We start from the raw sequence: 57,671 nt of genomic DNA, 5'->3' as shown, positions 1-57,671 counted from the left end.
CAACAAGGTGGACTTTGCGGATTCCCGCAACCTCTTCACGGCGGGCGTGGCACTCATTTTCGGCGCTGGCGACTTCACGCTGACGATTGGTGATTTCACTCTTGGCGGCATTGCAACATCGACGCTTGCGGCGCTTGTCTTCTACCAGTTGCTCGGCATTGGCCGCAGCGAGAAACCGGCTGTATAAAAGCGAGGAGGAGCGGGCGTTTTTCCCGCTCCTCCGATGCCAAAACATTTCTTACTTGCTCGGCATCAATTACTATACTTCTATAGCCGTCTATGTCTGAGGCGGAAAACATCCGGATGAGACGGGTTCATGATATCAGACCTTTTCGAACATAACCGGCAATGGGCTGCGGAAAAGCGCCAGGAAGACCCTGAATATTTCAGCCGACTGTCATCGATGCAGCGCCCGGAATATCTCTGGATCGGATGTTCGGACAGCCGGGTTCCCGCCAATGTCGTCACCGGATTGCAGCCGGGTGAAGTGTTCGTGCACCGCAACGTTGCCAATCTCGTCCATCGCGCCGATCTCAACCTACTCTCAGTGCTTGAATTTGCAGTCGAGGTGCTGGAGATCAGGCACATCATCGTCTGCGGTCATTACGGGTGCGGCGGCGTTCGCGCCGCCATGGCCGGATATGGCCACGGTATCATCGATAACTGGCTCCAGCCAGTTCGCGATATTGCGCAGGCAAACGAGCCGGAGCTGAGCAGCTTTACCGACCCCGAAGAACGACTGAACAGGCTTTGCGAGCTGACCGTCGCCTCACAAGTGGAAAGTCTGTCGCGCACGCCGGTTCTGCAATCAGCTTGGAAGCAGAACAAGAATATTGTCGTCCACGGCTGGATCTATGGCCTTAAGGACGGCTTGTTGCGTGACCTCGGATGTGACTGCACGAAAAGCGTTCTGCATTTTTCATGTCAGCAGGCAGGATAATCCTCTAGCAGTTTTTCGGCCCTGACACGCATGCCCGATCCCAGTTCGAGCGAACGGCGTGCAATCTTGTCGAAACAAACCGTCGTCGTCTCGTTCACCGCGCGTAGCTCGCCATCCAGCGAACCTACCATCATCTGGCGAAAGGTGATGGACGAGCGCCCGACTTTCAGCACATGCGAACGGATTGTAAGAAGGTCCCCGGCAGGCACTTCCTGCTTGTATTCGGTTGTCGAACGCACATCCGCCCAGCCAAAGCTTTCATCGGGAATTTTCCCGGCAATATGCCCCAAGAGCTGAAAGCTCGCATCGTCGAACATCCCGGTATAGTGCCGGACATTCATATGCCCCATGACATCGCACATCCACGGATGCGCGACGCCGATAAAGGTAACGAGGCCGCTCATCGCGCCACCGAGTGATAACCGCCGAGGAAGGCTGTGAGATTATCGCCGAGCGCATCGCACAGATAACCGCCCTCCTGCACGATGACGGTCGGCAGGCGAAGCTTTGCGATTGCTTCGGCGATGCGTCCGAAACCACCTGTCGTGACCGACAATCCGCCGAACGGGTCGCCCTCAAACGGGTCGAGGCCGAGTGCGACCACAATCGCATCGGGCGCGAAGGCTTCGATGCGGCGGAAGGCCGTGTCGAGCGAGGCGAGGAATTCGGCGTCGCCCGATTTGCGCGGCAGTGGCAGATTGAGGTTGTAGCCAAGTCCCGCCCCCTCGCCGCGTTCGTCGGCATGGCCCCAGAAAAACGGATAGAAGCGCACCGGATCGGCATGGATCGAGACGGTCATTACGTCGGGGCGGGCATAGAAAATGCCCTGCGTCCCGTTACCATGATGCAGATCGACATCAAGGATCGCGACGCGCTCTGTCTTCGAACGCAGGCGCTGGGCTGCGACCGCCGAATTGTTGACGAAGCAGAAGCCGCCTGCCACATCGGCAAAGGCGTGGTGTCCCGGCGGGCGGCAGAGCGCATAGGCTGCGACCTCGCCTGCAAGCACCGCATCGGCCGCATCGACCGCACTCCACGCGCTCCAGCACACACTTTCCCATGTATGTTCGGCTATCGGGCAAGCCGTATCGGCCATGTGATAGCCAACCTGTCCCACGGCGGAAGCCGGATAACGTCCGTCACGCGCCAGCGGGTGGATGTTCGGGATTACCTCTTCCGAAGCCTCCTCAATACGCCGCCAGCGGGCATAGATGTGCTGAAGGAATTCCAGATATTCCGGCGTATGCACGGCAGCGATCGGGCCAAGGCCATGATTTTGCGGCCGGACAATTTCGCAGCCTGCAGCCTTCGCACCGACGAGCAGGCGTTCGACACGCTCCGGCTGTTCGGGGTTCGGCTGCGGCGCACCGCTGGAAAGAAAGGCTTTCGGGTCGTGACGCTTCTGCTCGACAGCATAAAAGGCTCTCATGACTACTCCCTGATTTGATTAATACGCGCCAGACGAGCAAAATCATCGCCATAGGCTCCGTGATCGCGGTCGGATTCGATCCAGACAATACCCAACCGATCATAAAATCTTTGCGCAGCGACATTGTCCCGGTCCACTGCCAACCGCAGATAGACACCGCCCCGCGCCATTGACCAGGAGGCGACGTGGCGCAAGAGCACTTCGCCTATCCCCTTGCCGCGAAAGGCCTCATCCACGTAGAGGTCCTGAACATAGACGCCGGGTTTGCCGTACCATGTCGAGAAGATCGGAAAGAACAGGGCGAGCCCTGCAAATGCTTCGTCCACTTCGGCAATCAGGCTGGTAAAAGCAGCATACGGCCCAAAACCGTAACGACGGAAATCCTCAACCGTGCTGGAGATTTTGTCCCTGGCGCCAAGTCCGGCCCCCATCGTACAGATTGCTTCGTGAATCTGTTCGACATCGGCAAGTTCGCCAAGCCGGACCACAACGTCTTTTGTGCTGTTCATCACGATCCTCGGCATTAGAACATTTCCTGTTTTACGCCTGTCTCCCGAAACCGGTTCCCACTTTCAGGAGACATGCGCTAGAACGCCACCCTGTCCCCGCCTTTCAGACCCAGATATTCACGCGCCTCGTCAGGCGTGGCAACGTCCAGCGACAGACCATCCAGAATGCTGCGGATGCGCCGCACCTGATCTGCATTGCTTTTGGCAAGCTGGCCGCGCCCGTCATAAAGACTGTCTTCCAGCCCGACGCGGACATTGCCGCCCATGGCAGCCGCTATGGTAATCATCGGAATCTGGTGCCGTCCCGCCGCCAGAACGGAGAAGGAATAATCGTCGCCAAAAAGCTTGTCGGCGATCCGCTTCATATGCATGAGATTGTCTGGATCGGCCCCAATGCCCCCCAGAATGCCAAAGACAAACTGGATGAACAGGTGACCGGAGACCAGCCCCCGGTCTCGGAAATAGGCCAGCGAATAGAGATGACCGACATCGTAGCACTCAAACTCGAAGCGCGTGCCGCAGCCCTGTCCGAGGCCGGTCAGAATGCCTTCCATATCGGCGAAAGTGTTTTTAAAAATCGAATGCCGCGTGGCTTCCAGCAGTTCCGGCTCCCATGCGTATTTCCACTCACGCGGCTTGTCGAGCACCGGGAACAGCGCGAAATTCATTGAGCCCATATTGAGCGAACACATTTCCGGCTGTGCCTTAAGCGGCGCGGCCAGCCGGTCTTCCAAAGTCATCAGCGATGAGCCGCCGGTGGAAATATTCACCACGGCAGATGTCGATTGCTTGATGCGCGGCAGAAACTGCATGAACAGGTCCGGGTTGGCGGACGGCCTGCCATCGCGCGGATCGCGGGCATGGAGATGCAGGATGGATGCGCCCGCTTCCGCCGCCGCAATGGCTTCGCTTGCTATCTCGTCCGGCGTCACCGGCAGATGCGGCGACATGGTTGGAGTATGCACAGAGCCTGTCACCGCGCAGGTGATGATCACCTTGCGGCGCGTCTTCTTCTTGTCGGTCATGATCCAGTTTCCTTACGCATTCACAGGCAGCTTGAGTTCACGCGCCAGAACCTCCAGCGTATCGCCGAGGATAGCGGTGATTTCGCCGACCTGTTCGCGGCTCACGATCATGGGCGGGCAGACAAGGAAATGATCGCCCTCGACGCCACCGCGCGTGCGACGAGAGTAGATGATCAATCCGCGCTCATAGGCGAGATCAACCATGCGCTGATGTGCGTTCAGTTCCTTCGGCAGAGGCTTCATGGTTTCAGGGTTGGAAACGAATTCCGCAGCGAGCAGCAGGCCCTTGCCGCGCACATCGCCGATGAAAGGGAAGCGCTTCGCCAGTCCTTCCAGCTCGCCCTTCAGCGCATCGCCCATGCGAGCGGCATTGCCGACCAGATCGAGACGATCAATCTCCTGAAGCACCGCCTTGCCTGCCGCGCAAGCCAGCGGATTGCCAGCATAGGTGAAGCCATGCAGGAAGCCGCCCGCATCCAGCACCGGCTGCACTATATGGGCTGGCGCCGCCATCGCGCCCAGCGGGCAATAGCCGGAGGCAAAGCCCTTGGAAAGGGCGATCAGATCGGGTTTGCAGTTCCAGTGATCTCCACCCAGAAACTTGCCGGTACGCCCGGCACCGCTCATCACCTCGTCGTGAATGAGCAGGATCCCATAACGATCGCAGATTTCGCGGATGCGTGGATAATAGCTGTCGGGCGCGACCAGCGCGCCGGTGGAAGCACCGCCGATTGGTTCCATGATGAAGGCGAGCACGCTTTCAGGACCTTCCTCCTGAATTTTCTCCTCCAGCATGTCAGCATATTTCTGCCCGCGCTGTTCCATCGAAAGATTATCACGGTCGAGATAGGCGGTCGGCGCCGGCACTTTGGGCATTTCGCGCATGATGGGCGCAAAAGGTTCGCTCAGGGCCGCATAGCCGGTGACAGCCAGCGCGCCAAGCGTGCAGCCATGATAGGACGGGAACCGCGAAATCACTTTCCAGCGCTTGCCCTGCCCGGTCGCGACCGCCCATTGGCGGGCAAGCTTGATGCAGGATTCAACCGCTTCCGAACCGCCAGAGACAAAGAAAATCTTGTCCAGGCCCTCCGGCATACGCTCGGCAGCCATACGTGCCAAATCTTCCGCCGGCTCGTTTTCAAAGTGCAGGCGATAGGCGAAGGTGACGCGATCCATCTGCTCTTTCATAGCGTCGAGCACATTGCGATTGCCATGGCCGATATTGACCACCATCGCCCCGCTCGACCCGTCGATAACCCGGCGCCCGTCCTGATCCCAGATGTAGATGCCTTCGGCACGATCCACCAGCGGCTTGCGCAGGCGAGACTGGTAGAAAAGATGTGATGCCGGACGTTCATTCTGTGCTTTTGTGTTCAGCATGGCGTTACTCTGTCAGCGCTTGAGATATTGGTTGAGAACATTGGCGGTCACACGTTCGACCATCCGGTCGCCACGTTTGAGAGCCGCGACCCACTCGCAGCTTCCGACGTGGAAGACCTCGCCCTTGCCGCGCGGGAAATTGACGATCATGCCGCAGCCGCGCTTAATGCGTTCAACAGCTTCATTGCCATTGTCGCCGATCAGCGTATCGGCCACAAATTTGGCATCGGCATCGGAGAGGAACTGGTCGTCGGCTGGAATATCAGCGCTCTCTTCCTTCAGAGACGACATGCCAAGCGCCAGAATCTGTAATCCATCGGGAGCGCCGCTGCCCTCCTCCGGTTCAGGCAGACCGCCCCGGATTACATAATCGAGCCCGTCGACTTCATATCCAAACGCATGGCCTTCCGCGCCAAGAAGATCGCCGTAATAGATTCCCGTGCCAGCAAAGGCCCAGTGTTCGGGGCGATAGACCGGGAACCCCCGAACGCCGCGTGGTGCGCAACCGCCCCAGCCGACATAAAGCCCGCGCAGCGCATTGAGACCGAAGGTTTCAGCGGCAGGCCGCCCGGTTTCCGCTGCTTCCCAGCAACCGCTGGTGCGGCGCGGATCGGCAGAACGATAAACCGGGTCTTCAGCGCGGGCGCGATATTTGTAGCAAGTCTGGCGCTTGCCATCATCCTCAAGCCGCGTCTGCCACATGAAATTGCCCGCAAAACGGGCCGCACGGCCGCCGCCATCGACATAATGATCGACAGCATCGCGCATTTCCCACGTCCAGTATTCGTCATGACCGACAAAGACCACACAATCATACCCGTCGAGAATTTCGGGTGAGAAATGCAGCTCATGCTGGCTGGCGAGATCAACCGCATAGCCTTCCCGCTCGGCCCAGCGGAAGAAAAGGCTGTCATAGCTTGCCCAGCCGGAAGAGGCATACTTCTTGGAATAGCCGTTGGCATAGGCCCATTCCATATGCGGGTAGCGAGGGGGCGCGGCGGGCGGCGTCACGATTTCCAACGGCACCCGCGGCGCATCGGACGGCAGCACAACAAAGCCGCGGCAGAACGGCCGCTCGATGCTTACCGTCGTCGCATATTGATCGCCGTTCGGCCCCGTGATGCCCTGATAATGGTTGGAACCACCCCAGGTATTATAGGCCGTCCATGTGCCTGTCGCAGCGACTTGCAGGATACGACCGGTTTTACGGCCTGCCGCTGGACGCAGAATGAAAAGGTGATGGCAATGAATCGGCTCACCGTCATTGCCATGCGCCTTCAATGTGATGCGATAAGCGCCAGAAGGCCAGTTCTCATCCGTCTTGAAGGCATACGTCGTTTCCCATCCGCAACCGACGACCGAACATTGCGCCGGTGTTTCCTGCCATTTGCAGTCAATTCCGCGTTTGGAGAAGACCGGCGTTTCTACCGCACCATCCCGCACGATTTCGATATCGAAACGCGAGGCGGTTGCGCTCACCTGCAAATGGACAGTCGCGCCCGGAAGATAGGAATAGGCGTCTGTGTAGCACCAGATTTCACCGCGCGGCCCATCCATGCCAGGATATTCGTAATAATGGCCGAGGACAGCCTCGCGCCGCTGCGCCGGGGTCAGTCCGAAATCGGGAAAACCGCTGACGTTTCTCTCGCTCATTTCAACACCTCACGCCGCAAGATATTTCTTGAGGAAAGAACGGGTACGCTCCTGCACCGGATTGCTCAGAATCTGATCTGGCGGTCCTTCTTCCACCACCACACCACCATCCATGAACAGGATGCGGTCGGCGACCTCACCGGCAAAGCGCATCTCGTGCGTGACGATGAGCATCGTCATATGTTCGGCGGCAAGCTGCTTCATGACAGCATTGACTTCGTCCACCAGCTCGGGATCGAGTGCCGAAGTGGCTTCGTCAAACAGCATCACTTTCGGCTGCATAGCGAGCGCGCGGGCAATGGCCACGCGCTGCTTCTGACCACCTGAAAGGCGTGAAGGGTAGACGTCGATCTTGTCGGCAAGCCCCACTTTCGTCAAAAGTTCCAGCGCCAGCGTGCGTGCTGTGTCCCTGTCCATGCCTTTGAGCTTGATCGGACCAAGCGTGATGTTTTCCAGCACCGTCAGATGCGGAAACAGATTGAAGTGCTGGAACACCATCCCCATCTGCTGGCGCACCGCATTGATGTGCTTTTCAAAAGCCTGTCCAGTCAGCGGCTGGTTGACCTGCACACCGTCGAGCCACACCTCCCCGCCATTCAGCGTCTCGAGATGATTGATCGAACGCAGAAGCGTGCTTTTGCCGGAACCACTGGGGCCGATAATCGCAACGATCTGACCACGAACCACTGAAAGGTCGATACCTTTCAGCACTTCCAGCGCGCCATAAGCCTTGCGGGCACCCTTCACTTCAACCATCGGTTTTGCAGATTTGGAGCTGCTCATCGCGTGACCTCCACTTTTCTTTCAATGCGCCGCAGTCCTGCTTCGAGGACGAGATTGACCACGTAATAGATGGCCGCAACTGTGATATAGAATTCAAACGGGCTGAAGGTTTCGCTGATGGCAAGCTGGGCACTGTGCACCAGCTCCGCAATGCCAATGATCGAAACCAGAGACGTATCCTTCAGAAGCACGATCATGTTGTTGCCGATTGGCGGGATCGTGTTGCGGATCGCCTGCGGAATGACGATATAGCGCAGAGCCTGACCGTGGCTGAAACCGATCGAACGGGCGCCTTCCATCTGGCCGGGATCGACAGCAACAATCCCTGCCCGGATAATATCGGCATTATAGACGGCAAAGTGCAGGCTTAGGCCGATAATGCCGGCGCCAAGCGCGGGAATATCGATACCGACCTGCACCAGCCCGAAATAGATCAGAAACAGTTGCAGCAGAAGCGGCGTTCCCATGAACAGCCACATGAAAAACCGTACCGGCCAGGCGAGGATCGCAGGCGCATAAAGCACCACCAGCGCGAACCCTATCCCAAGCACAAAACTCAAGAATGCCGAAGCAACAGTCAGAACCAGCGTCCACCACAGTCCGGTCAGAAGCAGATCCGTATAGGGAGTGACAATGCTGAAATCGAGGGCTTGCATCCAGTTCTCCCTCACTGCGCCGCGAAGCGCTTGTCGAGAAGATCGACCCCACGCGCCACGATATAGATGATGATCATATAGAGAACGGCAGCGACGCCGAATATCTCGAACGGTTTGTAGGTCGAACCGATGAAACGTTGCGCCGTATAGGTCAGTTCAACCACCGAAATGGTGGAGACCAGCGCTGACCCCTTAAGAAGGGCAATAGCGTTGACGCCGAGCGGACGGATCATCAGGCGAGCCGCCTGCGGCAGCACGACGAGCCGCATAGTCTGGCCCCGCCCGAAACCGATGGAGCGCGCCGCTTCGCTCTGCCCGCGATCCACACTCTGGATTGCGCCACGGATCGATTCCGACATGTAGGCGCCGATATTCAACCCGAGCCCGATAACGCCGGCGGCAAACGGCTCCAGATTGATGCCGATCTGCGGGCCGCCGAAATAGAGAATGAAAAGCTGGACAAGACAGGGTGTGCCACGAAAGACACTGACATAGGCGATCGCAAATCCCCGCAGAATGGGTGAGCGGGACAGACGCGCCGCCACAAGGAATGCTGCCACTGCAAGACCCAGGATAAGGGCCAGCGCCGAAATTTGCACAGTTACCCATGCCGCCTCCAGAAAAAACGGGAGGACGCGCTGCATCAACGCAAAATCCATCGGAAAACTCCGGTCAATCGGTTCTCAGCCGGCCCGGGCAATTACCGGGCCGGGATGACAGATCAGCGGATATCGCTGCCGATCCACTGCATCGAGATCTTCTCGTAGGTGCCGTCGGCCATGATCTCGTCCAGAGCCTTCTGCATTGCTGCCTTCAGCTCAGGATTGTTCTTGCGGATTGCGATGCCGATGGCGACGCTACCGCCTTCGATGTCCGGTGTATCAAGCTTACGGACCTTCTGCCCGGTTTCCTTGATCGCTACCATGACCGGGATGTTATCCACGACAATGGCGTCAACACGACCGGAATTCAGTTCGAGCATCAGTTCCGGCAAGCCCTTATAGGTGCGAATGGTCCAGCCGCCCTGCTCACGCGCCCATTTCTCATGGGTTTCGCCAAGCGTCACGCCCAGCGTCTTGCCCTTGAGATCGTCGAGCTTTTGAACGGCAGAGTCTTCCTTTACGAAAACCGCACGGCCCGCGTGATAATACGGCCCCACGAAATCTACTGCCTTTTCACGCTCCGGCGTAATCGTCATGGAGCCGACGACGGTATCGAACTTGCCCGCACGGAGACCTGCAACAATACCGTCCCACGCGGTAGTGATGAGCTGCGGCTTGAGCTGCATGCGCTCGGCAATCGCCGAACCTATGGAAGCATCAAAACCCACAACCTCATTCTTCTCGTTGACGAAATTGAACGGCGGGTACTGGCCGCTCATAGCGATTTTCAATTCGCCCGATGCCTTGATCTTTTCCAGATCGTCCGCCTGCGCGGGCGCAACCGCAAAAACTGCGGTGGCGGCGACCGCGGCAGCGGCAATGAAACCCGTGAATTTGTTAAACATGCTGTTCCCGACTTCCCTTTGTTTGTTTTTCTTGAGGCTTGTTCATGCCTCCCAATTTTTATGATTGCTTTTATGCATACATTTCGCAAATAGATAATGCGAATGGATTGCATAGATTTCATGAATGGATGAAACCATGTCGCTGCACCGCCCCGAACGCCTTGTCTGGGATCTGGACTGGAACCTGCTGCGCAGTTTCGTGGTGATCGCCGAGGTCAAAAGCATTACCCGCGCTGCCGAACGGCTCAACCTCAAACAGCCGAGTGTGAGCAATGCGCTGCGACGGCTCGAAGACCGCATCGGCCAGCGCCTGGTCGAGCGAGACGCCACCCACTTTGAACTGACCGAAGTCGGCAAACTGCTCTATGAACAGAGCATTGAGGTCTTCGGCGCGATTTCCCAACTGCCGCAACTTGTGCGCGGGGTTGGAGACGACGTAACCGGCCATGTCACGATTTCCGTCGCCAGCCATATTGTTTCGCCCATCTTTGATCGGGCACTTGCGCTCTTCCACGAACAGCATCCCCGCGCGACACTGACCATCAATGTATCCGCCAGCACCGAAGTGGCCCGGCTTGTGCGGGAGAAACGCGCTTCCTTCGGCCTTGGTCTGGTGAGCAATCGAGATCCCGCCCTCGACTACACTATGGTCTATCGCGAGTTCTTCGGCTTTTTCTGCGGTCCCCGGCACCGGATGTTCGGCCAGTCGGGGCTGACGCTCGCCGATCTGAAGGGAGAGCCATCGGTTTCGTTCCAGACGGATCATATTGCCGACGCGTTGCGCCCTGTGGCGCTGCTACGCAGCGAGGCGCGGCTTTCGCCGGATGTTGTCGGCACGTCCTCAAGCCTTGAAGAAGTACGCCGGATGATTATCACCGGCCTTGGCATCGGACCGCTTCCGCTGCATGTTGCGCGGCGCGAGATTGACGACGGTCTTCTCTGGCGTCTACCGCCTTATGATAACCCACCCGCCATTGATGTTTTCCTGATTCACAATCCAGAAGCCAATCTCAACAAGGCCGAGAAAGCCATGCTTGCCGGGCTGAAGGAACTAATTGTCTCTACCCCGATGGAAGAGCGTATTTACGGAAATTGACGAGCGGGCAAAGCCCGCTCGTCAGAGGATCATTCCGCCGCTTCTGCTGCGCATAGCGCGTCACATTCGACAGCCTCCCGCCCGCCGGACAGGCTGACCTGACCAAGCGCGACGGTTGCAACCGCGCTGAAGCTCGCGACAACAGAAACCCAGAAGCCGTTCGCGGCACCGAAATTGTCGACCACCCAGCCGGAAACGAACGCGCCAAGCGCCATTCCAATACCAATACCGGTCATGACCCACGTAATACCTTCGGTCAGCATCGTCTCCGGCACACGGCGTTCGATCAGGCCGAATGCCGTGATGAACGTTGGCGAAATCGCGATGCCGCTGAGAAACACAGCCGTTGCGAGAAGTGTGGTCGATGTTCCGGCAAAGGGTAGCGGCAGTGCAGTCAGGGCCAGCACGCTGACGGCGATCATTAGTTGGCGCTGCAAGGGGATACGAAGCGCCAATGCACCAAGCGTTATCCCGAGAAGGAACGAACCGATTGCATAGACACCGATTACAAGACTGGCTGCGCCCGGTTGACCAAGTTCGCGTGTGATCGCCACGACGCTAACTTCGGCTGTCGCAAAGGTGGAACCGACGAAGATGAGCGCCAGCGTGATGATCTGAACGGGGCGTGACCAAATTGCGGAACGTTGCGGACTGCTCTGGTCAAGCGGGCGAACCGGCGGCTCGCTGGAACGCTGCAAAAGAAAGGCAATTGTGCCAACGGTCAGGAAAGCCGTGCTGATAAGCATCCCCGCTTCGGGAAACAGTGACACCGCCAACGCCACGGAAAGGGATGCGCCTGAAATATAGACCAGTTCGTCCGCCGCCGACTCGAACGCAAACGCGGTATTCAATTCAGGACGGTTGCGAAAAATTTCTGTCCATCTTGCCCGGACCATTGCCGGGATACTTGGCATTGCGCCCGCAAAGAATGCCGAAACGAACAAAGTCCAGTTTGCCCACCCCTGGTTTGTAGCTATGATCAGAAGTGCGAAGGCGATAACCGAAACGATTGTGGTAGGCATGACGATGCGGCTTTGCCCGTAACGGTCGACAAGCCGCGATATCTGCGGCGCTATGAATGCATTCGTCAGCGCGAAGGTGGCGGAAACCGCGCCAGCCAGCCAATATTCGCCATGGGTCTGCGCCAGCATAGCCACAATGCCGACGGGTGCCATTGCGATAGGCAGACGGGCAAAGAACGCAGCCGCCGAAAAGCCGATAGCGCCTGGAGCGCTGAAAATTTCTCTATATGGATTAGCCATCAGAGTGGGTCCTTGAAAGGGGAAACTACAATACTTGCATACGGTCCGTATGTTAATTAAATAATTGATACGCTGCGTATGTCAACTAATATACGCAGCGTATGCAAATAAATGGAGCGACGATGCGTAAACCGCGAAGCGAAATGATTGCCGAAACACGAACAAAGCTGATGGCTGCGGGCCGCAAGGCTTTCGGCACCGTTGGGTATGCCGAAGCTTCAATGGATGACTTTACCGCCTCTGCCGGGCTGACGCGCGGCGCGCTCTATCATCATTTCGGTGACAAGAAAGGTCTTCTGCAGGCTGTGATCAACGAGATCGATTGCGAGATGGCCGCAAGACTGTGCACGATTTCTGCAAAGGCGCCCAACCGCTGGCAAGGTTTTGTCGACGAGAACACGGCCTATATCGAGATGGCGCTTGAACCGGAAATCCAGCGAATCATGTTTCGCGATGGACCGGCCGTGTTCGGCGACCCTTCAAGTTGGCCGAGCGCCAATGGCTGCATCCGCACGATAACCACAAGCCTCGACGCCTTGCGCGAAGAAGGTGTCATCGTGGATATAGACTCGGAAGCAGCCGCGCGTCTGATCAATGCGGCGAGCAGCAGTGCCGCGCAATGGATTGCCAACTCAGATGATCCCGAAGCCACATCGAGACAGGCGGTCAGGGCATTCCAGACGCTTCTCGAAGGCTTGTTGAAACGAGAAAACTGAGCTAGCCCGACACAATCGACGTGAAATCGGCCATGCCCGCGAAGCGGGCGGCACGGACCTTGCCATATTTGCTTTTGTCCACGACAAGATGTTTCTCGACCGCGCGCTGCATGGCCATCTGCTTGATCGGCACTTCATGAAAGTGCGAACAGGTGATGCCGTGCTGTTCATCGACGCCACCTGCGGACAGAAAAGCCTTGTTGATATTAACGCGCTTTAGCACGTCGATACCCTCGTCGCCCGAAAAGGATGCCGCTTCCGGGTGATAGAGCCCACCGAGAACGATGAGGCGTACATCGCTTCGCTGCGACAGGATTTCCGCAATATTGAGAGCATAGCATACGACGGTAATGTGCTGATTCTGCGGAATCCGGTGGGCTAGATGCGGCATGGTGGTGCCGCAATCGATGAAAACCGTATCATAGGGTTCAATCAGGGCCGCTGCTGCGGCACAAGCCTGCGCTTTCGCAGCGGCATGGCTGTCTTTTTCAAAGTCAAAGACATAATCGCCATTCGAGCCGTCCTGGGTGGGGATAATGTAACCGCCCAAACAATTCAGCATCCCGCCATCGCTGCCGATATCGCGTCGGATGGTCATTTCCGACACGCCGAGACGAGCGGCCGCATCACGCAGACGAAGCACGCCGGCTTCATCAACCAGCGCCACCAGTTCGGCAATCCGCTCTTCCTTCCGGCTGATTCTGCTCACACTGTCCCCATTCCTTGAAGTCCGCTCATCCGTTTATACGTCCGTCACATTTGAAGCAATGCGTTCATCCGATCTTGACAGGCTGAACATAAATGTGAAACGATCCAAACATAATGATCGAATTGTAACATTATAATTCGCATTGTTGGGAGGATATGACAACAGGGTTTTGCACACCTCGAACAGAATTCCATTCTTCGAGGACGTCAGACAGGCGGGAAAACAGCTTGAATTTTCGCCCGGCCGGGAAGCCGGGCATGGAGGAGAACGCCGACGCACTCACCGTTCCTGAGTTGCGTCGGCGTAGCAACAATTGTGTTTGTCCGAGCCATCAAGTTCGGGTGACCAAAGAATTCCCAGGGAGGAAATACCGGTGAAAAGATTTCTAGCATCCGTGGCGATTGCCATGTCCGTTGCCGTGCCGCACGCTTTTGCGGAAGGCGTCGTTGATACGTCGAAGATCAACAAGGAACTCATCACGACTGCCAATGACAAGAAATACACCATCGCAACCGTCGTGAAGGTAGACGGAATTGCCTGGTTCGACCGCATGCGCGACGGCGTCGACCAGTTCAAGGCCGACACCGGCAATGACGTCTGGATGGTAGGCCCAAGTCAGGCGGATGCTGCGGCACAGGTTCAGATCGTTGAAAACCTGATTGCGCAGGGTGTAGACGCTATTGCTATCGTGCCGTTCTCGGTTGAAGCAGTGGAGCCGGTCCTGAAGAAGGCGCGTGAGCGTGGTATCGTCGTTATCAGCCACGAAGCATCCAACATCCAGAATGTCGATTACGATATCGAAGCCTTCGACAACAAGGCTTACGGCGCCAATCTCATGAAAGAGCTTGGCAAGTCGATGGGCGGCAAGGGCAAGTATGTCGCGACTGTCGGCAGCCTGACCTCTAAGTCGCAGATGGAATGGATCGACGGTGCCGTCGAATACCAGAAGGCCAATTTCCCGGAAATGGCAGAGGCGACTGGCCGTCTCGAAACCTATGACGATGCCAATACCGATTACAACAAGCTCAAGGAAGCGATGACTGCCTATCCCGACATCAAGGGCATTCTTGGCGCGCCGATGCCAACCTCGGCGGGTGCCGGACGGCTGATCGCCGAAGGCGGCCTGAAGGGAAAGGTCTTCTTCGCAGGCACAGGCCTCGTCTCGGTGGCTGGCGAATATCTGAAGAACGACGACATCCAGTACATCCAGTTCTGGGACCCAGCCGTAGCTGGCTATGCCATGAACATGTTGGCCGTCGCAGCGCTTGAGAAGAAGAATGACCAGATCAAGGCCGGCCTCAATCTGGGGCTGCCGGGCTATGAAAGCCTGCTGGCACCCGACGCTGCCAAGCCGAACCTGCTCTATGGTGCAGGTTGGGTCGGTGTGACCAAGGAAAACATGGATAAGTACGACTTCTGATATCCGTGGATGTTCGATGGGAGGAGCTTCACGCCCCTCCCATCCTGCAAATCGCATTCCAGCCTTGCACGAGGCCCCCCATGAGTGAAAACCTGATTGAACTGCGCCATATCGGAAAACGCTTCGGTGGCGTCAGGGCATTGGACGACGTTTCCTTTGCCATAAAGCCCGGCGAAATCCACTGCCTCGCCGGCGAGAACGGCTCCGGCAAATCCACCATTATCAAGGTTATGTCGGGCGTTTATACGCCGGAAGACGGCGAGATACTGATCGACGGCAAATCTGTCGGCAAGCTCGATCCCGTCAAGTCGGTTCATCATGGCATTCAGGTGATCTATCAGGATTTCTCGCTATTCGGGAACCTGACTGTTGCTGAGAATCTGGCAATCAATACTTTTCTCATCGAAGGCCGCAAGGGCGTCGACTGGAAACGCCTGCGCGAACTGGCGCATAAGGCGCTTGACCGGCTTGGCGTCAGCATCGACCTCGATGCGGACGTGGACAGCCTGCCGACTTCCGGCAAGCAGATCGTGGCGATTGCGCGCGCTGTCATGGCTGACGCCCGCCTCATCATCATGGACGAGCCGACCACTGCACTGACACGACACGAAGTCGATGCGCTGTTCAAGATCGTGCGCGATATTCAGGCACAGGGCATCGCTGTGCTTTTCGTCAGCCACAAGATGCGCGAGATGCTGGAAATCAGCGAAAGACTAACCGTTTTCCGCAACGGCAAGAAGGTTGCCGAAGGCCCGATCTCCGATTTTGACGAACCATCGATCACCCGCGCCATGACTGGCCAGGACCTCACATCGGACCATTATCACTGGACGCCACGTGAAGGCGCTTCATCCAATCCGATCCTCGAAATCAAAGACCTCTCTGTTCCGGGCTCGGTCGAGAATGCCAGCCTTGCTCTCAACGCGGGCGAGATCGTCGGCATATCGGGATTGATCGGCTCCGGCCGCACGGAATTCGCGCTCGCGCTCTTCGGCATGAAGCCGGATTTCACTGGCACTGTTCGCATTGAAGGCAAGCAAGTGCACCCCAAAACCGTGCAGGAAGGCATTGCCTGCGGCGTCGCCTATGTACCGGAAGACCGCCTGACGGAAGGCCTGTTCCTGACGCAATCGATCGAACGCAACATCATCGTTACATCGATCGAGAAATTCGTGCGCGGCCTCTTCATTGATCGCAAGAAGGCTGACGCCACGACCCGCGAGATGTTTTCGGCAATGCATATCGTCGCCCCCGGCCCGCACACGCCGGTCAATCACCTGTCGGGCGGCAATGCACAGCGCGTGGTGCTGGCGCGCTGGCTTTTGACAGGGGCAAAAGTGTTGATCCTCAACGGTCCTACCGTCGGCGTCGATGTCGGCTCCAAGGCGCAGATTCACAACATCATCCGCAGGCTCGCTCGCGATGAAGGGCTCGCCGTCCTGATGATTTCCGACGATGTGCCTGAACTGGTGCAGAACTGCAATCGTGTGCTGGTGATGCATCGCGGACACTTCGTCGACGAACTATCCGGTGAAACCATGACCGAAGATGCCGTCAATGACCGGCTCAAGACGCTGAATTGAGGAACCGGCACATGAAGTTTTTTCGCAGTACCGAATTCATCATTGCCTGCGTGCTGTTCGCGGCGATGGTCATTATCGGCCTTATCAACCCGGCCTTCTGGTCGCTGGACAACATCTTCGGCCTTCTGCGCTCCAATGTCGTGATCGGCATTATGGCGCTTGGCGTTCTGCTGGTGATGATTTCCGGGGGCATCGACGTCTCCTTCACCGCTTTTGCCATCGCGGCCATGTATCTAACCGTCCGCGCCATGGTCTATCTCGGCTATGACGGCGTGTTCATTCCGTTTGTCGCGGCAACGCTGATCGGCCTGCTGCTTGGCGCATTCAACGGTTTCATCATTCATCGCTTCAAGATGATCCCGCTGATCGTGACGCTGGGCACCGGCTCCGTCGTGCGCGGGCTGGTTCTGGGCCTTGTCGGCACCAGCACCGTCAACATCAACAAGATGCCGAAGGAACTGATCGAATTCGGCAAGATGGATGTTGTTTCGCTGACCAATGCCGCGGGAACAGCCTTCAGCCTTACCGCGATGTTCCTCGTCTATCTGACGCTGGCGCTGCTGATCCATCTTATCCTCAATTATACGATGATCGGCCGCAGCGTTTATGCCTATGGGGGCTCACCGGAGGCGGCGAAGCGCGTCGGTTTCAATACCCGCCGCACCATCTTCTTCGTCTACTGCGTGGCCGGGGCGCTTGCAGGCTTTGCCGGTCTTTTGCATTCCTCCATGATCTGGCTTGCCAATCCACGCGATTTCGTTGGACTGGAGCTGGACGTGATTGCAGCCGTGGTTCTCGGCGGCGCGTCAATCTTCGGCGGACGTGGCTCGGTTCTCGGTACGCTGATGGGCGTCTTCATGCTCGTCATGGTCAAAAACTCACTCATCATCATGAAGGTGGACACCACATGGCAACGCGTCGTGGTGGGGCTCATCATCATCGCCGCCACTGCCATCACCGCATGGCGTGACCGCAAAAGCATCGCCTGAAGGGAGAACGCGACATGAAACAGTCTTTCGACATGCGCCGCATCCTTGGCGGAGACGGCAATATTCTCCAGCTCATCGTCATCACTGTGCTGGTCTTTGCGCTAATGACTTGGATGAACCCGGACAAGTTCCTGCGGTATTACAACTTTGAATCCATCAGCTACATCATGCCGGAGCTCGGAATCCTTTCCGTCGCCATGATGATTGCCATGCTGACTGGCGGTATCGATCTGTCGGTGGTGGGCATCGCCAATCTGGCGAGCATCGTGGCCGGAGTCTATTTCCACTCCTCCATGGTACAGGCGGCACAGGCTTCCGGCTCAGGCATGCTGTTCTATACCATTATCGGCATATTGCTTGCTTTGCTCGTCGGGCTGGTATCGGGGTTGGTCAACGGCCTTTTGATAGCCAAACTGCGCATCACGCCGATCCTTGCCACGCTCGGCACCGGACAGGTGTTGATGGGACTCGCTCTGGTTCTGACCGGCGGCCCAGCCATCGTCGGCTTCCCGGATGTATGGAACTGGGTCGGTAATGGCAAGATATTCGGTATTGCTTCACCATTTCTGCTGTTCGTCGCCGTGTGCATCGTCGTGGCAATTCTGCTGACACGTACGACGCTTGGCATCAATCTCATGCTGATCGGCACCAATCCGCGCGCTGCCGTTTTTGCCGGTATCCGCAAGGATCGCATGATCCTCTATTCCTACATGCTGACCGGAGTGCTGGCTTCAATAGCCGGGATTATTCTTTCCGGCCGCACGAATGCCGCCAAGTCGGATTATGGCGCATCCTATCTACTACAGGCAGTCCTCATTGCCGTTCTCGGCGGCACCAATCCGGCAGGCGGAAAGGGGCGCGTTCTGGGCATTGCCATCGCGTTGATTGCCCTGATGCTGCTTTCTTCCGGCTTCCAGATGATGCGATTTTCCAACCATCTTATCGATTTCATCTGGGGCGCTTTCCTCATTCTTGTCATCGCGATCAACGCATCGCGCAATCAGGGCAGGTGATCCGCTATGCAAGAAATCGAGTTTCATCTTCGTCGCCAGGATTTTGTCCAACAGCCGCATGTGATCGCCAATACCTATGGCCTCAGCGTCACCGCCTTTCGCTATCCAAGCGGCATTGAGGCGCTGCTGGTCGAGAACGAACGCGGCAACATCATCGTGCTGCCCTTCATGGGCCAGATGATCTGGGGCGCGGAATTCGACGGCGTGGACCTCACCATGGGCAACAGCTTCTCCATGCCGCGCCCGGCAACCACCATCGTCGAGACCTATGGCTGCTTTGCATTCCACAGCGGCATCCTGCGCAATGGCTGTCCTTCGCCTCAGGACAATCATCTTCTGCATGGCGAAATGGCCTGTGCGAAAATGGACAAGGCCGGTCTTCTCTTCGGCCATGACGAGCGCGGTGCCTTTGTCGAAATCACCGGCGAATATGAATATGTGATGGGCTTCGGCGCGCATTATCTGGCACGGCCAAGCGTGCGGCTTCATGCCGACGAAACGCTGTTCGACATCACCATGGACGTGGAGAACCTTTCATCCGCCCCGATGGAGTTGATGTATATGTGCCACGTCAATTTCGCCTATGCGGAAGGTGCGCGGATCGTGCAGCCGGTGCCCTATACGCCGGATCACGTGCAGGTGCGGACAGCCGTTCCCGGCCACGTTACGCCTAATGATGATTACCTGTCGCTGATCGACGAGCTGGCCACGGATCCAGCCGCAATGGAAGTACTGGATGAACCGGAGCGTTACGACCCCGAACAGGTCTTTTATATTCGCGGCCTGCCGAAAGACACGGATGGCAAGACGCATCTGATGATGCAACTTCCAGAGGGCGACGGATTTGGCATTTCGTACCCGACCGACATCTTCCCCAAGACCGTGCGCTGGATTCTCGCGAACGGGGACGCTCAAGTTGCAGCCTTTGCCCTGCCCTCGACCTGCGAACCGGAAGGTTATCTGGCGGAAAAAGCCAAGAACAATGTTCAGGTACTGGCATCGGGCGAGCGCGCCGTTTTCCTCGTGCGCGTCGGCTATCTCGATCAGCCATCTGCCGAGCAATTCGAAACAAAAATCCGTTCACTCCAGACCGCCTGAATTTAGAGGACGCACCCAATGACGAAGAAAATCGGAGTGGTCGGCTCCAACATGGTGGACCTCATCACCTATGTGAACCGCATGCCCGGCCCCGGCGAAACGCTGGAGGCCCCCACATTTGAAATCGGCTGTGGCGGGAAGGGCGCCAATCAGGCCGTGGCTGCCGCGCGCCTTGGCGCAGATGTGATGATGGTCACGCGTGTGGGCGACGATATTTTCGCCGACAGCACAATCAGCAATCTGAACCAGTTTGGCGTAGATACGCGCCACGTGCGCAAAGTTCCCGGCAGGTCGAGCGGCGTTGCACCGATCTTCGTCGAGCCATCCGGCGAAAACTCGATCCTGATCGTCAAGGGCGCCAATGCCGATCTGCTGCCTGCGGAAGTCGACAAGGCCGCGGATGACCTGAAAGCCTGTGGTCTCATTCTGATGCAGATGGAAGTTCCGGTCGAGACCGTCTACCATACCATCGCCTTTGCCGCCGAAAACGGCATTGAAACCATTTTGAATCCCGCGCCTGCCGCCGCAGATCTCGATCCCGATCTGATCCGGCAGGTGACTTTTCTCGTACCGAACGAGAGCGAGTTGGCAATCCTCTCCGGCTTGTCGACCGGCACGGACGATGAAATCGTCGCCGCTGCACGTTCGCTCATCGCGCGCGGCATCCGCACTGTCATCGTCACGCTTGGCGGACGCGGCGCGCGCATGATTACGGCAAGCGAAATCGTCAATATCCCACCGGTCAAGGTCACACCCAAAGATACGACCGGCGCGGGCGACGCCTTTATCGGCTCCTTTGCCCGCTTTTACGCCGAAACCGGCGATGTGGAAGCCTCGCTTCACAAGGCGGCTCTTTATGCCGCCCATTCCATCACCAGACCCGGTACGCAGAAAGCCTATGCCAGCCAGGAAGAATTCCAAACGTTCTGCCGCGATCACGCCCCTTCCATTGAGCGTGCCTGATCGCCCGCGAGCGTAACCGAACCGATGAACGGACAATGAAATGACCGATGCTCTCCCCCGCAACAACGGAACACCGCTCAAGCCGGAATGGTTTGAGGACGTGTCCGTCAATCGCAGCGCTTCCGAGCGTCGCGCCGCGACAATCAGCGCCCGCCGTTCTGTTAAAAAGGAATATCAGGCGGCTTGGCTCATCCGCGCCATCCAGTGCATAGACCTGACGACGCTTGCAGGCGACGATACGGCAGGCCGTGTACGCAGGCTCTGTGCCAAGGCGCGCCGCCCGGTACGTGAGGATATTCTTGAAGCACTCGGCCTTGCAGATGCAGGCATCACTACCGGCGCGGTCTGTGTTTATCCGACCATGGTGTCTCATGCCGTGAAGGCGCTCGACGGCTCCGGGATTCCGGTTGCCTCGGTGGCGACGGGCTTTCCCGCCGGTCTGACGCCGCTGCCGCTCCGGCTCGCTGAAATCACCTATGCCGTCGAACAGGGTGCGCATGAAATCGACATCGTGATTACGCGCGAGCATGTGCTGACGCAGGACTGGTCGGCCCTTTACGACGAGATTGCCGCCATGCGTGAAGCCTGTGGAGATGCGCATATGAAAGCGATCCTCGCCACCGGCGATCTCAATACGCTGACTAATGTTTATCGCGCCTCGATGGTAGCGATGCAGGCGGGTTCCGATTTCATCAAGACCTCAACGGGCAAGGAGGACGTCAATGCCACCTTGCCAGTGAGCCTGACCATGGTTCGGGCGCTGCGCGATTATGGTGAACTTTCCGGTCAGAGCGTCGGCTTCAAACCGGCAGGCGGCCTCAAGACCGCCAAAGACGCGCTCGCCTGGCTCACCCTGATGAAGGAAGAACTTGGGCTTCGCTGGCTGGAACCCGATCTGTTCCGCATCGGCGCATCGTCGATGCTTGGCGATATCGAACGGCAATTGGAGCACTTCGTGACCGGACGCTACTCCGCCGCCAACCGTCACGCTGCTGCATAAGGATTTCCAGAATGCGACCCATCAAGGACATTCTCAAGACCATGGAATACGGACCTTCCCCCGAAGCAAACGGCGATGTGAACCTGTGGCTGGAACAGCATGGCCGCTCTTTCGGTCACTATATCAACGGTGCATTTGTCAAACCGGAAGGCCGCAAGGCAATTGCCGTAGCCAATCCGGCCAGTGGCGACAAGCTCGCAGAAATCATCTGCGGCAATGCAGATGATGTCGATCAGGCGGTGAAAGCCGCCCGCGCTGCTTTTGGCAAATGGTCCAAACTTTCAGGCTACGAGCGCGCCAAATATCTCTATGCTATCGCCCGCCATATCCAGAAGCGTGAGCGCTTCTTGGCCGTGCTGGAAACCATGGACAACGGCAAGCCGATCCGCGAAACCCGCGACATCGACATTCCGCTCGCCGCCCGTCACTTCTATCATCATGCGGGCTGGGCCGAGATGGTGGAAGACGCATTCAAAGGCTTTTCGCCCGTTGGTGTCTGCGGTCAGGTCATTCCGTGGAATTTCCCGCTTCTCATGCTGGCATGGAAGATCGCACCAGCTTTGGCTGCCGGTAACACAGTTGTTTTAAAACCTGCCGACTTGACGCCGCTGTCCGCCATCGCCTTTGCTGAAATCTGCCATGAAGTTGGCCTGCCCGCCGGTGTCGTCAACATCGTGCAGGGTGATGGAACAACCGGCGCGGAAATCTGCGCTCATAACGGCGTGGACAAGGTGGCATTTACTGGGTCGACCCAGGTTGGCCGCGTCATTCGTGAGCAGATTGCCGGATCAGGCAAGAAACTCTCGCTGGAACTGGGCGGAAAATCGCCCTTCATCGTCTTTGAAGATGCCGATCTTGATGCCGCGGTTGAAGGCGTGGTCGATGCCATCTGGTTCAATCAGGGCGAAGTTTGTTGCGCCGGTTCACGCCTGCTCGTGCAGGAAGGCATTGCCGACCGATTCTATGCCAAACTCAGAAAGCGGTTAGAAACACTGCGCGTCGGCGATCCGCTCGACAAATCCACCGACGTTGGTGCCATCGTTTCATCCGCTCAGGTGAAACGAATTTCCGATCTTATCCAGAAGGGCATCGAGGAAGGCGGCGAACTCTGGCAGATGCCGAACCCGCTGCCCACAAAGGGCAATTATATCGCCCCCGGCTTCTTTACCGATGTGGATCAGGCCTCAACCATCTGTCAGGTGGAAATTTTTGGGCCGATTGCGGCAGCGACAACCTTCCGCACTCCGAATGAAGCTGTCTCGCTCGCTAACAATACGCGGTACGGGCTGGCTGCTTCGATCTGGTCCGAGAATATCAATGTCGCACTCGATCTTGCAGCGCGGGTGAAGGCTGGCGTCGTCTGGATCAACTGCACCAATATGCTTGATGCGGGCGCAGGGTTCGGTGGCTACCGCGAAAGCGGATTCGGTCGCGAAGGCGCACGCGAAGGCATGTATGAATATCTTGTTTCCGATTGGGAAAAGGCCCTCCCCTCGACCAAGCTTGCGGAAGCCTTCGTGCCATCAGCTTCACCGTCCGGTGACGATAAGATCATCGTCGACTGTATCGACCGCACGATGAAAAACTATATCGGCGGCAAGCAGGCACGCCCGGATGGCGGCTACAGCTATTCGGTCAAGGGCAAAGGCGGCGCGGTCATCGGCCAGGCTGGCATCGGCAACCGAAAAGACATCCGCAACGCTGTCGAAGCGGCCAACAAGGCCGGGAGCTGGGGCGCGGCCACGGCGCATAACCGGGCTCAGGTGCTCTACTATCTTGGCGAAAACCTTGATGCACGCCGCGCTGAATTCGTGGTGCGGCTGATCGAAAGCACGGGGCTAACCGAGAAGAAAGCGGCAGAGGAATTTGACGCTGCACTGCGCCGGATTTTTTATTACGCCGCACAAGCCGACAAGTTCGACGGAGCGGTTCATTCCACCAAGTCGCGCCATGTGACACTCGCCATGAACGAGCCATGGGGCGTGATGGGCATTGTCTGCCCCGACGAAGCGCCGCTTCTCTCACTCGTCTCTCTCGTCTTGCCTGCCATTGCCATGGGCAACCGAACGGTGGTCGTGCCCTCAAGCCGTCATCCTCTTATCGCAGGTGATTTCTATCAAGTGCTCGACACATCCGATGTACCGGGGGGCGTGGTCAACATTGTCACCGGCGAACGTGACCTTCTGACGAAGACATTGGCTGAGCATGATGACGTTGCGGCGGTCTGGTATTTCGGTTCACGCGAAGGCAGTGCCATGGTTGAAAAGGCATCAGCCGGAAACATAAAGGCCACATGGGTCAGCAATGGCCGCCTGCCCAACTGGCTCAACGGAACCGAAGGGCAGGGGCGGGATTATCTGCGCCGTGCAATCCAAGTGAAAAACATCTGGGTGCCTTACGGGGCATAGGCTAACGATCAAGCCCGCTTCGGCGGGTTTTTTCTTGAGCGGCTTTCACCTTCACTGAGGTACCCACAGAATAGTGTCGGGATTAATCCCCATAAGCAGTGCCTGTGCGACTGCTCGGGCCTTTAGTTCTTCGCTTGCCTCCGGCTCACGTGAAAGCACCCAGAAATAGCTTCGCGTCGATCCGACGATGATCGACCACTGGTAATTATCTTCGTCGATATCAACGATATTATAGCCACCGTAGAAAGGTCCGAAGAAGGAAACTTTCAACGCACCTTCGTCAGGCGACCGAACAAAACGGGCGGTTCCCGTAGCTTGGGTCCAGCGCCCGTTCCATGGATCGAAACCGCGATTGACCACTTTGACGGTTTGATCGGAATTCAATGAATATTCCGCCGTTGTCCGGGTTAAACCGCGCTCGAAACGGTTCTCAAGGCGCCCGACCTCGTACCATTTACCGAGATAGCGCGTGAGATCGAAGGGCTTTACCGGCACGATGCCCTGTGGGATTTGCGGCGAGCTTGCCCGCGTCAATGCGTATCCTATCGCCAATCCCGTCAGACCAAGAGCGAGTTTTCCAAATCTCATTGTCTTCCCTTCCTTTGTCGGATGCACAGACAAACCGATGTGATGGCGATTGGTTCCGAACTGCGAATAATACAGGCTTCCGCGGCGTCATCCCACTGTCATGCAATCGGAATAGAAGCTCCCAATCTTTTTGGATTGTGGGAAAATGTTGCATTCCTCGAATATTAAAGCGGATATCGCCGTTCAAGCCGAAGGGCTGAATCTGGCCTATGGCACGGCCACCATACTGAAGAATATCGATCTTTCACTGCCGAAAGGACAAACGCTCGCTTTGCTCGGGCCGTCAGGTTGCGGCAAAACAACCCTGCTCCGCCTCGTGGCCGGTCTACTCGCCCCGACGAAGGGTTCAATCACGATCAACGGCGTCACCGTTGCCGATGCTTCGGCGGGATTGTTCATTCCGCCTGAAAAGCGTCATCTTGGCATGGTATTTCAAGATTATGCGCTCTGGCCGCATATGACTGTTTTCGGCAACGTATCCTTTCCACTCGAAATGAGGGGGCTGGGGCGCATTGAGCGGGAAAAGCGCGTTGTCTCGGCACTCGATCGCGTCGGCCTTTCTGGTTTTGGCGAGCGCGCCGTCAGCGACATGTCGGGCGGTCAGCAGCAGCGCGTCGCCATTGCCCGCGCTATTGTTGCAGAGCCGGGATTGGTATTGTTCGACGAACCGCTTTCCAATCTCGACCGCGAACTGCGCGAAAACATGGTCACCGAGATCGGGCAGCTTGTCACCAATCTCGGCCTGACCGCGATCTATGTCACCCATGACCAGAGCGAGGCTTTCTCGCTTGCCGATCAGGTGGCTGTCATGCGCGCTGGTGTGATCGAACAGCTCTCCGCTCCTGAATCTCTTGTCGCGGAACCGACGACACCGGCGGTCGCAGATTTCCTGCGACTTGGCTGCGTCGTACCCGTAGAGCAACGCGACAATGCCTACAGGATTGCGCGCACAGAAATCCACATCGCCCACGCTTCTGCCGCCGAACAGGCGACGCATGTGTTGTTGCCGTCGCGCTCGGTTCGCAGTGTTCCCATCCATGGGGATGCCATTCCGGCAACGGTGCTGCGCTCGCAGTTTCGCGGCGACGGCCATCTAACCACGGTGCGTATCGGTTCACAGCAGGATGGGCACGAACTGACCTATCTCGACAGTATCCGCCTTTCCCCCGGCGTTGCAGTCGGCATCTCGGTCGATGCCAGCCAGCTACGCTGGTTCTCACAATAAAACCATTCCATCAGGCAATATCTCAGGAGGCAAACATGAAGAAAACCATTCTTGGCGCAGGGCTTGCGCTTGTCACCGCTTTGCTGGCCAGCACGGCTGCCTATGCAGACATCACGGTTTATTCGGCAGGTCCAGGCAGCCTGATCGAAAAACTTGCCACCGGCTTCACCGCCAAGACCGGCGCGAAAGTCAACGTCTTTCAGGCAACGACCGGTAAGGTGATGGCCCGTATCGAAGCGGAAGCCGCCAATCCGGTTGTCGATGTTCTGATCTCTGCATCATGGGATACGGCAACTGACTTCGCCAAGCGTGACTGGCTGGTCGCCTATACCAGCCCGAACGCCGAAAACGTGCCGGATTTCCTGAAGAATGAAACAGCGGTCGCGCAAGGCGTCTCTGCCCTCGGCATCGCCTGGAACCCTGCCAGCAAAACGCCGAAGCCAGCCGAATGGGCAGATCTCGCCAAGCCTGAATATAAGGACCTCGTCAATCTGCCGGACCCGGCACAGTCGGGCGCGACCTTCGAGCTCGTTGCGGCCCTACAGGCTCAGCAGGGCTGGGACCTGTTCCGAAACCTGCACGAGAATGGCGCAACTGTCGCCGGTGCCAATGCAGAAGCTCTGAACCCTGTTCTTCAAGGCGCCAAGGCCGCCGTGTTCGGCGCCGTCGATTACATTTCGTTGGCGGGCAAGGCCAAGGGCGAATCCATCGACGTCATTTTCCCGGCATCCGGCACGGTGATCGCGCCGCGCCCTGCCATGATCCTCAAATGGTCGAAGAACCAGGACGAGGCCAAGCAGTTCATCGACTATATGCTGTCCGATGAAGGTCAGAAAATGGTCGCCGATACTTACCTGATGCCATCGCGCAGCGACATCCCGGCCAATCGCCCGCTTATCAGCGATCTGAAAATTCTGCCGATTGACGCCAAGGAAGCCTATGGCAAGCGCAACGAGACGCTGAAGGAGTTCGGCGCCGCTTTCACCGCCAGCAACTGATAGCTGAGGGACAGACAAACATGAAAACAGGCAGTGCGGCGGCTGGCAATCCGCTCGGATTTGTTGCGGTCGCCGGACTGGTATTCATCGTCGCGGTGCCGTTCGTCTTCATCGTCCTTCAGGCAATCTTTCCGCAACTTGGGAGAGGCTCGCTGGCCGAGCCTTTCCTGCATCTCTCGGCCCTGTTTGAAGACCCAAAGCTTTTGCGCATGAGCGGCAATACTGTTCTGCTCGGACTTCTGGTGGTGGTGCTTTCCGTCCTCATCGCCGTACCGCTTGCAGTGTTCCGGGCGCTCTACAGGGTGCCGTTCGCGGTGGTGTGGGACGTGCTAATGCTCGTGCCCTTCATGATCCCGCCCTATATCGCCACGCTCGGCTGGATCATGACCCTGCAACCACGGGGCTATCTTGAACAACTCGCCGGGTTCAATCTGTCTCCGTTCCTGTTCTCAGTCGCCGGCATGAGCTTCGTGATGGCACTGAACACATTTCCACTTGTCTATTTTGCGGTCTCGCGCACAATTGAAGCGGTTGGCGTTCGCTATTCCGATGTCGGACGGGTGTTCGGGGCTTCCCCCTGGCGCTCCTTCTTCCGTATTACTCTGCCGCTGGCAACGCCGGGCCTCGCGGCAAGCCTTCTACTGGTTTTTGCCGCCGCCATAGAGGAATATGGCACACCAGCAGCACTTGGACGTCGCTCGGGCTTTGAAGTTCTGGTGACGGAAATTGACTTGCGCATTTCCGACTGGCCCATCGATCTTGCGGGTGCTGCCGTCTTTTCGCTGGCGCTCGTCTGTCTTTCGCTGGCAGCCTTTCTGCTTCAGCGGTGGATATTGACGCGCCGCTCCTATGTGACGACCGGTGGCAAACCGCAGGCAAAAGATAAACGTCCGCTCGGAGCGCTTGCAATTCCCGTGGTGTTTCTGTTCGCCGTCGTCGCCTTTGCTGCGACCGGCCTTCCCCTGCTGGCCATTCTGGCAACCGCTCTTTCAAAAACCGTATCTGGCGGGCTGGCGCCATCGAACCTCGGCTTTTACAATTTTGCCGCCATTGTCGAGAACAGCGCAGGCGGCATGCGCGCACTCATCAACAGTCTGTCGCTCGGTGTTGCAAGTGCCCTTCTGACAGGACTGCTCGGCGCAGTTGCCGCCTATGCCGTGGTGAAGATGCGCTTTCGCGGGCGCTTCTGGCTCGACATATTGACCGTCCTGCCCAATGCCTTGCCCGGCGTCGTCGTAGCGGTCGGTCTCATTCTGGCATGGAACCAACCCGCGCTATCCGTCTCGCCCTACAATACGCCGCTGATCCTGCTGCTCGCCTATTGCTGCATTCTTCTACCGCAGCCGATCCGCTATGCATCGGCAGCCTTCCACCAAATCGGCGACAATCTGGAAGCTGCGGCACGTGTTTGCGGCGCAAACAGCTTCACCGCTTTCCGCCGCATCATGTTGCCACTAATCGCTCCAAGCCTCGTAACGGCCATGCTGTTAGTCTTTGCAGTGGCCACGCGTGAACTCGTCGCATCAATACTGGTCGCACCAGTTGGAATGCAGACAATCTCAATTTTCATCTGGCGTCAGTTCGAACAAGGCTCGGTCGGCCTCGGCATGGCCATGGCATTCATCGCCATTCTCATCACCACGCTTTTACCCTTGGTTCTCATGGGGTTGTTGAAGCGCTCCGGCCTCGTTAGAATTTGATCTCCGCTCCCGATCGGGAAATGTGCAAGAGATGAACAAACTGAATGCAGTTCGATAAGCGCAGTGATCGCCGGTAGAATGTCGCCGACATGGCGGCGGCGGGACGTTCAGCAACTCGGCGGTACAAGCTCGAATATACTTACCGACGCTGCAATCTGGAAAGTTGGCGACGGCTGACCACCGGCCATTGGCTTAAGCCAAAAACGGCCCGTTCCTACCTGCCTTATACAGCCACCAGCGGAGTATCCTCGTCAAACATCTCCGAGAGGCTGCGCAGCGGGTCCTCTTTGGAACGCTTCCGTATCTCAAGAAGATTGTTCAGCCCTTTGGCAATGCGCCTCGCATAACCCAGATCATTGAGAAGTGAACTAAGCTGCATGCCGCTGATCTTGCCTGCACGGTTCAGGGCGAAGAGGCGGGTACTGAAATCCAGTTCGAAAATTCCGATGCGATCCGCAAATTCCTTCTGGCGCACTTCCCAATTTCCGCTGGCCGCATCGGCACGCGTGAGCAGCCGAACATCGTGCAATACCTTGATGAGATAGTGACGCAACTCCACATAACCCTCGCGGACGGGTGAATCGTCCTGACGGAGATAGAAGCCCAAATTTTTCTGCAAATGCTTGGCGTCCTTGACAATCTCTACGAGCTGAAGCGCAACCATCTGGCAGGTCATCCAGAAGGCCCGCCGCTCCTTGTCTTCCGGTAGCTCCACCTTTCCGATAAAGCTCAGAATATCACCATAGACGCCCTTTATATAACGGCGATAGAGAAAATCGGCATCCGCATAGTCATCGTCTGGACGCGCACGCATGACAGCGTCATCGTGCTTGGCGCGGTTGATTTCGCTGACCGGCAAATAAAGCGCATTGCAGATGACTTCAATGCTGAGACGCCCCAGATGTTGCAGTTCGCGCACTACCGCAGCTCCAGCCGTGTCCAACGAACTGAGCGCCGACTTGTCCAGATAACGCGCTTGAAGTGGCTGTGCGTCAAGCGCGGGTCGTTCAGGATGCGGGATGAGAACACGGGGTTCGGAACTGACTGGTAAGACACGTTCCAGAAATCGGGCGAATGGTTGAAGCATCGGCCAAAACAGCAGAACACCAAGTATGTTGAACTGGCTATTGAAGAAGGCAAGCATGATGAGCTGATTGTCACCCAGCCCAACAGCCGCCGTCAGAAAGATTGCCAAACGAACAAAGATGTCCATGACCAGCAATGCGAGTATCGCCGTCACAACATTGAAGATGACATGGGCAAGAGCCAGGCGCTGCCCGCTGCGATTGCCGCCCAATGCCCCGGCAATGCCAGTCGTCACACTGCTGCCTACATTGGCGCCAATGGCAATTGCAGCCGCCTGCCAGAGGCCCACCTGACCAAGACCAAGTGCAGTCAGAGCCAGCATGAGCGTGGCATGAGTCGACTGCAAAAGCAGGGTCAGCACAAGCCCTACGGCAGCAAATATCAGCCGACCCAGCCAGCCATCGACATTGTACTGCGCCAGATTCAGGTTCCCGGTCACGACCGAGAAGCCTTCCTTGATCTGCTCGATGCCAAGAAAGATGAAAGCGATGCCGAGCAGTATCCGCCCGAACGCCTTCATTTTCGGACCGAGGAAACTCGCCAGCACACCAAAGACCAACAAGGGCAAGGCAAAAGCCGACAGGCTGAAATTCTGCCCCGCCAGCGCAAGCAGCCATATTCCGGTGGCCGATCCCAAATTTGCACCGAAGATGATCGCGATACCAGCAGGGAGCACAATCAATCCGGTGGTGATGAAGGCAATCGTCATCAAGGAGACCAGCGTGCTCGACTGCATCGTGGTCGCGCCGACCAGACCCACGAGAAGGCTCTTCCAGGAAGTCGACGTGCCGCGTGCCAGCATCCGCTCCAGTGCGCTGCCAGCAAGGTTGCGCAACCCTTCTTCCAGGCACTGCATTCCGAAGAGAAACAGTGCCAGTCCAGCGCAGAGCGTGAGCCAATGTTCGTTGCGCCAGAAACTGTAACCCAAAGCAAAAAAGACAAGCAGCCCCGCAAGCCGGACAGCCTGCTGTCCAAGCCCCGAACCCGAAGAAGCACCCTTTTCCATGCGTACCATTGTCACTGCTGGTCCGTTTCCCAAGCTGCCAGGCCAGATCGCCAATCCTGCAATCGGATTCGCGTTCCCATCACCTTTGCCAGAATTAGTTTAGCAACAGGTTGATAGAGCAGTGGCACACGCACGTGACGGCCTGAGCGCAAACGGTCCTGACTGCTTTCGTGGACAACCTACCGCATCTGAAGCGAGCGGATTTTGCGCGCGCTTGCCTGTAAAAGCTTGAAAGCCTCAAAACGCCCGTCATGCCATTTGGCGCGTTCGGCACCCGGCTTATTCACCTCTCCAAGCTCCGACATTGCTTGCATCGCGGAAGCCAGATCAGGATAGGCACCCGCAGCAACTGCACCCAGCATTGCTGAACCAAGCAATACAGGTTCCGGCGACGTGGAGGCTGCGATGACAAGGCCTGTCGTGTCGGCAAGCACCTGTCGCACCAGATGCGAACGCGCAGCTCCACCAGAAACCACGATGGTATCGGTCACGATCCCCTTTGCTTTCTGCGCCTCGACAATCTGCCGCGCACCATAGCCGAGGCCGCATAGCCCGGCGAGATAAAGTGCCGTCAGGCTATCGATTCCCGCATCGAGATCCAGCCCGGCAATGATCGCTCGCGCATCGGGATCAGCAAATGGTGCACGATTGCCAAGAAACTCCGGCACGACATGAATGTCGCCGATGATCGCAGCCGCTTGTTCAGCGCCGCCCCTCGCCTCGATTTCGGCAGCAAGACAGTCCGCCAGCCCCTTGCCTTGGGCCGTCGCCTGCATTTGAGCTTCCGCCGCGAAAGGATGCATGTGGATGAGATGATCGATAGCCGCACCCGCTGCCGATTGCCCGCCCTCGTTGAGCCACAGGCCTGGAACCATCGCCGAATAATACGGTCCCCAGACACCGTCCACGAAAACTGGCTGTTCAGTGGTTGTCATTGTGCAGGCCGACGTGCCGAACACATAGGCCATGCGCGACAGTATCCGGCCTTCCTCTCCGCGCGCACCAACCGTTCCAATCCCGCCGGCATGAGCGTCGATCAGACCGGCGGCAACCGCTGTACCAGGCACGAGACCAAGCTCTGCCGCGGCTTGATCGCTCAAGCCGCCAAGCTTCTCGCCACCAGCGCGAACGTCGGTTCCGATGCGGATGAAATTTTCATCCGCCAGTTCATCAAGCCCCACTTCACGGAAATAGGTTTCATCCCAGCGCTTTTCATGACTGAGATAGGTCCACTTGCAGGTGACCGTGCAGGCCGATCGGGCCAGACTGCCGCAAGATTTCCATGTAAGAAAATCGGTAAGATCGAAAAACTGCCATGCCGTAGCGAAGGTTTCCGGCTTGTTTTCCTTGAGCCAGAGCAGCTTCGGCGTTTCCATCTCTGGAGAAATTGCGCCGCCAACATAATCGAGAACCTTGGCCTTGGTGGCATTGATGCGCTCAGCTTGACCGACTGCACGATGATCCATCCACACGATTATATCGCGCGCTGGATCGCCGGATGGACCAACGGCAAGCGGCTTGCCGCCCTCGCCCAGCACCACGAGCGAGCATGTCGCGTCATAGCCGATACCGGCAATATCAGCCGGATCGACACCGGCAATTTCGACAGCTTCGCGCACACTTTCGCAAACAGCCTGCCAGATATTGGCGCTCGACTGTTCGACAATGCTGCCCGCCTCACGCCAGATAGCGATATCGCGCTTGGCCGAAGCAAGCATGGTACCGCTGGCGTCGAAAAGACCGGCGCGAGCGCTGCCGGTGCCGACATCGACGCCTAGAAAATAACTGGTCATGGTCACTCCCATTTAAAGATCGAGACTCTGAGGAAGAATGACCAGATCACGAATCGTGATGTTGCGCGGGCGCGTCAGCATGAACATCACCGATTCCGCGACTTCCTTCGGTTCCATCAGACTGCCATTAGCCAGCGCTTCATCCAGCTTTGCCTTCGGCCAGTCGCTAATAAGTGCGGTAACCACCGGACCCGGCAGAACGCCACCAACGCGGATACCGTGCGGGGCGACCTGACGGCGAACCGTATGCACGAAAGCCTGAACAGCGTGCTTCGAGGCCGTATAGATCGGCTCCCAGATCACCGGCACCACGCCGGCGACAGAGCTCGTCATGATGATGTCACCCGTCTTGCGTTCCATCATATGCGGCAGCACGGCATGAATGGTGCGGAACGCTGCGTTGATATTAAGGTTCAACATGCGGTCCCATGCATCCGGGTCGCCTTCCCACAGCGGACCACCGATATAGGCACCGGCATTGGCGTGAAAAACGTCGAGTTTGCCCGTCTCTGCGAGAATCTGCGGCATCATTGTGGCGACCGAAGCCGGATTGAGCAGATCAATGACCAGCGGTCTGGCTTTATCGCCAAGCTCTGCGCATTTTTCGTTTAGCGCCTTCTCGTCACGGTCGACAAGAAACACCGTCATACCCGCTTCGATCATGTGCTTTGCACATTCGAAGCCTATGCCAGAAGCCGCACCTGTGACGGCGCCGATTTTTCCGTTGAGATCCTGAGCCATTTTCAGTCCTTGTAGGTTTAGGCGCGACCGTGCGACTGGCGCGAGCGGCGGGCAAGGGAATCGACAATCACTGCAATCGCGAGCACAGCGCCTGTGATCATGTAACGAAGCGACGATGATAAATCGAGCAAGGTCAGACCGCTGGCAATCGATTGGATGACGATAATACCGAGCAGAGCCGACCAGGCGCTGCCGCGTCCGCCGAAAAGACTGGTGCCGCCGATGACTGCTGCCGCAATGGCATTGAGATTGACATCGCCGGTGCCAGCCTGCTGGCTGGAAGACGCGAGGCGGGCCGCAGCCAGAATGCCACCCGCAGCGGCCAGAACCGAACAGGTCATGAAGGCCGACATATAGATGAACTTCACATTGATACCAGCCCGGCGCGCGGCTTCGCGATTGCCGCCGACGGCCTGCATCGCACGGCCCCATTTCGTGCGGGTGAGCGCATAATTCAACGCAACTACCAGCGCAACGAACAGGCCAAACATCCAAGGCACGCCGCGCGACTGGTTGAGATAAAGCACCGCACCGCCGATAATGATCGTGATAACGATGGCTTTAAGCGCGATCCCGGCTGACGACGGCGCCGACAGTCCGGCCTCACGGCGACGCTGTGCGGAGCGGAACCCAGTGAAAAAGATGGCAAGTCCCGCAACCAACACAAGCGAATAAGACAGCGGACGCGGCATGACCAGAAGCTGGCCAAAGCTCACGAGCCAAGAGCCGTACGGTAGATTGATCGAGCCTGTGTTGCCGAGCAGATAAAGCTGAAGACCAAGCGCTGCCAGCAAACCGGCGAGCGTGGACACAAAGCTCGGCATGCTAAAACGGTTATAGAGAAATGCATAAAGCAAGCCGATCAAAGCCCCGGTGCAAAGCGCCGCAAGCATAGCAAAACCAACAGGCCAGCCATGATTGACCCAAAGCACGCCGACGATGGCTGACGCAAGTCCGCTAACCGAACCCACCGAAAGGTCGATTTCACCCAGCATCAGAATGCAGACGATACCGAGCGAAATCACGCCAATGGTCGAGCAGTCGAACAACAGGTTTACGAGATTGTTGCTCGATAGAAAAACCGGGTTCAACGTCTGGAAAACGGTCCAGATGATGACGAGACCGACGATGACCGGCAGCGATCCAAGATCGCCTGAACGAACACGGTCAAAGAAATTGCGCAGGGCGCCTGAAACGCCCTCATCATGGCGCACACGGGTGTCCTGACGGTCGAGAGGAGTATTTCCAGTTGCCTGATTCATTGTGCTTCTCCCCGATCATCGGCCTGACCGGCTTCATGCTGCGCCTGACGCCGTTCGGCACGGCGCGAAACGGAATTGCTGCTCGCGCCGGTAATGGCCGCGACCAGTTCCTCATTGGAGGAATCGGGGTAGAAGACACCGTTGTTTCGGCCAAGCCTCAGCACGACGATGCGGTCTGCAACCGCGCGAACATCTTCCATGTTGTGGCTGATCATCAAGACACCGAGCCCACGATCGCGGACGCGCTCGATGAGATCCAGCACTTCCGCCGTCTGCGCGACACCAAGCGCTGCGGTCGGTTCATCAAGCATGATGAGCTTTGGGTCGAGCAGCAGCGAGCGCGAAATCGCGACTGTCTGCCGCTGACCACCGGAAAGGGACGCGACCGGCTCACGCACGCTCGGGATACGGGCAGAAAGCTCGTTCAAAAGCTTCCATGCCTTTATTTCCATCGACACCTCGTCAAGACGATAAGGGCTCATCTCACGGCCGAGGAAAATATTGGCAACGACATCAAGATTCTCGCACAGCGCCAAGTCTTGAAAGACCGTCGCAATGCCAAGGTCGAGCGCCACACCTGGCGACGAAAGCACGACTTTCTCGCCATTGAATTCGATAGTACCGGATGTTGGTTGGTGAACGCCTGCCAGTGTCTTGATGAGGGTTGACTTTCCCGCACCGTTATCGCCCACAAGCGCGACGACTTCGCCCGGAAAGACTTCCAGATCGATATCGGTCAGCGCTGAAACGGCACCGAAGTTCTTGGATATGCCGCTCAGACGCAGCACTGGTTGCCGCGACGACGCGGTTGGTTTGTTTTCCTGGGACATGGTTCGCTTTCCCGGCATATCGCGCGATATGCCATTATCGCATGGAATCGCCCGACCGGAATTCCTGTCGGGCGTATCGTTGCTTACTTGGTGATCCCGAGCTTCTTGCAGCCTTCGGCATAACGGTCGACGCAAAGCGTTTCAGCGGAAACGATGTTCTTATCGATGATTTCAGCCTTAAGGTTTTCGGCCGTCACGACCACCGGAACGAAAAGCTTCGACGGCGTGTTGTAAAGCGTGGCTTCAGCCTTCGGGGTTTCACCGTTCAGGAGCTGGCCTGCAACACGTGCTGCTTCTGCGGCAACGATTTCAGACGGCTTGTTGATCGTGTTGTACTGATCGCCGGAAATAATGAGCTGCAGGGCTGCAATCGTCGCATCATTGCCGGTCACCGGCGGAAGCGGATCAATGCCAGCGGCCTTCATCGCAGCAATCGCACCGCCTGCGGTGCCGTCATTGGCAGCCACGACACCGACGATCTGATCGCCAAAGCGGGTAATCTGACCACTCGCCCACTGCTGAGCCTTGCTCGGTGCCCATTCTGGTGTGTCATATTCTGCAAGCGTCTTGTAACCGCTGTCCTTCAGACCGGCATGAATACCGTTCTTGATGAGGCCTGCTGCAGCATCGGTCGGCGAACCGTTGATCTGCAAAACGCCGCCCTTGTCGCCCGGCACACCCTTGTCCTTCAGGTGTTTGACCAGCGATTCCGCAATCGACTTGCCGATGGCTTCATTGTCGAACGACACGTAAAAATCAGACTGCGCATCGGGGATCGGACGGTCATAAGCGATGACCTTGATATCCTGCGACTGGGCAAGCTTGACCAGCGAGGCTGCCGCTGCCGTATCGACCGCGTCGAGCACGATCACCTTAGCACCTTGCGATATGACCGAGTTGAATTGCTGCTGCTGTTTGCTCGCATCGCCATCGGCATTGAGATAAAGCACCTTGCAGCTTTCGCAAATTTTCTTCATCTCCGCCGCGAAGCCCGGATAATCGCGCTCCTCATAGCGCGTCGATGCCTGGTCCGGCATCAGAAAGCCGACCACTGCATCCTTCACTTCCGCCTGAGCATTGCCAGCGAAAGACGATAGCACCACCGCAGCAAAAGCTGCCTTACCAAATATATTTTTCATGTCTCACTCCCATCGGGTTTTCAATTTTGTACTTTACGCGATCTTTCAGACGAACTTACTCGCTACTACACCCCATGTGTTCTCCCTACAGCGACCCTCAGCCCCTCAAACTCAGGTATTCCAACGCCACCTTGCTTTGCGGCGTACCAATCAAATCGAACTATGCTGACGGGGCTTTTTACGCACAAAGGGAAGCCTTTTCTGGCTTTGGCATGTGCGCGCCGCTCCTCTCGGCATACAATTATGGTGCACCATCGATAGTGCAGCATAACCATCGCTCACCACCCTGCATCTGGTCAAGAGGAAAATGACAGAGGAATAGATCGGATTACACCTTCCCCTACTTGCAGCAAACACTATCGCACCACTAATATCGGGACCCAACCAAGACAAAAAAGCAGGCTTGATGAGCATCTCCCGGAAAGCAACCATTTACGACATATCCGAACGCGCTGGTGTATCCGCATCGACCGTTGCTTCGGTTATGAATGGCTCATGGGAGAATCGAAGAATTACTAAAGCAACTGCAGACAGAATTCGAGTAATAGCGGTTGAACTCGGCTATACCACCAACCTTCAGGCACGTGGGCTGCGCATATCCAATTCCGGCATGATCGGCATGATCTTGCCTATGCTGGACAACCGATACTTCAGCTCCATGGCCGCATCGTTTGAAACGGTTGCGCGCTCACGGAATCTTATCCCCGTTGTAGCCAGCACATTACGCGATCCGCAGCAGGAACGCAGCACTGTGGAAACATTAATTGCCCACAATGTCGACGCCTTGTTGATCGCGGGCGCAACAGATCCAGACAGTGTCGCCGAACTCTGCGAAAGGGCTCATCTGAAACACATAAACGTGGACCTTCCCGGAAAGCATGGCGCATCCGTAATCAGTGACAACTATGACGGTGCACGCGTTCTGACGCATCAGATTGCCAGCCGCAGGTCTCATCGAACAGACAACGGCTTCTACTTCATCGGTGGCGTGGATAGTGACCACAACACGCGCGAACGTGTGCGCGGGTATAAGGATGAGCTGGCTGCGCTGGACATACCCGTTCACTCCGGCGCCATCATCACGAATGGTTATGGTCCTAATGCCGCCGCGATGACGATCCGTGAGATTTACGGCAGGTTGAACAGGTTGCCGGAGGCACTTTTCGTGAATTCGACGAGCCCTTTTGAAGGCGTGGTCAGCTTTCTCAAGACATTGCCAGTCGACGAGGTTAGGGAGTGCTCCATCGGTTGTTTCGACTGGGACCCGTTCATCGAAGTTCTTCACTTCCCAGTTGTAATGATCCGGCAGAATGTTCAAGCAATGATCGAACGCGCATTTGAACTTCTGGATGAGCCAACTCAAACAAAAGATTTGCGCGAAATGATACCGACAGAGCTCATTGTTCCCCGAGATATTTGAACTTCAGTATCGATTGTTTGCTCCCATTCGCAGCCTGACGGGTTTGCAACTATAGCGCTCAGCCACCAGCACACGTTTTCGAAAATCAAACAGTGCCAAATACCATTTCTCAATCGGCGAAGGTAAAACCCTTACCCCGAATTGCGTGCAAAGGCAGCACAATCCCTGCTTTCTTGGCCCGTCGTCTCAGCCGGCTCACAATAGTGTCCAAATGAGCATAGTTGAACTCATAGATATCTTCTCCGAGTGCATCGACCAGCGCATGCCGTTCAACTATAGCGCCACGCTCAGACAACAAACGGCTCAAGATCCGTTGTTCGGATGTCGTCAGCCGGAGACGTTGCCCCCGACCATCGGTGATGACCCAGCCGCTTTCCACGAGCGCCCATTGTGGGGAAGGAGACGATGACACTAAAGTGGACCGCTCCAGACGATTATAGAGCGCCATCACCGTCGCAGCGAGTTCTCGAACATCGACTGGTTTGACGAGATATGCATCTGCGCCCGACTCAAGACCATGAATACGATCATCGATGGAACCGCGAGCTGTCACCATAATAATGCCAACGGATTGCGATGCTCTCAAATGCGCTGCTGCGGACAGCCCGTCTTCTCCCTTCAGTCCGACGTCGAGAATAACAATGTCTGATGGCTTGGCTGCGTATGCTCTGTAAAGAGATATAGCAGATTCAAACCCGAGACTATTCAAGCCCAGATTGGTAAGCCCAAAGACCATTTCCTCGCGGAAGTCGTCGTCATCATCAACCAGATATACGAGAGGGATACTGCCGCCGCCGCCTTCACGTTTTCCATCGAAATTGAGACGATTTCGTAAGATATCTGACATTGTCGATCTCAAGCGTTTATGGCGTTACCGGTATCGGCTAAATTTCGGATATACAGATATACACGGGCAAGCAGAAGGGTTGATGTACTTGCTCCTTGATCGCGCGTTGTTTCCGGCCTTACCTCATACAGCAATGAAGCCTTCGGCGCATTATCCAGACGTCTCAGTTTTGTAGCCCGGCGGTCTCATTTGGCGTATTTGGACACCGTCGCTTCCAAATCTCAACAAATGTGCTCGAAGTTCCGGAACCAGCGGCTCAGCCAACCGCTCGCGTCGCGCCTCACCCGGCATCAAACCGAAACGTGCACGGAAACACCGCGAGAAATGGCCCGCGCTTGAGAAGCCATGTTCAAATGCGATCCTGGCAATAGATCTCGGAACTATATCTGTGCGCGTTATCTCAAGAAAAGCCGCGTCGAGCCGGCGATTTCTGATCACACCCGCAGTGCCGCCGTCTTCAGCAAACGCACGGTAAAGGTGTGCACGAGAGACATTGAAACGACGAAGTATCAAATCCAGACTAAGGTCGGGATTATTGAGATTCTGGTCGACGAAATCCAAAACTCGCTGACGTAAAGCGATGCTTAAGGGTCGAAGTTCGTCATCTTCGACTGGGCGGAGACCTCGCAAGGCTGCGGCCAGGATGGTAACCAGCGATTCCTGTATTGCAACAATTTGATCATTTGACAGATGCTCCCTCAGGCCATTCAATCCCTCAAGGTAAGCGGTGATCAACTTCGTCATCGGAAGATGTGCTTGCAATACCAGACCATGCAGGTTTACATGCCCTGTCGCCTTAGCCAGTATTCCACGCGGTATAAGGGCAGACAGTGTGCCCCCTGCACTCACATCACTCTGAAGAACTTGGGTTAGATCAAGGACGCAGATATCCCCGGGTCGGGCCGTCAGATTATTGTTAGCGAAGTCACCCCGAACTTCGCCTCCCGTTACAACAGCCACGAGGAATTGATCCAGACCACTCCATGCGATTATGCGTCGGTCGCGATTATATCGTTGGGCGTTGAATGTCACAGACGCAAAAGTGAAACCGGCAATTTCGCGAGACCTTATCGTGCCCTCCAGTTGGCCACCTGCGCTTCCTGGGATCGGTGTCGTTTCATAAAAGGGTCGGGAAGCCTCTCGCCAAAAGTCATTTCTCTGACAAGCCTCGACCCAGTCGGTCGAAACAACAATGTCCTGATCGGATTTGGCCTCACAGCAATTTTTCTTAATCGACATTTGCCGCCTTATCCTTCGAACCAAATGCGGGTCGAGGTGTGTGCGTTGTTATGATGCGTGTTTTAGTCTGCCGGATGCTCCGCACCAAGCTCGATCCCGGATCGACTCAGGCACAGCTTCCCGGCCGATACAAGGGCGAGACGATAGCGCCATATTATATCAGTAATGTCTAATGTTATTTCTGTTAATATTAATTTTCAACATTTTACAAAACAGCCTATTGATACGCTATAAGTATATTAATCAATGCTTTCTTATCGAATGCAAAACCGTGATCCTTTTGCTCATAAAATTTCTTACGTCCGGAGGGTAATGATGTCTAAATGGACAATAGCTGCGATGGTTTTATCTAGCACAACGTTCACAACGCCCGTCGTCTTCGAGGCGAAAGCTCAAACGACAGTAGAATGCCGATCCAGAGATTATAAATACGATGAATGTTATGCTGGCCCCTTGTCTAAACCTCAACTTATTCATCAGACATCAAGTGCGTCTTGCATATTGAACCGAACCTGGGGGTATAATCCGAAGAGCCGCTATATTTGGGTTGCTCAAGGCTGTTCTGGTGTATTTGCCGATGTTGGCGGTTATCATCACGGTCGTGGCGACGGATTTGATCCAGGCGCACGCCAGTATGATCATCGAGGCCATGACGTCGGCGGGATTGTGGCAGGTGCGGTGCTCGGTGCGATTGTTGATGGCATGTTAACCGAGCACAAGAATAAGCGTCGTCACACGACGAGTAACCACCGTTATACAGACGACTATAATGGTTGTCATGGTATTGGATGCAGTATTGATCGGCCCGAGAGTTCTGAGATCGATATGACGCCCCAATTCGACAGAAATGGGGAGCCAAACTACGACACCCACGGCAACTACATCGGATGTCATGGGGTCGGTTGCCTGGTTGACAATCCAGAATAGCACTCTTCTAGAGACAATAGACTGACAAGAGTTAGAACCCATATAAGTATTACAATTAATCCGGCGAGATTTAATAGGAATAGGCTCAGTTCCAGCGACTTCAATAAATAATTCAAGTGGGGATTGGATGGAAATCATCAGAATAAGGTACTTACTGCTCGCGTTTATACCCCTGGCAATCGCCGGTTGCGTTACAGCAGAGGAAGTAGATCAGGATACTTGCTCCTCCTTCGGGTTCCGACCTGGAACCGATGCTTTTGCAAACTGCATGATGGAACAAAGCGCACGACATGAAGAGGAAGAACAACGCGCTCAAGATCGGATTTATGCACAAGAACAGCGCGACCGTGAGCGCAAAAGGGAGCGTCGCCGCCGCGAAGAAAGACAGATCGATACAAGGTCCCAGTTTGATAAGGACGGCAATCCGAACTTTGACACACAGGGGAGTTACATCGGTTGCCATGGGATTGGGTGCGAGGTCGATAATCCGGATACTTCGTCTGGCGATGATAATTAAGAATGTGAACGGTATCGCGGCTTATGCCTGAAAGCAGTTTGACCCGCAAAAAGGCCAAGCCCAGACAGCAACTGGTGCCAAATCTATCGCCGATGACATTGGGGGTATCTGTGTCATGGCTAGCTTTAGTTGCTTGCCTTGGCTGGTGGATTTCCCACCTCGCACTCGCAGCCGAAACCAGGAATTTGGCTGCTAGTGCCGAGTATGAAGCCCAGACAACGGCGCGGATTGTCGACCGGCTGTTCACGGAAATGAACAGCGTTGCAAACATGGTTGCGAAGCAGAGCCGGGTAATCGAGCTTGCCTCTCGCTATCGGGTTGATCCTCCTGGTTTTTCAGAATTAACGCGGGAGGAACGGGCGAACATTCTTACGAGTGATCCAATGGTTCGCATGGTCGGCGACTTCATGACCCGGCTATCCGAAGATCTCAGCTATGCTCGTATCTATATGAACAACTTGTCACACGATACGCTGATATCCAGTCAATGGTCGGATTCCTTCAACATAGTGGGGCAGATTTATACCGGCCGGGCATATCTCATTGACGCCTTGCGCGACGGTAGCGGGCAATTATTCGGTATCGCTCGTTTAAACCGGATGCCATCCTACTTTGTTACCAGCCGGATCGAAGACATCAACGATCAGCCTTTGGGTTCGGTTACGGTGCGTTTCGACGCTCCGGTAATGGCACATTATCTGACAGGCCGACACATCGCATTGATCGTGAACCGCCAAGGACGAGTCACAACCGCCTCGTCTGAAACGTTCATGCTACGAAATGTGGCGGCGGTTCTGCCGCCGGAAACTCTGCAGCCTTCGAACAGTGACGAGGGCCCGGGAGAGGCGATGGCCGTACGTCAAGTTGCGCAAGCAGAAGAGGGCGACCAATGGATCATCGATGGCCACCCCTATCTGATACGGCGTCAGCCATTGACCAATGCGCGATACCAGTTGCTTACGCTCGCATCACTTGATCACTTGCCCTCCATGTGCCGGCAACATTTTGTAATCGCCGGAATCGTCGCGACCTTAGGCCTTGTGCTGATTATTCTTGCTGGCCGTGTGGCTGAGCATCGTACTGAACGTCGTCAGCGAGAAGAACAGGATCGCATTCTGGCCATCTCGCAGGCAGCGGAACGCGAACTGACAATCAAAGTTCGAGAGAGGACGGCAGAACTTGCCGAGAGCAATGCATCGCTGAAAGCTGAGGTGGAACGCCGCCGACTGCTCGAAACGAAGCTCAAACAGTCCCTTGATTCCGTTAATGAAGCTCTCGCACAACAACAGGACTTCGTAGCTGTGGTGTCGCACGAATTCCGGGGTCCATTGGCCGTAATTGCCGCTGCTGCGGATAATTTGCTAGTCTCGTTGGCCAATGGCTCTGACAGCATCAAATTGCGCATCGGCAAAATAAGCCGCACTGTTAAAAGAATGGCGCTGCTAATCGAAAACGTGCTGGCTGGTGGTCGGATTGATGCCGGACAATCGCAATCCGAGCACACGGAAGTCTTCGACCTTAACGAGATTATGCGAACAACCCGAATGGGGCTTGATGACATTGCCGCGGATCGTATTGATTTTGTTCACAACCACGAAATACCAGTTAAGGGTGACCGCATTCTTATAGAGATTGTGCTGCACAATCTGATCCAGAACGCGCTGAAATACTCGCACGCGACGACCCCCGTGAAAGTGCAGTTGTCGTCTGATGCAAGCACGGCTCTTATTTGTGTGACTGACCAGGGCAAAGGGGTCGCACCGGATGAGCGCGAACTCATATTCATGAAATACTTCAGATCGTCTACCCAAAGTACAACGGGCTTTGGCTTGGGACTATACATATCGCGCGAAATCGCCCGACAGAATGGGGGGGACGTCACACTGACGGCCAGCGACGCCAGAGGCTCGACGTTCTGCCTTTCGCTACCCATTCACGCAGAAACCGGGGCCAATACCATCCTGTTAGCGGATAAAGACAGTTCATCCGGCTGACTTCTTAAACTGTATGTATGGAATGACCGAGTAGTTGCTCCGAATGTCGGACGCTCTGCAGGCACTAATCGATCAAGCTTGGCAAATTGTGCAATCCGGGTTCGCTGAGACGGATGAAGTGACGTCGGCTCCGACGCGATACCTGAGAGCTGTCTGCGTCCGGATACAGTCAGTCCGTCAATGCTACTATCAGAAAAACAGCAAGGCAATGACAGGAAGTGACAGTTTCTGCAATTGCCTTGTGAGGTTATGCTGTTAAAAATATCAGTCACAAACATCCCATAGGTGAGGGGGATTTTGCAGAGCTCAGTATTTTCGCGCTACAACCATGCAGTTGCTTCTTAATAGTAATTTCGGGCCAATAAACCGAATTACTCATAAACCTCATAGAGTATGCATATCCAGTAATCTATTTATTCTTATTTCATAAGAAATATTATAGAGCGAAATAGAAATACTTTGAATTGGATCAGATTCGGAAGGGGGTCTCTTTGAGAACAAGGCAACAAAAGAGCGAAAATAAACTTTACAAAGAAATAACCTTCTTTCGTGGAGGTCGCATCGGCAAGTACAAAGGGGTCGCTGGTGGAATAGCGCCCTGTGACGCAGAATTGATTCTGTCGCTAGCTGGCGTTTCGGTGGTTTCTGCTGCGGCATTTACATCACTGTTCGTCTGGTCTTCACCATCATTGGCAGGTGACTGCGCCCCGTCTGGCGCCGAAACCTGGAGCTGCTCCAGCGCTGCTTCGAGCACGGGCAGCGATCCGTCGGTGTATATTTCGTCTGCCACGCCGGTGACGATTATCACAGAGCCTGGATTCGGGATGTCAACCGCGGGGGGCGCGATCAGAGTCGACGCAATCGGCGGGATAACGCTGACCGACGGAAATGCTTCATCCATCACGTCCTCTGGTGGGCAGGGTATTTTGGCAATCAATGATGGAACCGGCTCGGTTGCAATCACATCAAATGGGGCCTTAAGCGGTACTGAGGGAGTTTACGTCACCAATTACGGCACTGGGTTCACTACAGTCATATCTTCCGGCACTGTGACGGGAATATCCGGTGACGCTATCTACGCCAACAACGAGGGGAACGCGACAGACTTGATTGTCAGTCAGACTGGCGGGACAATCTCTGGCGCGGACAACGGAATTCACACGGTCCATGGTAGCGTGGGAGCGACCGTAATCGCTGTCGCCGGTGACGTGAGTGGAGCACTTGACAACGGTATATGGGCGCTAAATTCAGCCAGCGCCACAGACATTACCATCACACAGGGGGCAGATAGCACAATCACCGGCTATACGCATGGCATTCGCGCCGATAATTGGGGCACCGGCGCTGTGACGATCACGACAGCCGGAATTGTAAACCAGACCCAGACCGGCGCGACAAATAACGACACCTACGGTATTTACGCCTACAATGATGTGTCGGCGACGGACATTAGCCTTATCCAAAGGGAAGGGTCGGTCTCCGGCAATTGGTTTGGCATGTACGCCAATAACCGGGGTACCGGAACAACGACGATCGTCAGTTCCGGAGACGTCACGGCAACCGTACGAGCTGGCCTTTATGCCTTTAACGCCAGCACGGCGAAGGATATGGTTGTCCAGCAGATGTCGGGATCGGTCAAAGGTGGTACCTATGGTGTTTTCGCAGACAATGCGGGTACAGGCTCGACTATAGTTACGTTGTCCGGCGACGTGACTGCTTCCGGTGACTACGGGGTCTATGCACGGAACAGCGGCACCGATCTGACTGTAAAACAGACTGCGGGTTCCATTGCGGGCAAAACCGGTATCCTCGCCTGGAACAGGGGTACGGGTGTGTCATTGGTCAACGTCGTTGGCAACGTGAGTGGTGGGGCCAGCGCGGGCATCCAGACAATTGCAGCGAGCGGTGCAACTATCGACATTGCAGCTTCGGCAGCCCTGACCGCAACATCCGGGATCGCCATTCGGGATGGTGGTGTTGCTGGTAATCCAACCGCATCGGATACGGTCGGGGGCAATGTCACCGTTAACAGCGCCGGTACTGTAACCGGCGATGCGATCCTGGGCCTCGGCAATGATATCTTCAATCTGGCTGGCGGGACCTATACCGGTAATATTTACGGCGACGACAGGGACGACGCCCAGAGCAATGATGGTGTTGCCAACCATGAAGGCAATGACACGTTCAACTGGACGGGCGGCAAGCTGGCTGGAGGTTTCTACGGTCAGGACGGTTCCGACACGGCAACGGTAAGTGCATCGACCTATGATGGCTCGCAAGTGCTCAACGGCGGCGATGACACTTCCGTTGCCGATGGAATGATTGATACGCTGACACTCAAGGGTGTTTCGGCGACCACCAATGGCGGCAAGATTACCAATTGGGAAATTGTAACTCTGGATCAAGCTCATCTGTCGATTGATGACGGTGCGTGGCATGTCGGCGAACCCGATGAGGGAACAACCGGTGTTAATCTCACGAACGGATCCACGCTCGACGGAATGGCATCACTTGACTTCAACGGCAATATGACGATCGATCCTACGTCGACCTTCATTGGAACGGGCGACGGAACCGGGATTTATTCGTTCAGCGGAGACGTGGCCAATGCCGGAACAATCACGACGGTCGATGATGCAGTCGGCGATGTCGTGATCATCGGTGGAAATTATAATGGCAATGGCGGACAGATGTTGTTCGACGTTGTTCTTGGCGACGACAGTTCAAGAACGGATATGGTTGTCATTAATGGCGACACCTCCGGCACGACGAATGTGGGCATCAACAATGTCGGAGGAACGGGCGCGCAGACCAATGAAGGTATCCGGATCATTGAGGTGAACGGTGCTTCGAATGGTTCGTTCTCGCTGCTCGGCGAATACTCGATTGGCGGCAAACAGGCTGTCGTTGCAGGCGCTTATGCGTATCAGCTTTATCAGGGCGGCACTTCAACACCGTCTGATGGCAACTGGTATCTACGTTCACAGCTTATGCCGACTGATCCTGAAACACCGCTTTATCAGGCTGGTGTTCCATCCTACGAGGCCTACCCACAGGCTTTGATTGGCCTAAACGGTTTGCCGACTTTGCAGCAGCGCGTTGGCAATCGTTTCTGGGCAGGTAACGGCAACAAGGTTATTGCGCAGGGCGCTGATCCGGTCGGCACACCTTACGCCGCCCCGGAAGAAACCGGCGTTGCAATCGAAGGCAATGGCGTATGGGGTCGCATTGAAGGCGCGCATAACAGCGTCGAACCGCGTTTCTCAACCTCGGCTACCGATTACGACCAGAATGTCTTCAAACTTCAGGCCGGCATTGATGGACTGCTAAGTGAAACGGAAAGCGGCAAGCTGATAGGTGGAGTAACAATCCATTACGCCCATGGCAAAACCGACATAAATTCTGTTTACGGCGATGGTGAGATTCGTACTAACGGTTATGGTTTTGGCGGTACACTGACGTGGTATGGCGAGAACGGTTTCTATCTCGACAGTCAGGGACAGGTGACGTGGTACAGGAGCGATCTGAATTCCCTTCTTGCCGACATGAGCCTGACCGATGGCAATGACGGTTTCGGCTATGCCCTCTCACTGGAAGGTGGCAAGCGGATTGCCATAGGTCCTGAGTGGTCCCTGACGCCACAAGCACAACTGGTCTATTCCAACGTCGATTTTGACGCATTTACCGATGTTTTCGGTTCTCGTGTCAGCATTGATCGCGGCGAGAGCCTGCAGGGCCGTCTCGGCCTTACACTTGATCATGAAAACTCGTGGCAAAATGACAATGGTATGCTCAACCGTACACACGTCTACGGTATTGGCAATCTCTACTACGAGTTTCTTGAAGGAACGAAGGTCGATGTTGACAGTGTGAGTTTTGCCAGCCGCAATGATCGTATTTGGGGTGGGCTTGGCGTTGGCGGAACCTACAACTGGGACGATGACAAGTATTCGATCTATAGCGAAGGTCTTGTCACAACCAGTCTCAATAACTTCGGCGACAGCTATTCCGTCAAGGGAACGGTGGGCTTTCGGATGAAGTGGTGAATACAATCACCGAGGGCTGATGTTGGCGCCCGAACGCATTCAACATCAGCACGCGTGAAAGGCCGCTGTCAGTCCGCCCCCTATAAACTGACAGCGGTCTTTCAAATTATTCAGTGCGGCAAGATGGCGTTAGCCCATTGGTTGTCATCCAGCAGAAGCTCAAAGGAATCACGTTTATGGTCGATCATTCCATCAAAGGTAAAACCGTCCTTATAGCGGGCGGTGCCAAGAATCTCGGTGGCCTGATTGCCCGTGATCTCGCCGCTCACGGTGCCAAGGCAATCGCCATTCACTATAACAGCGCTGCAAGTAAGTCGGATGCAGATACCACCGTTGCAGCAGTGAAGGCATTGGGCGCTCAAGCCGTTGCGTTTCAGGCAAACCTCATTACAGCAGGTGCGACCGAGAAGTTGTTTGCCGATACCATTGCAGCCATTGGCAAGCCTGACATTGCCATTAACACTGTCGGCAAAGTTCTAAAAAAGCCAATGGCAGAGATTTCGGAAGCCGAGTACGACGAGATGTCTGCAGTGAACGCCAAGGCCGCATTTTTCTTCATCAAGGAAGCCGGTAAACAACTCAATGACAATGGCAAAATCTGTACGCTCGTTACATCCTTGCTTGGCGCTTACACACCATTCTATTCTAGCTATGCTGGCACAAAGGCACCTGTCGAACACTTCACGCGCGCAGCTTCAAAGGAATTCGGCGAGCGTGGCATCTCAGTAACCGCTATCGGCCCAGGTCCGATGGACACGCCATTCTTTTACCCTGCTGAAGGCGCAGATGCAGTAGCTTATCATAAGACAGCGGCTGCATTGTCGGGTTTCTCGAAAACGGGACTTACGGATATTGAGGACATAGTCCCTTGGATTCGCCTCCTGATCTCGGAGGGATGGTGGATGACCGGCCAGACTATTCTCGTGAATGGCGGCTATACGACCAAGTAATAATAGTAATTAAGATCGTTGCCGCTCGGACAATTCTAATAGATGTTCGATAGGAACGGGTGGGGATTCGAACATGAGACGACTAAGGACAGCGGCTTTCTTAATACTTGCTACAATGCATTCAACGGATGCATATGCCGATCTGAAAACGGCAGATCGCAAGCTGAATGATCTCTATAGCCAAGTCATAAATTCTCTGCCTGCCTCGAACCAAATGCAGCTCAAGGAGAGTCAGCGCAATTGGATCAAGTATCGCGATAGTGAGTGTCGATATCAGCAAATAAACTACGCGATCATGGCTTCTGAAGCAGATTGCAAGGAAGTTCTAACTCGCCAAAGGGCTGACCTCCTCAACCAGCAACTAGGCTGGTTGAGAAAAATTGCGGACAATGCCGAGGCCGATTCCGCGACAGAATGTAGGCAAGAGATCGGTGTGAAAGCAGCAAACGTTCTTGTCAATCAATGCAAAGAGATTTCACCTGCAACGCACCCGCCGTGTAATGCGAGCAATTCGTGCGACATGATCAGGGATGAAATCAAGCGGGGGTGCACCATGGTTGCTGATAAGAAGCCACCTTATTGCCAGTAGAAATGTTCTTCAATCCGTCGGCGAGGAAGCCTACACTTGCGGAGTTTCGGACAAGGGGAAACAGGTTCAGCATGAGACGAACCAGCGCACAATTGCCCTCAGCTTTGTCGAACTAAAAAAGTGCAGGCGGTTCTGCTCATCACCGGCCGGGAAAAGCGGCCGCAGCGAATGCGCTTCTAAAAAGTGGAATCATAAACGGGCTTATTATCGATGGAGACGCCGCGCTCGCGCTTAACGATATTTCTTAGTCAATGGTTCTTAAAGTGCCCACCGCTTTGATTGCAGAAGCCACCAATTCATATCGGCGTCACTGGTCTTTCAGAGCTTCTCCGGGGACCGGGGAAAAACTTATTGACCCGCCGCTGCAGGGCTCGGAATTTTTCACCGCGCGATTTCACCATATGTTCCTCAAGCGGAGGAATACCCGATACGTGAACCAAGAGCCAATACATCTGGATTGGAGCAAGCAGCGAAAGCCAACTCAGCCAAAACTCGTTGATTGCCAGCAGAGGCCATGCACACCAAAACATCCATTCAAAGAAATAGTTCGGATGCCTTGAGTAAGCCCAAAGTCCGGTTTCGCAAACTTCAGTTTTCGCTTCTGGCGTCTTGCGAAACCGCTCCAGCTGCACATCGGACAACGCTTCACCTGCAAGAGCTATCACGATAATTACAGTCGCGATCATATCAAAGAAATAGGGAAAGCCGGGGCGACTGACGGCCGCAAGATATACTGCCAGCACCAGTACGAAGGCTGCTACTGCCTGTGTCTGTAAAAACCAGAAAAGGCGCAAGGAAGCACTTTCCCTCCATTCCTTCATGAGCTTTGCATAACGCGGATCTTCGCCATGCCTGATGCTTCTCCAAGCGATGTGAAAGCCAAGCCGCAGCGACCACATCAGAATGAGGATCAGTATCGCTGACCGCCGATGCCATGTCGCATCTGCCAACAGCACTGCCAAGATTGAACCACCCCCCACCGAAAACGACCAGATGGCGTCGATCCAACCGCTTTTGCCAGTCTTTCGTTCTATCAGCCAAGCAAGCGCCATGATGGCCGATAGACAGAAGGCAACAATCAAAAGCAGACTGAGTTGCATGGCGGACCTTTGGCTGATGTTACGTTTCTACAGCTCTTACGTTCGCTTTTACCTTTTGGTTTCGTAACCTAACCGAAAAACCAAAAAAATTTTAAAGCCTGCTGATCCAACGCCACTCTCACAACGTAAAACGATCAAAAGCAGCATAAGCTCAGCACAGTGAGGGTCTATGAATATCAACAACCGTCCGGCCAGTTCAAAGCCTCTCAGGGTCGCGATTATAGGCAGCGGGATTTCCGGGTTGTCTGCTGCGTGGCTGCTTTCGCAACGACATGATGTGACCGTTTTTGAAGCATCAAACCGCATCGGCGGCCATAGCAATACAGTCGAGTTTGAGAGTATCCACGGACCGGTCGCGGTTGATACCGGGTTCATTGTCTATAATGAAGTGACCTACCCCAACCTGACGGCATTGTTTCGCACACTTGAAGTCCCGACTGTCGCGTCGAACATGTCGTTTGCCGTTTCGGTCGGAAGTGGCGCCTATGAATATTCAGGCGGAACCGGCTTGGGTCTGCTTGCCCAGCGCTCCAATCTGGTCAGTCTGCGCTTTTGGTCGATGATCCGCGATCTTCTGCGGTTTTATCGTAATGCTCCCAAGGATCTGAGCATTATGGGCGGTATTTCGCTGGATGATTATCTTTCACGCAATGGCTACGGTCGAGCCTTCCGTGAGGATCATCTTTACCCAATGGCGGCCGCAATATGGTCCACTCCCGCTTTGGAAGTGGGGCGTTATCCAGCTGCAAGCTTCGTTCGCTTCTGCTGCAATCATGGTCTTCTTGCGCTTCGGGACAGGCCTGTCTGGCGTACAGTAACAGGTGGTAGTCGGGAGTATGTAAAGCGTATCACCAAGCCTTATGCAGACCGGATCAAGCTTTCGACGCCCGTCAAATCCGTGCGCCGCCTGGAACATTCGGTCGAGTTGATTGATGGGAACGGCGCTTCCCATGTCTTCGACGAAGTTGTGATCGCCACTCATGCCGATCAAGCCTTGCGGATGTTGTCCGATCCACGCTCGGATGAAAGTCGCATTCTCGGAGCGTTTCAATATTCGCGAAATGAAGCGGTTTTGCATAGCGATGCGTCGCTCATGCCAAAACGTCGAGCGGCATGGTCGAGCTGGAACTATCTTACCAATGCGGAAACTGGCTCGACGCAGCCATCTATTACCTACTGGATGAACCGGCTGCAACCGTTGGGTCCTGGGCCAGAAGTTTTTGTTACGCTCAATCCCTGCCGCGCGCCACGCGGAGAACTTGTGATCCGACGCGAAATCTATGAGCATCCGATCTTCGATCTAGAAACGGATCGCGCACAGAATGAAATCTGGTCATTGCAGGGGCAGAACCGGACATGGTTTTGCGGTGCCTATTTCGGCTCTGGCTTCCATGAGGACGGGCTTCAAGCAGGTCTTGCAGTGGCGGAAGATCTGGGTGGGCTGCGCCGCCCATGGCGGGTCGAGCAGGAAAGTGCGCGCATCGTTCGCCATGCTTTGCCTGTTCGGGAAAGGGCGCTGGCATGACCGAAAGCTTCCGGTCAGCACTGTTCCCCGGCTATGTGACGCATGCTCGTCTGCGGCCGAAGGCTCACAAGCTGGCATATAAGATCTATTCGCTGCTGCTTGATCTCGACGAGTTGGAAGCACTTGATCATCAATTGAAGCTGTTTTCGCTCGACTGTTTCAACCTGTTTTCTTTCTACAGAAAAGACAGAGGAGATGGATCGGCCGCACCACTGCGCGAGCAAGTGGAACGCGCTATGCGTGCAGCAGGAACAGAACCGGATGGTGGTGCCATCCGCTTGTTGACCATGCCAAGGATTGCTGGCTGGGCTTTCAATCCGCTCAGCGTTTTCTTTTGCTATAATCGTAGTGAGGAGCTTGTAGCCATCCTCTGGGAGGTTGATAACACCTTTCGCCAACGCCACGGCTATATGATCCTTGTCGAAGCCCATTCGAGCGAACGTATTGTGCAAATCTGTGACAAAGCGTTCTACGTCTCGCCATTTCTGGATATGAGACTGCGATACGAGTTTGAGGTCACGCCACCGACAGACAAGCTCTCCATACGCATCAATTGCTTTGACGACGAGGGCCTGCTGCTAACAGCTCGTCATCTTGCGCGGCGGGTCGAACTGAGCGACGCCGCATTGTTGCGTGCCTTCCTTGCAATACCGTTTCTTACATTGAAAGTGGTTGGCGGGATCCACTGGGAAGCCCTGAGAATCTGGTTGAAGGGCATTGGCTTGCACCAACGCCCGCAGCCACCACAAGATCCGATCACACATATACGCCGAGAGCCGTCTCGGCAAAGGAGTAAGGCTGTATGAGTCATATCAATGAGACCTCTCCGCTTCCTGCCTCCAACTCGCGCAGCCATTCCGGTTTAAGCCCTTCGGGGCGTCTTTTGCGTCGATTAATCCATCAGGTGCATCATGGGCGACTGATACTAGTCCTACCGTCGGGACAAGTAATGTCTGCTCAAGGCAGCCTCGCCGGACCCGATGCGAAAATAATAATCAAGAGCTGGCGCTGCCTGCGTCGCCTGCTGACAGGCGGCGATATTGGCTTTGCGCAAGCCTATATTGAAGGCGAATGGACGTCACCCGATCTAACCGCGGTCATCCGCTTTGCGGCACGCAATCGAAACACACTACTCTCGACTTTACGCGGTTCATTCTGGATGCGGACGCTGCACCGTATCGCACATCTTTTCAATGCAAACACGCGTCGTGGCAGCCGGCGCAACATCGAAGCCCACTATGATCTCGGCAATGATTTTTATCGCCGCTGGCTCGATCCTTCGATGCTTTATTCATCCGCGATATGGAATGAGGAAACGCAAAGCCTGGAAAGCGCGCAACGGTATAAATTGCAGCGTATAGCGGACAAACTCGCACTTGAGGGCGGCGAAAAAGTTCTTGAGATCGGTTGCGGCTGGGGCGCTCTGGCAACGTTTCTGGCGACGCATCATGGAGCTCAAGTAACCGGTATCACCCTGTCACCGTCACAGCTTGCATGGGCAAAGCAAACCGTAGCGCAAGCAGACCGGAAGCATGATGTTGATCTTCGGTTGCAGGATTACCGTGATGTAGAAGGACAGTTTGATAGGATTGTCTCTATAGAGATGTTCGAGGCCGTTGGTGAAGCCTATTGGCCGGAATATTTCGCAACTATGAAGCGTTGTTTAACGCCGGGTGGCCGCGCTGTTCTACAGATCATTTCAATTGAACATCTGCGTTATGAAAATTATCGCCGCAAGGCTGACTTCATCCAGAAATTTATCTTTCCGGGCGGCTTTCTGCCTTCCGATAAAGTGCTTGAGCGCAATCTGTTGAAGTCTGGACTTGTTGTAAAAGACATCGAACACTTTGGCCATTCCTATGCTCGGACTCTTGCCGAATGGCGTCATCGTTTCATCTCCAATTGGCCCGAAATCGAGAAGCTTGGTTTTGACACCAGGTTTCGGAGGCTTTGGGAGTATTACCTTTGCTATTGCGAAGGTGGTTTCGAGGAAGGTGCTATCAATGTCGGCCTCTATACTATTGAGCATGCGTAAATCCAGTCCACGAATAGGGAATGCGCCGATGAAATGGATACTGACGGTCAGCGTAATGACAATGTTGCTTCCATTTGCTGCGCAAGCGGGCGAAATCAACGGTAACTGGGCGCGCGGGGATGGCAAAGCACGGGTACAAATTGTCGGATGTGGCAAGGACATCTGCGCCACCAACACTTGGATCAAGCCCGGAACACCAAGAGAAAAAGCCGGAGATCAGTTGGTTATGAGCATTAATGAGACTGCGAGCGGGCAATATGCAGGCACAGCTTTCGATCCGCAACGCAACCTAACCTACAAAATCAAAGTGAAAATTAACGGTGACAACATGACCTCCAACGGATGTGTTCTGGCTGGCCTCCTGTGTCGGAGTGTAGGCTGGACGCGCATAAAATAAGAAAGTTGGTTGAGATGAAGGACTATCTTATTGCCTATATGGCAACAGCGGTTGCGTTTCTGGCTATCGACTCCATCTGGCTCTCCAATATGGCCAATATTATCTATCGGCCTGTTATGGGCGATATGATGATGTCTGGATTTCGGCCGGCGCCTGCTGTTGTTTTCTATGTGATTTTTGTCTTCGGGCTGGTCTTCTTTGCGGTCAGGCCGGGACTTCTGGCAAGTAGCGGTACAGTCACCCTTCTTCATGGTGCGTTGTTGGGGTTCATCGCCTATGCCACTTATGACCTGACCAATCAGGCCACCTTGAAAAACTGGTCTTGGTCGCTGACTATAGCAGACATGATTTGGGGTACCGTTCTCTCTGCCACATCTGCTTACATCGGCTATTGGGTAACTTCACGGGTCAGTGGATAAACTGGAGCAGGTATATGCAAAAGCTTGGTCTTCTGACCGTCTTTGTTTTGGTGATTATCGTCGTCGGAATGGGAATCGGTATCGGCTTTCCGCCGGGTGACTGGTATGCATCGCTTGAGAAGCCTTGGTTTACTCCGCCCAATGGTGCATTTGGTCCTATCTGGACAGTACTCTATGTTTTCATTGCCTTTGCGGGCTGGCGTACATGGTTAAGCGATAGCGGTTGGCAGCGTCGCGGACCATGGATTGCCCAAATGGTGTTGAACTTCATATGGTCGCCGATTTTCTTCGGGGCACATATGACCGGGCTGGGGCTTGTCGTGATCATCGGCGTCTGGTTCTGCGCGCTTTTGTTTATAATTCGTGCTTGGCAGCCAGATCGTATATCGGCACTGCTATTTGTGCCGTACTTGATATGGTTATCGCTTGCGACGGCCTTGAATGCGGCAATCGTCGTTTTGAACTAACAAGAAAGGCATATTTACAGGCTTTTCTCTAGATGCCAATCAATGGCTGCACGAACCGCATAAACAAGCTCTGGAATTTGAGCGGAGCGTCGGTCACGGCAAGGCAGATGCAATCGCCATCCGGTGAAGCAATCGGCTGGTGCACGAGATCAGCATCCGCTTCCTCAATATCCCCGCGTGCAAATATCCCGGTTCCGTCATGGAAACTGCCGCTCAGAACCAATGTCAGTTCGCGCCCTCCATGCCCATGCTCTGGCACAGGTTTCCCTGCCGGAATTCGCAATAGGCGAACCTGTGTTTCGCTATCACGTGTTTCAATTGGCACTTGATAGGCACCCCGGCCAAGTGTTTTCCACTTCAGATCTGGCAAGTCGCCGCCAACATAGGACCGCAGCGGTTCCGGTATTATAGCAGGCAGTTTTATTTCGGCGCTTGGCGCCGGATTTGCCATTGATTGCGTTGTTTTCTGGAGCCTGTCTTTGAAACTGTCCCATGTGCCTGGTTCGAGTTTCTGCGGCTCAACTGTTTCAAGCAGCTGCCCGCCAATCTGTTCAAACTGTTTAAGCCTTGAGCGGCAGGCAGGGCAAAGCGCAAGATGGGTCGCAACAGCAATGCTCCAGCCTTCTGACAGCACGCCTGTAGCGTAGCTTGAGAGGAGTTCGTCGCTCAGATGATGTTTGATATCCATCAGTGCACCCCCGAATTATCGAGCGCTGCGCGCAATTTGGTGAATGCCAATCGCAGACGGGATTTAACCGTGCCAAGCGGCAGATTCAGCTTCTTGGCTATAGCGCTATGCGGATGTTCGTCGAAATAGGCGAGTTCCAGCAAAATGTATTGCTCTTTGGGTAGAGTTGCCATGGCAGCACGTAACTCCTTGGCGGATTGCTGGTTAGCGACTTTCAAGTCCGCTGGTTGATCCTCATCAGGCATGAAGACCGGATCTGTCGGATCAACTTCTGGCCGACGGTCGCGTCGCAGCGCGTCAATGCGCTGGTTACGGGCGATAGTGAAAATCCAGGTCGACACTGCTCCTTTGGAAGAATCAAACTGGTCAGCCTTGTTCCAGACCGTAATCATCGTTTCTTGCATCAGCTCTTCCGCTGTTTGCGTATCTGCAGATAGTTTCGCCATATAGGCCTTCACCCGAGGCGCATAATGTCTGAAAATTGCCTCGAATGCGTCCACGTCGCGCCGCGAACCAACCGCCTGCATCAATTCCTCCATTGATGGCTCACTTTCATAGGCGGCCGGTTCGTCCATTCGTGCTGAACCCCATACGCTCAGGTTTGAAGAAGCCAAAAGCTATACCGAGCCTTCATATGCCATGTTGCGAAAGGAAACTAATTATTCTTGCTATATAATACGTAGGCAGATTTAATTTGGATCACATAAATTTCAAACAGAACGCATCCTCACCAGCTTTCGATATCATTTCAACCCACTTGCCAAGGAACTTTCATCAGTTATGGGTTAGCTTATCGGGACAACATCAACCTGAAGCGTCTCACTCTAGCATTGGAAGGTACGAACCAGCCGCTTGGGTTCACAGGACCGAAGCACATCGTAGATACGCCGGAGAGTATGTTGGCTAAAGCTAATTTCTTCTGAGGCCAATCCGGCTGTTAATCCACTCTGGCTTCTCAACAAGCCTCGAGCATTTAAGGTCTGCTAATATGATGTCTTGCACTTCTTGCGGCATGTCTGTAGCCCGTGGATGCCCGCTCTCGCGACCGACATGCATCAAGAGTTGTTCGCAGAACGCCAGTATTTCTCCATCCGCATTGAGCAATTTCATGAAAACATGCAACCGCTTGTGATCGGCATCGACCAAGACCAGCTCTACCTGCAATATTTCATCTACATGACATTCTTTCAGATATCCAATGCGACTATCAAGCGTATAGAGCGTGGCCGCGTTGGCCTGCCGATAAGCAGCATCGATTCCTATCCTGTCCATATAGGCGGTTGCAGCATCGGAAAAAACGATGCCGTAAGCGTAGTCTCCCATATGACCGTTATAGTCGATCCATTCGCTTGAAACACGAGTGCGATAGATAGGTAAGGCCTTTGTCATGGCTATCTCCTCCGCTCAAACCAGGCGTAAAATTCACCCACGATCCCTTTTCGGAATAGGAGGACGCATGCCATGAAGATGATTCCGGTGACGATTGTCACGGGGAAGTCTGACGTTGCGAGATAGTTTTGCAGTGCGACGACGAAGGCTGCGCCGACGATGGGTCCGATGAGCGTTCCGATGCCCCCGAGCAACGCCATCAGGATCACTTCGCCTGACATTTGCCAGCCCACATCCGTCAATGTTGCAAACTGGAAGACGAGTGCCTTCATGCCGCCTGCAAGTCCAGCAAGTGCTGCCGACATCACAAAGGCTGCGAGTTTGTAGTGATTGACGGAATAGCCCAGTGAAACGGCACGGCTTTCATTCTCACGCACAGATTTAAGAATCATGCCGAAGGGCGAATTGATGATGCGCCAGATGGCAAAGACTCCAAGCATGAACAGTGCAAGCACCAGATAATACATGTTCATCGGCTGGTTGAGATCAATGATACCAAAGAGATAGCCACGTGGTACGCCCTGCAACCCGTCTTCGCCATGGGTGAAGGCCGCCTGCAGGCAGAAGAAGAAGAACATCTGTGCCAGCGCCAGTGTGATCATGGTTGAGTAGATG

54 protein-coding genes (1 of these 54 cut by a window edge) are annotated in these 57,671 nt (G+C 55.3%); 28 read left to right on the top strand and 26 right to left on the bottom strand.

The window, feature by feature from the left end:
• Together FJQ48_RS20265 and can are read left to right on the top strand one after the other, a co-directional pair.
• Positions 1–187: the final stretch of a solute carrier family 23 protein gene (locus FJQ48_RS20265; RefSeq protein ID WP_139976708.1), read on the top strand. Its footprint begins 1,103 nt before the window's first position; the window shows 187 of its 1,290 coding nt (coding positions 1,104–1,290); its start codon lies off the left edge, out of view; its stop codon occupies positions 185–187.
• Between the two features lie 129 nt (positions 188–316).
• A complete protein-coding gene (gene can, locus FJQ48_RS20260; protein ID WP_139976707.1) occupies positions 317–940 on the top strand; it encodes a carbonate dehydratase in 624 nt (207 codons plus the stop codon).
• Here the strand turns inward: can and FJQ48_RS20255 are convergent.
• From FJQ48_RS20255 to FJQ48_RS20210, 10 genes are all read right to left on the bottom strand, one after another.
• The gene (locus tag FJQ48_RS20255; protein WP_139976706.1) at positions 925–1,344 is read right to left on the bottom strand and encodes an acyl-CoA thioesterase; all 420 of its coding nucleotides are present in this window, start codon (positions 1,342–1,344) and stop codon (positions 925–927) included. The genes can and FJQ48_RS20255 overlap by 16 nt on opposite strands.
• A complete protein-coding gene (locus FJQ48_RS20250; protein ID WP_139976705.1) occupies positions 1,341–2,369 on the bottom strand; it encodes a histone deacetylase family protein in 1,029 nt (342 codons plus the stop codon). Before FJQ48_RS20250 ends, FJQ48_RS20255 begins: the two co-directional genes overlap by 4 nt.
• A 2-nt stretch (positions 2,370–2,371) precedes the next feature.
• Positions 2,372–2,893, bottom strand: coding sequence for a GNAT family N-acetyltransferase (locus FJQ48_RS20245; RefSeq protein WP_139976704.1), 522 nt, complete (start codon positions 2,891–2,893; stop codon positions 2,372–2,374).
• Between the two features lie 62 nt (positions 2,894–2,955).
• Positions 2,956–3,903, bottom strand: a complete 948-nt coding sequence (locus tag FJQ48_RS20240) for a 3-keto-5-aminohexanoate cleavage protein (protein ID WP_139976703.1) — start codon at positions 3,901–3,903, stop codon at positions 2,956–2,958.
• Between the two features lie 12 nt (positions 3,904–3,915).
• Complete coding sequence (locus FJQ48_RS20235) at positions 3,916–5,283, bottom strand: aspartate aminotransferase family protein (RefSeq protein WP_139976702.1); 1,368 nt, start codon at positions 5,281–5,283, stop codon at positions 3,916–3,918.
• A 12-nt stretch (positions 5,284–5,295) separates the two neighbouring features.
• A complete protein-coding gene (locus FJQ48_RS20230) occupies positions 5,296–6,936 on the bottom strand; it encodes a N,N-dimethylformamidase beta subunit family domain-containing protein (RefSeq protein WP_139976701.1) in 1,641 nt (546 codons plus the stop codon).
• Between the two features lie 9 nt (positions 6,937–6,945).
• On the bottom strand, positions 6,946–7,719 hold the full coding sequence (locus tag FJQ48_RS20225; protein WP_139976700.1) for an amino acid ABC transporter ATP-binding protein: 774 nt from the start codon (positions 7,717–7,719) through the stop codon (positions 6,946–6,948).
• Positions 7,716–8,375 carry an amino acid ABC transporter permease gene (locus FJQ48_RS20220; RefSeq protein ID WP_139976699.1) on the bottom strand — a complete coding sequence of 220 codons (660 nt, stop codon included), beginning with the start codon at positions 8,373–8,375 and terminating at the stop codon, positions 7,716–7,718. Before FJQ48_RS20220 ends, FJQ48_RS20225 begins: the two co-directional genes overlap by 4 nt.
• Before the next feature lie 11 nt (positions 8,376–8,386).
• Positions 8,387–9,034: an amino acid ABC transporter permease gene (locus tag FJQ48_RS20215; protein WP_139976698.1), complete on the bottom strand. Its 648-nt coding sequence runs from the start codon at positions 9,032–9,034 to the stop codon at positions 8,387–8,389.
• Positions 9,035–9,096: 62 nt separating this feature from the next.
• Positions 9,097–9,882, bottom strand: coding sequence for an ABC transporter substrate-binding protein (locus FJQ48_RS20210; RefSeq protein WP_139976697.1), 786 nt, complete (start codon positions 9,880–9,882; stop codon positions 9,097–9,099).
• Positions 9,883–10,018: 136 nt separating this feature from the next.
• On the opposite strand from FJQ48_RS20210, the gene FJQ48_RS20205 reads away from it, so the two are divergent.
• Positions 10,019–10,978 (top strand): LysR family transcriptional regulator, encoded by a 960-nt coding sequence (locus FJQ48_RS20205; RefSeq protein ID WP_139976696.1) that lies wholly within the window; start codon positions 10,019–10,021, stop codon positions 10,976–10,978.
• Positions 10,979–11,007: 29 nt separating this feature from the next.
• Here the strand turns inward: FJQ48_RS20205 and FJQ48_RS20200 are convergent, their stop codons facing one another.
• Positions 11,008–12,240, bottom strand: a complete 1,233-nt coding sequence (locus tag FJQ48_RS20200) for an MFS transporter (protein ID WP_139976695.1) — start codon at positions 12,238–12,240, stop codon at positions 11,008–11,010.
• Positions 12,241–12,362: 122 nt separating this feature from the next.
• Here FJQ48_RS20200 and FJQ48_RS20195 point away from each other — a divergent pair, with 122 nt between their 5' ends.
• Complete coding sequence (locus FJQ48_RS20195) at positions 12,363–12,956, top strand: TetR/AcrR family transcriptional regulator (protein WP_139976694.1); 594 nt, start codon at positions 12,363–12,365, stop codon at positions 12,954–12,956.
• Position 12,957: 1 nt separating this feature from the next.
• Here the strand turns inward: FJQ48_RS20195 and FJQ48_RS20190 are convergent, their stop codons facing one another.
• Positions 12,958–13,665, bottom strand: coding sequence for a DeoR/GlpR family DNA-binding transcription regulator (locus FJQ48_RS20190; protein ID WP_139976693.1), 708 nt, complete (start codon positions 13,663–13,665; stop codon positions 12,958–12,960).
• Positions 13,666–14,038: 373 nt separating this feature from the next.
• On the opposite strand from FJQ48_RS20190, the gene FJQ48_RS20185 reads away from it, so the two are divergent.
• From FJQ48_RS20185 to FJQ48_RS20150, 8 genes are all read left to right on the top strand, one after another.
• Positions 14,039–15,085 (top strand): autoinducer 2 ABC transporter substrate-binding protein, encoded by a 1,047-nt coding sequence (locus FJQ48_RS20185; protein WP_180350266.1) that lies wholly within the window; start codon positions 14,039–14,041, stop codon positions 15,083–15,085.
• An 80-nt stretch (positions 15,086–15,165) separates the two neighbouring features.
• A complete protein-coding gene (locus tag FJQ48_RS20180) occupies positions 15,166–16,668 on the top strand; it encodes a sugar ABC transporter ATP-binding protein (RefSeq protein ID WP_139976692.1) in 1,503 nt (500 codons plus the stop codon).
• Positions 16,669–16,679: 11 nt separating this feature from the next.
• Entirely contained in the window at positions 16,680–17,657 is a 978-nt protein-coding gene (locus FJQ48_RS20175; RefSeq protein WP_139976691.1) for an ABC transporter permease, read from the top strand.
• A gap of 14 nt (positions 17,658–17,671) precedes the next feature.
• Positions 17,672–18,670, top strand: a complete 999-nt coding sequence (locus tag FJQ48_RS20170) for an ABC transporter permease (protein WP_139976690.1) — start codon at positions 17,672–17,674, stop codon at positions 18,668–18,670.
• Between the two features lie 6 nt (positions 18,671–18,676).
• Positions 18,677–19,768: an aldose 1-epimerase family protein gene (locus tag FJQ48_RS20165; RefSeq protein ID WP_139976689.1), complete on the top strand. Its 1,092-nt coding sequence runs from the start codon at positions 18,677–18,679 to the stop codon at positions 19,766–19,768.
• Between the two features lie 18 nt (positions 19,769–19,786).
• On the top strand, positions 19,787–20,731 hold the full coding sequence (gene rbsK / locus FJQ48_RS20160; RefSeq protein WP_139976688.1) for a ribokinase: 945 nt from the start codon (positions 19,787–19,789) through the stop codon (positions 20,729–20,731).
• A gap of 40 nt (positions 20,732–20,771) precedes the next feature.
• The gene (deoC, locus tag FJQ48_RS20155; RefSeq protein ID WP_139976687.1) at positions 20,772–21,731 is read left to right on the top strand and encodes a deoxyribose-phosphate aldolase; all 960 of its coding nucleotides are present in this window, start codon (positions 20,772–20,774) and stop codon (positions 21,729–21,731) included.
• Between the two features lie 11 nt (positions 21,732–21,742).
• A complete protein-coding gene (locus tag FJQ48_RS20150; protein ID WP_180350265.1) occupies positions 21,743–24,139 on the top strand; it encodes an aldehyde dehydrogenase family protein in 2,397 nt (798 codons plus the stop codon).
• A 51-nt stretch (positions 24,140–24,190) separates the two neighbouring features.
• Here the strand turns inward: FJQ48_RS20150 and FJQ48_RS20145 are convergent, their stop codons facing one another.
• Complete coding sequence (locus FJQ48_RS20145) at positions 24,191–24,727, bottom strand: lipocalin family protein (RefSeq protein ID WP_139976686.1); 537 nt, start codon at positions 24,725–24,727, stop codon at positions 24,191–24,193.
• Positions 24,728–24,872: 145 nt separating this feature from the next.
• Between FJQ48_RS20145 and FJQ48_RS20140 the strand changes: the two genes are divergently transcribed.
• Genes FJQ48_RS20140 through FJQ48_RS20130 form a run of 3 tightly spaced genes read left to right on the top strand, consistent with a single transcriptional unit; the run spans position 24,873 to position 28,650 of the window.
• The gene (locus FJQ48_RS20140) at positions 24,873–25,952 is read left to right on the top strand and encodes an ABC transporter ATP-binding protein (RefSeq protein ID WP_139976685.1); all 1,080 of its coding nucleotides are present in this window, start codon (positions 24,873–24,875) and stop codon (positions 25,950–25,952) included.
• 35 nt (positions 25,953–25,987) lie between these two features.
• Positions 25,988–26,950 (top strand): ABC transporter substrate-binding protein, encoded by a 963-nt coding sequence (locus FJQ48_RS20135; protein ID WP_139976684.1) that lies wholly within the window; start codon positions 25,988–25,990, stop codon positions 26,948–26,950.
• Between the two features lie 20 nt (positions 26,951–26,970).
• Positions 26,971–28,650 (top strand): iron ABC transporter permease, encoded by a 1,680-nt coding sequence (locus FJQ48_RS20130; RefSeq protein ID WP_139976683.1) that lies wholly within the window; start codon positions 26,971–26,973, stop codon positions 28,648–28,650.
• A 223-nt stretch (positions 28,651–28,873) separates the two neighbouring features.
• On the opposite strand, the gene FJQ48_RS20125 is transcribed toward FJQ48_RS20130, so the two are convergent.
• From FJQ48_RS20125 to FJQ48_RS20100, 6 genes are all read right to left on the bottom strand, one after another.
• Positions 28,874–30,751: a Na/Pi symporter gene (locus FJQ48_RS20125; RefSeq protein ID WP_210236270.1), complete on the bottom strand. Its 1,878-nt coding sequence runs from the start codon at positions 30,749–30,751 to the stop codon at positions 28,874–28,876.
• Positions 30,752–30,921: 170 nt separating this feature from the next.
• Positions 30,922–32,535 carry an FGGY-family carbohydrate kinase gene (locus tag FJQ48_RS20120; RefSeq protein WP_139976682.1) on the bottom strand — a complete coding sequence of 538 codons (1,614 nt, stop codon included), beginning with the start codon at positions 32,533–32,535 and terminating at the stop codon, positions 30,922–30,924.
• Positions 32,536–32,547: 12 nt separating this feature from the next.
• Positions 32,548–33,276, bottom strand: coding sequence for an SDR family oxidoreductase (locus FJQ48_RS20115; protein WP_139976681.1), 729 nt, complete (start codon positions 33,274–33,276; stop codon positions 32,548–32,550).
• Positions 33,277–33,293: 17 nt separating this feature from the next.
• On the bottom strand, positions 33,294–34,538 hold the full coding sequence (locus tag FJQ48_RS20110; protein ID WP_139976680.1) for a sugar ABC transporter permease: 1,245 nt from the start codon (positions 34,536–34,538) through the stop codon (positions 33,294–33,296).
• The gene (locus FJQ48_RS20105; RefSeq protein ID WP_139976679.1) at positions 34,535–35,368 is read right to left on the bottom strand and encodes an ATP-binding cassette domain-containing protein; all 834 of its coding nucleotides are present in this window, start codon (positions 35,366–35,368) and stop codon (positions 34,535–34,537) included. The genes FJQ48_RS20110 and FJQ48_RS20105 overlap by 4 nt, the downstream gene beginning before the upstream one ends.
• Before the next feature lie 83 nt (positions 35,369–35,451).
• Positions 35,452–36,507 carry a sugar ABC transporter substrate-binding protein gene (locus FJQ48_RS20100; protein WP_139976678.1) on the bottom strand — a complete coding sequence of 352 codons (1,056 nt, stop codon included), beginning with the start codon at positions 36,505–36,507 and terminating at the stop codon, positions 35,452–35,454.
• A 406-nt stretch (positions 36,508–36,913) separates the two neighbouring features.
• Here FJQ48_RS20100 and FJQ48_RS20095 point away from each other — a divergent pair, with 406 nt between their 5' ends.
• A complete protein-coding gene (locus FJQ48_RS20095; RefSeq protein ID WP_139976677.1) occupies positions 36,914–37,927 on the top strand; it encodes a LacI family DNA-binding transcriptional regulator in 1,014 nt (337 codons plus the stop codon).
• 109 nt (positions 37,928–38,036) lie between these two features.
• On the opposite strand, the gene FJQ48_RS20090 is transcribed toward FJQ48_RS20095, so the two are convergent.
• Complete coding sequence (locus FJQ48_RS20090; protein WP_139976676.1) at positions 38,037–38,774, bottom strand: response regulator transcription factor; 738 nt, start codon at positions 38,772–38,774, stop codon at positions 38,037–38,039.
• A 150-nt stretch (positions 38,775–38,924) separates the two neighbouring features.
• Positions 38,925–40,013: a helix-turn-helix domain-containing protein gene (locus FJQ48_RS20085; protein ID WP_139976675.1), complete on the bottom strand. Its 1,089-nt coding sequence runs from the start codon at positions 40,011–40,013 to the stop codon at positions 38,925–38,927.
• 315 nt (positions 40,014–40,328) lie between these two features.
• Here FJQ48_RS20085 and FJQ48_RS20080 point away from each other — a divergent pair, with 315 nt between their 5' ends.
• The 6 genes from FJQ48_RS20080 (at position 40,329) to FJQ48_RS20055 (ending at position 49,036) form a co-directional block, all read left to right on the top strand.
• Complete coding sequence (locus FJQ48_RS20080) at positions 40,329–40,940, top strand: DUF3011 domain-containing protein (protein WP_247870425.1); 612 nt, start codon at positions 40,329–40,331, stop codon at positions 40,938–40,940.
• Positions 40,941–41,067: 127 nt separating this feature from the next.
• Positions 41,068–41,457 carry a hypothetical protein gene (locus tag FJQ48_RS20075; protein WP_139976674.1) on the top strand — a complete coding sequence of 130 codons (390 nt, stop codon included), beginning with the start codon at positions 41,068–41,070 and terminating at the stop codon, positions 41,455–41,457.
• 38 nt (positions 41,458–41,495) lie between these two features.
• The gene (locus FJQ48_RS20070) at positions 41,496–43,451 is read left to right on the top strand and encodes an ATP-binding protein (protein WP_247870424.1); all 1,956 of its coding nucleotides are present in this window, start codon (positions 41,496–41,498) and stop codon (positions 43,449–43,451) included.
• An 824-nt stretch (positions 43,452–44,275) separates the two neighbouring features.
• Entirely contained in the window at positions 44,276–47,497 is a 3,222-nt protein-coding gene (locus FJQ48_RS20065; RefSeq protein WP_247870423.1) for an autotransporter outer membrane beta-barrel domain-containing protein, read from the top strand.
• Between the two features lie 176 nt (positions 47,498–47,673).
• Positions 47,674–48,447, top strand: coding sequence for an SDR family oxidoreductase (locus FJQ48_RS20060; RefSeq protein WP_139976672.1), 774 nt, complete (start codon positions 47,674–47,676; stop codon positions 48,445–48,447).
• 73 nt (positions 48,448–48,520) lie between these two features.
• Positions 48,521–49,036, top strand: coding sequence for a lysozyme inhibitor LprI family protein (locus tag FJQ48_RS20055; RefSeq protein ID WP_139976671.1), 516 nt, complete (start codon positions 48,521–48,523; stop codon positions 49,034–49,036).
• Between the two features lie 296 nt (positions 49,037–49,332).
• Here FJQ48_RS20055 and FJQ48_RS20045 read toward each other — a convergent pair whose 3' ends face one another.
• Positions 49,333–50,136: a DUF1295 domain-containing protein gene (locus FJQ48_RS20045; RefSeq protein WP_139976670.1), complete on the bottom strand. Its 804-nt coding sequence runs from the start codon at positions 50,134–50,136 to the stop codon at positions 49,333–49,335.
• A 169-nt stretch (positions 50,137–50,305) separates the two neighbouring features.
• Between FJQ48_RS20045 and FJQ48_RS20040 the strand changes: the two genes are divergently transcribed.
• The 6 genes from FJQ48_RS20040 to FJQ48_RS20015 are packed head-to-tail and all read left to right on the top strand — an operon-like array spanning position 50,306 to position 54,979.
• The gene (locus FJQ48_RS20040) at positions 50,306–51,661 is read left to right on the top strand and encodes an NAD(P)/FAD-dependent oxidoreductase (protein ID WP_139976669.1); all 1,356 of its coding nucleotides are present in this window, start codon (positions 50,306–50,308) and stop codon (positions 51,659–51,661) included.
• Complete coding sequence (locus tag FJQ48_RS20035; RefSeq protein ID WP_139976668.1) at positions 51,658–52,467, top strand: DUF1365 family protein; 810 nt, start codon at positions 51,658–51,660, stop codon at positions 52,465–52,467. The genes FJQ48_RS20040 and FJQ48_RS20035 overlap by 4 nt, the downstream gene beginning before the upstream one ends.
• Complete coding sequence (locus FJQ48_RS20030; protein ID WP_139976667.1) at positions 52,464–53,696, top strand: cyclopropane-fatty-acyl-phospholipid synthase family protein; 1,233 nt, start codon at positions 52,464–52,466, stop codon at positions 53,694–53,696. The genes FJQ48_RS20035 and FJQ48_RS20030 overlap by 4 nt, the downstream gene beginning before the upstream one ends.
• 28 nt (positions 53,697–53,724) lie before the next feature.
• Positions 53,725–54,093, top strand: a complete 369-nt coding sequence (locus tag FJQ48_RS20025) for a DUF2147 domain-containing protein (RefSeq protein WP_139976666.1) — start codon at positions 53,725–53,727, stop codon at positions 54,091–54,093.
• A 14-nt stretch (positions 54,094–54,107) separates the two neighbouring features.
• Positions 54,108–54,512, top strand: coding sequence for a DUF2177 family protein (locus tag FJQ48_RS20020; protein WP_139976665.1), 405 nt, complete (start codon positions 54,108–54,110; stop codon positions 54,510–54,512).
• Between the two features lie 14 nt (positions 54,513–54,526).
• Complete coding sequence (locus FJQ48_RS20015) at positions 54,527–54,979, top strand: TspO/MBR family protein (protein WP_139976664.1); 453 nt, start codon at positions 54,527–54,529, stop codon at positions 54,977–54,979.
• Positions 54,980–55,007: 28 nt separating this feature from the next.
• Here FJQ48_RS20015 and FJQ48_RS20010 read toward each other — a convergent pair whose 3' ends face one another.
• The 4 genes from FJQ48_RS20010 to FJQ48_RS19995 all read right to left on the bottom strand — a co-directional run.
• On the bottom strand, positions 55,008–55,667 hold the full coding sequence (locus tag FJQ48_RS20010) for a ChrR family anti-sigma-E factor (protein WP_139976663.1): 660 nt from the start codon (positions 55,665–55,667) through the stop codon (positions 55,008–55,010).
• The gene (locus FJQ48_RS20005) at positions 55,667–56,206 is read right to left on the bottom strand and encodes a sigma-70 family RNA polymerase sigma factor (protein ID WP_139976780.1); all 540 of its coding nucleotides are present in this window, start codon (positions 56,204–56,206) and stop codon (positions 55,667–55,669) included. The genes FJQ48_RS20010 and FJQ48_RS20005 overlap by 1 nt, the downstream gene beginning before the upstream one ends.
• Before the next feature lie 370 nt (positions 56,207–56,576).
• Positions 56,577–57,056 (bottom strand): thioesterase family protein, encoded by a 480-nt coding sequence (locus tag FJQ48_RS20000; RefSeq protein WP_139976662.1) that lies wholly within the window; start codon positions 57,054–57,056, stop codon positions 56,577–56,579.
• Between the two features lie 2 nt (positions 57,057–57,058).
• Positions 57,059–57,671, bottom strand: a 613-nt coding sequence (locus FJQ48_RS19995) for a branched-chain amino acid ABC transporter permease (protein ID WP_139976779.1), incomplete at its 5' end; no start/stop codon positions are given.

It is taken from the genome of Ochrobactrum sp. CGA5, from assembly GCF_006345815.1.
Taxonomy (GTDB): domain Bacteria; phylum Pseudomonadota; class Alphaproteobacteria; order Rhizobiales; family Rhizobiaceae; genus Brucella.
The sequence above is the reverse complement of the archived record's forward strand: the minus strand, read 5'-3'. Positions and strand labels throughout refer to the sequence as shown.

Excerpts from the sequence above, each read along its gene's own strand:
- can (WP_139976707.1), top strand. The coding sequence starts at position 317 with ATGATATCAGACCTTTTCGAACATAACCGGCAATGGGCTGCGGAAAAG.
- FJQ48_RS20255 (WP_139976706.1), bottom strand. The coding sequence starts at position 1,344 with ATGAGCGGCCTCGTTACCTTTATCGGCGTCGCGCATCCGTGGATGTGC.
- FJQ48_RS20250 (WP_139976705.1), bottom strand. The coding sequence starts at position 2,369 with ATGAGAGCCTTTTATGCTGTCGAGCAGAAGCGTCACGACCCGAAAGCC.
- FJQ48_RS20245 (WP_139976704.1), bottom strand. The coding sequence starts at position 2,893 with ATGCCGAGGATCGTGATGAACAGCACAAAAGACGTTGTGGTCCGGCTT.
- FJQ48_RS20240 (WP_139976703.1), bottom strand. The coding sequence starts at position 3,903 with ATGACCGACAAGAAGAAGACGCGCCGCAAGGTGATCATCACCTGCGCG.
- FJQ48_RS20235 (WP_139976702.1), bottom strand. The coding sequence starts at position 5,283 with ATGCTGAACACAAAAGCACAGAATGAACGTCCGGCATCACATCTTTTC.
- FJQ48_RS20230 (WP_139976701.1), bottom strand. The coding sequence starts at position 6,936 with ATGAGCGAGAGAAACGTCAGCGGTTTTCCCGATTTCGGACTGACCCCG.
- FJQ48_RS20225 (WP_139976700.1), bottom strand. The coding sequence starts at position 7,719 with ATGAGCAGCTCCAAATCTGCAAAACCGATGGTTGAAGTGAAGGGTGCC.
- FJQ48_RS20220 (WP_139976699.1), bottom strand. The coding sequence starts at position 8,375 with ATGCAAGCCCTCGATTTCAGCATTGTCACTCCCTATACGGATCTGCTT.
- FJQ48_RS20215 (WP_139976698.1), bottom strand. The coding sequence starts at position 9,034 with ATGGATTTTGCGTTGATGCAGCGCGTCCTCCCGTTTTTTCTGGAGGCG.
- FJQ48_RS20210 (WP_139976697.1), bottom strand. The coding sequence starts at position 9,882 with ATGTTTAACAAATTCACGGGTTTCATTGCCGCTGCCGCGGTCGCCGCC.
- FJQ48_RS20205 (WP_139976696.1), top strand. The coding sequence starts at position 10,019 with ATGTCGCTGCACCGCCCCGAACGCCTTGTCTGGGATCTGGACTGGAAC.
- FJQ48_RS20200 (WP_139976695.1), bottom strand. The coding sequence starts at position 12,240 with ATGGCTAATCCATATAGAGAAATTTTCAGCGCTCCAGGCGCTATCGGC.
- FJQ48_RS20195 (WP_139976694.1), top strand. The coding sequence starts at position 12,363 with ATGCGTAAACCGCGAAGCGAAATGATTGCCGAAACACGAACAAAGCTG.
- FJQ48_RS20180 (WP_139976692.1), top strand. The coding sequence starts at position 15,166 with ATGAGTGAAAACCTGATTGAACTGCGCCATATCGGAAAACGCTTCGGT.
- FJQ48_RS20175 (WP_139976691.1), top strand. The coding sequence starts at position 16,680 with ATGAAGTTTTTTCGCAGTACCGAATTCATCATTGCCTGCGTGCTGTTC.
- FJQ48_RS20170 (WP_139976690.1), top strand. The coding sequence starts at position 17,672 with ATGAAACAGTCTTTCGACATGCGCCGCATCCTTGGCGGAGACGGCAAT.
- FJQ48_RS20165 (WP_139976689.1), top strand. The coding sequence starts at position 18,677 with ATGCAAGAAATCGAGTTTCATCTTCGTCGCCAGGATTTTGTCCAACAG.
- rbsK (WP_139976688.1), top strand. The coding sequence starts at position 19,787 with ATGACGAAGAAAATCGGAGTGGTCGGCTCCAACATGGTGGACCTCATC.
- deoC (WP_139976687.1), top strand. The coding sequence starts at position 20,772 with ATGACCGATGCTCTCCCCCGCAACAACGGAACACCGCTCAAGCCGGAA.
- FJQ48_RS20150 (WP_180350265.1), top strand. The coding sequence starts at position 21,743 with ATGCGACCCATCAAGGACATTCTCAAGACCATGGAATACGGACCTTCC.
- FJQ48_RS20145 (WP_139976686.1), bottom strand. The coding sequence starts at position 24,727 with ATGAGATTTGGAAAACTCGCTCTTGGTCTGACGGGATTGGCGATAGGA.
- FJQ48_RS20140 (WP_139976685.1), top strand. The coding sequence starts at position 24,873 with ATGTTGCATTCCTCGAATATTAAAGCGGATATCGCCGTTCAAGCCGAA.
- FJQ48_RS20135 (WP_139976684.1), top strand. The coding sequence starts at position 25,988 with ATGAAGAAAACCATTCTTGGCGCAGGGCTTGCGCTTGTCACCGCTTTG.
- FJQ48_RS20130 (WP_139976683.1), top strand. The coding sequence starts at position 26,971 with ATGAAAACAGGCAGTGCGGCGGCTGGCAATCCGCTCGGATTTGTTGCG.
- FJQ48_RS20125 (WP_210236270.1), bottom strand. The coding sequence starts at position 30,751 with ATGGTACGCATGGAAAAGGGTGCTTCTTCGGGTTCGGGGCTTGGACAG.
- FJQ48_RS20120 (WP_139976682.1), bottom strand. The coding sequence starts at position 32,535 with ATGACCAGTTATTTTCTAGGCGTCGATGTCGGCACCGGCAGCGCTCGC.
- FJQ48_RS20115 (WP_139976681.1), bottom strand. The coding sequence starts at position 33,276 with ATGGCTCAGGATCTCAACGGAAAAATCGGCGCCGTCACAGGTGCGGCT.
- FJQ48_RS20110 (WP_139976680.1), bottom strand. The coding sequence starts at position 34,538 with ATGAATCAGGCAACTGGAAATACTCCTCTCGACCGTCAGGACACCCGT.
- FJQ48_RS20105 (WP_139976679.1), bottom strand. The coding sequence starts at position 35,368 with ATGTCCCAGGAAAACAAACCAACCGCGTCGTCGCGGCAACCAGTGCTG.
- FJQ48_RS20100 (WP_139976678.1), bottom strand. The coding sequence starts at position 36,507 with ATGAAAAATATATTTGGTAAGGCAGCTTTTGCTGCGGTGGTGCTATCG.
- FJQ48_RS20095 (WP_139976677.1), top strand. The coding sequence starts at position 36,914 with ATGAGCATCTCCCGGAAAGCAACCATTTACGACATATCCGAACGCGCT.
- FJQ48_RS20090 (WP_139976676.1), bottom strand. The coding sequence starts at position 38,774 with ATGTCAGATATCTTACGAAATCGTCTCAATTTCGATGGAAAACGTGAA.
- FJQ48_RS20085 (WP_139976675.1), bottom strand. The coding sequence starts at position 40,013 with ATGTCGATTAAGAAAAATTGCTGTGAGGCCAAATCCGATCAGGACATT.
- FJQ48_RS20080 (WP_247870425.1), top strand. The coding sequence starts at position 40,329 with ATGTCTAAATGGACAATAGCTGCGATGGTTTTATCTAGCACAACGTTC.
- FJQ48_RS20075 (WP_139976674.1), top strand. The coding sequence starts at position 41,068 with ATGGAAATCATCAGAATAAGGTACTTACTGCTCGCGTTTATACCCCTG.
- FJQ48_RS20065 (WP_247870423.1), top strand. The coding sequence starts at position 44,276 with ATGTCAACCGCGGGGGGCGCGATCAGAGTCGACGCAATCGGCGGGATA.
- FJQ48_RS20060 (WP_139976672.1), top strand. The coding sequence starts at position 47,674 with ATGGTCGATCATTCCATCAAAGGTAAAACCGTCCTTATAGCGGGCGGT.
- FJQ48_RS20055 (WP_139976671.1), top strand. The coding sequence starts at position 48,521 with ATGAGACGACTAAGGACAGCGGCTTTCTTAATACTTGCTACAATGCAT.
- FJQ48_RS20045 (WP_139976670.1), bottom strand. The coding sequence starts at position 50,136 with ATGCAACTCAGTCTGCTTTTGATTGTTGCCTTCTGTCTATCGGCCATC.
- FJQ48_RS20040 (WP_139976669.1), top strand. The coding sequence starts at position 50,306 with ATGAATATCAACAACCGTCCGGCCAGTTCAAAGCCTCTCAGGGTCGCG.
- FJQ48_RS20035 (WP_139976668.1), top strand. The coding sequence starts at position 51,658 with ATGACCGAAAGCTTCCGGTCAGCACTGTTCCCCGGCTATGTGACGCAT.
- FJQ48_RS20030 (WP_139976667.1), top strand. The coding sequence starts at position 52,464 with ATGAGTCATATCAATGAGACCTCTCCGCTTCCTGCCTCCAACTCGCGC.
- FJQ48_RS20025 (WP_139976666.1), top strand. The coding sequence starts at position 53,725 with ATGAAATGGATACTGACGGTCAGCGTAATGACAATGTTGCTTCCATTT.
- FJQ48_RS20020 (WP_139976665.1), top strand. The coding sequence starts at position 54,108 with ATGAAGGACTATCTTATTGCCTATATGGCAACAGCGGTTGCGTTTCTG.
- FJQ48_RS20015 (WP_139976664.1), top strand. The coding sequence starts at position 54,527 with ATGCAAAAGCTTGGTCTTCTGACCGTCTTTGTTTTGGTGATTATCGTC.
- FJQ48_RS20010 (WP_139976663.1), bottom strand. The coding sequence starts at position 55,667 with ATGGATATCAAACATCATCTGAGCGACGAACTCCTCTCAAGCTACGCT.
- FJQ48_RS20005 (WP_139976780.1), bottom strand. The coding sequence starts at position 56,206 with ATGGAGGAATTGATGCAGGCGGTTGGTTCGCGGCGCGACGTGGACGCA.
- FJQ48_RS20000 (WP_139976662.1), bottom strand. The coding sequence starts at position 57,056 with ATGACAAAGGCCTTACCTATCTATCGCACTCGTGTTTCAAGCGAATGG.